Source organism: Vibrio sp. LaRot3 (genome assembly GCF_027587025.1).
Lineage (GTDB): Bacteria > Pseudomonadota > Gammaproteobacteria > Enterobacterales > Vibrionaceae > Vibrio.
In genome coordinates this window covers 286,773-344,443 of the sequence record NZ_JAPPTI010000001.1, presented here as the reverse complement: position 1 = coordinate 344,443, position 57,671 = coordinate 286,773, and the positions used below count along the sequence as shown (strand labels likewise).

Here is a 57,671-nt window from a genome sequence, read left to right as displayed (position 1 = left end):
ACAGGCTAATACGGCTAATTACCCCAAAATTGGAAGGCTGAATCATTTCTTGTTGTTGCATAGTTACCTCTTCACCAATCGTTGATTTGTTACACCATGATTACAATATGATGAATTTTTGAAGTTTCCTCAACGCATATAAAATGAATTTTTTATGACACCCAACGAATAAACGCGCGAGTTCCCTCGCGCGTTTTGCACTTCTTATCAACTGATAATGATTAGAACTGAAGATCCATCGTTAAGTAGTAAGTACGACCAAACTCTTGCTCTTCGTATTGAAGTTCAGACTCATCTAAACGCTCATCAAACAAGTTAGTAATACCCGCTTTAACGGTAAATACATCCGTTACTGCATAGCTTGCACCAAGGTTTACTGTTGAGTAACCATCAAGCTCGTAACGTGGAACACCGCGCTGCTCGTTAAACTGGCTACCGGTGTAGTTCACACCCGCAAATAGGCTCCAATCATAGTTTGGTGCCCAGTTGATGTTTGCGTTTGCCAACCAATCTGGTGAGTTCAGCATTTCAAGACCAGTAGTTTTGTCTTCAGAATCAATGTAAGTCGCGGCAGCTGACACATAAATGCTGTCCGTTACGTCAAACTGCGTTTCTAACTCGATACCCTGAGTCTCTACACGTGAGTAGTTGACATATTGGATCTGAGGTTTGCCGTCTGGCGCAGTGCCAACTTGAGTCGTGGTATCACGGTCAATCAAATCATTAATTTGGTTGAAGAATATCGTACCTTGGACGTACCAAGTCGGTTGGCTGTATAAAGTAGTAAATTCATACGTTTTAGACGTTTGTGGGACAAGATCTTTATTACCGATCAAGTAACAACCACCACCACAGCTGATCAGGCTAAAGTTTTCATCCGATTGGAACATGGTTGGCGCTTTAAAGCCTTCACCATAACCACCTTTAAAGGTGAGGTTTTCCGTTGCATTGAAAACCAAGTAAGCACGAGGGCTTAAATCGCTACCGAACTGGTCATGATGAGTGAATCGACCACTTAATGTCAGCGCTAAATCATCAGTAAAGCTGATCTCATCTTGTAGGAAAAACGCACTTTGCTGCACTGATGGTTGCTGTGAGTAGCTACGCTCATTCTCTAAATCTGTGTGAGAAACGTCAAAGCCAGCGGTAACATAATGGATATCACCAATGCTTCCAGCCACTTTGCCATCAACAGTATGGTTTACTTGCTCAATTTCACCTGAACCGACCGCTGGGTGAGCAGCCTGTTCATCGATATGCGTACGCTCATAGAAATAGCGAATGTCGCTACTACCCCATGACCAATCATTACTTAGCTCAAGGCCTGACGTAAACTTCTGCGTATCATAGAAGTTTTCCCATCCTGTTGCGCCTTCCTCACGCTCATCATCTGAGTATCCCGCATCCCATGTCACGGTTGTGCTCTCAGACGCAAGCCAAATCAAGCTAGTGTTAAAGCTTGAGCGTTGCTGCTCTGATTGAGATTGGAATGTCGGGCCGGCATTGTCTGGGTTCCAACGATTGCGATCACTTAAATCAACCGACGCGGTGTACAATAGTTTGTCGTCCACTAACGCGCCGCTTAAATAACCACGGAAGTTAGTAAACTCACCGTCGTCACCTGGGTTAGACGCGTCTGCACTGTTGTCATCTGGGGTGCTGTAAGTAACAGAGAATGCGCCTTCGGTTTCGTTCGTAGGCTGTTTAAGAATGATGTTTACTACACCACCAATCGCTTCACTACCGTATAGTGCCGACATTGGACCACGAATCACTTCGACTCGCTCAATCGCACTCATAGGGACACTGGATAGGTCGAATGTTGCGCCACGAATCAGCGTTTCGCTCGAAGTAACACGACGACCGTTAACTAGCACCAGTGCAAAGTTATCATTCGCTGAGTTTTGGTTTTTAAGGCCACGAATAACAATCTTAGGCTCGCTTCCGGTTGCTTTAGAGATACGCACACCTGCTACATTTTGCAGTGCTGTCGTGATGTCCGTTGCCGGTAAACGATTGAGCTCTTCACTCGTTACGACCGTCACTGATGCTGGTGCATCTTGAAGCGACTGCTCTGTTTTCGTTGCCGTAACAACCATTACTTCCGAAACGTCGCTTGAGCTAGTGTTTGCATAAACTGAAGGTATGCTAAGTGCCAGTGCAGCCGCCACTACACTGGGTTTTGATTTAAACACAATAATATTCCTTTTTAAGTGGTCACTTATGATTTGAATAGATGTATTAGGCCGTTGGCTATAGTGACGCGCCAACTGTAGTAATCATGCCCGCTTGCCAGTTCTTCAAATTCAACCTTGTACTGTTTCTCCTGCAGCACTTTATAGAGTTTTCGATTGGTATCGATTATGTTGGCGTGCTCGGGTTGAAGTTCAAACACACCTGCATTCATGTAAATTTGAATCGTATTCTTTGGCTCATCTTCAATTTCATCGGTTAGCCACTCAGAGCTAAATTTTGACGGACCCCACCAGAATGAACCGGATTGACTCAACACCTTACCAAACACATTCGGGTATTGGTGCGCCACATACATAGAGGCAAGACCACCATAACTCGACCCGGTTAAAACGGTGTTGGCAAACAAAGGCTGGATATCAAGAGTTTCCTTCGCCCATGGCATCAATTCCGTTGCCATGAACTTGGCAAAATCAGGATTGGGTGGAAGCTCTTTGCCACGCAGTTGTTTTTTAGGATGATTAATAAACAGAGCCCGCATTGGCGGTACTTTACCCTCAGCAATGAGGTTATCTAGAATAGTTTGCGTCGGTACTCGGCTAAGGTATTGGTCACCATCGAAAGCAATCAGTAATGGCGCATCTTTAGCAACCTTATAACTCGGGTGGGGCTGATATACCTTAACGCTACGAGTGTTCGAAAGGATGTGACTTTCTACTTTATATGCACTTACAGAACCTTTAGGGCTACCAATATCGTGCGTGTATTGGTCAGAAATAATATCGCCATATTCAATCGTTGAGGCAGCACCGAACTTATCATCACCCTCAAATGTTGGGCGAATATTAAGTGGGTCATAAGCGGATGTCGCTAACACCGCGCGTCGCTGTTCTCGCCAGTCATTAGACTTCAGCTGAGGTACATTGGGCGCGATACGATAAGAAAGTCGGCTGCCATTTGGGATCTGGTAGCTCTTGTGCCAAATCTGGCTGTTTGGAATACGGGATAAGTTCGTATGACCATCGTACGGTGCACCGAATAAACGAACATTATCTTCATCACCTTTCCATAAGAACGTAAGCAATGCACTGCCATCTGCTTTCGGCTCAATAAGTGGTGTTCCGGTTTTCTCAATTGACTGCCAAAAAGCCTTTTCAGCATCAGAGTTAGGCTGGTTAATGTTGCCGATAAGAGTCAGCAATGTAGGGCTAATTACTTCTTCTTTTGGATCAACACTTTGATCCGCTTTAAGTGGCTTAGATTCAAGTTCAACCTCAACCTTACTGTTAGGGTTAACGCTCTCCAAATTAAGATGGTACTGCCCACCTTGGGAAACGAACCAAAACAGCTCACCGTCCTTATCCCCTTCATTGACGATTTGTTTTACCACCTGACCATTAGCATCAACGATCGCAGCCGAAACAAGCGCTTGATCACTTTGAACTCCGCCGCGGAGGTATTCTCCACTCTCGACTTGAATCGGTACTAAGCGTTGACCGTCAACTAAGTAGCTTTGTTCAAGTGACTCAAACTTAGCGTGAGCACTATTGGCGAGAGGTAATATCAACATCAGAAGGGTTAGTCTATTCATTGAAAATAATTATCATTTCACTTTGTGCAACAATTATACAAATTATGACTAATGGGTAAAGATAGTTTTATAAATTAAATAAAGAACAATTAGTTATAAACAATATATAAACGCACCTCTTATCTAATAAAAAAGGCGCTAAGTAGCGCCTTTGGTTTATTCAAATTGGGTACTGACCAATTTTTTGTACTGCTTATCAAATGTCACCGCATGGTATTGTTCGCCATCATCGTAGCGAACTAAATAATTCAACGGGTCAGACAACAACTGGAAAGACATAGTACGATGATCAAACTCATCGAGCGCTAGTGGAATAAATTGATAATCAGGGTAAGAAATCAAATACACTTGGCTATCTTTTGCTACCGCGTAACCGTAAAACGCTTTGTGGCGATTTTCTGATACTTGCAGATACACTAATTCATCCACCTCAGAAGCGACATCCACGCGCGTTAAAGAAACAATGTCATCCCCGCGTTTTAAATTAAACAAATGCCCTTTTGCATCGTAAATGAAGTAACCCCAGTCAAATGGCTTCATGTTCGTGGTTTTACCCCACACATGTTGAATAGGAAAGCTCATACCTTTCTCATTCGCTAGTTGATTAAGCTCCTGAGTTAACTCGCTATTTACTTTCGCTGTTTCAGCGTCGTAAACAGTCAACTGCTCCGCATGAGTAACAAATACTTGCTCAGGAAAACGAATCGCTCCGAGCGCACTGTCAGGGTTAAATAATGGATAGAGTGGAACTTCTAACAGATCTAAACGAGTAGGATCATATTGTAGGCTTAAACGTGATGTGCGTATTTGCTGCTTATTGTACGTCGTTTCACCAACTGTAATCGGCAGCTTTCCTTGGATATCTAAGTTCTTCCAGTAAACAAAAGGCAATGCTTGTTCAAATTCTTGCTTGGTTAAATCATGTTGGGTTGTGCCATAGAAAAACTGATGATGTTCTGCATTTCTCTGATAAACGAAATCATCCAACATGGCTGAGTGGAATAAATAAAACTTGGTATGCTTCACTGCATATTTCTGGTAAAAATCCCAACTATTCGACACACACAAAGCAGCGATAATCACGGGTAGCGAAGCAGTAAACCCCACCCATTCTATACGCCTTGTTTTCACGCTTAAAAAACTGTCTTTTACCAGTAATAATAGCCACAAAATCAGAGCGGAATATAACAAATCCACCCATTGAAAATGAGGCTTAAATAGCAAAATGACAGTGAGCGATGTCGCCACTATTTTTACTGCTTTACGCCACCAGTTATTTTCAACAATGACCGCCGTTAAGCCCAAATAGGCAGCAATAGCCGCAAGTTGTCCATAGAGTAAGTCTTGCCCTGTTAGCCAAACCAAATCTATTGGGTAGTAATGATTCATTACCCCGAGCGCAAAACCGATAATGATGGCATTCGCGATAAATATAGCCACACTACCAGCGATAACATGCTGGCCGACCACTATATTCAACGACCAAGGTAAATGTGCCAATATGCGCACTTTATTGCCCTGAACTTCCGGTATGTACTGACAGCACGCCACGATAATCGCGATAAAAATAAACCCGTAGCTAAGCCATGAATAGGGCTTATCTTGCAAGTGGACCAAGCGATACCACATCATCGACTCTGGTTCGATGTTGGCAAATTGCCCCACCAAATCAAACACAAAATAACCGCCGATAAATAGGCTTGTAATCAGCAACGCTGCAAACATTCGACGCAGCTTTAACCACTCTTTTTGATAGATTGCACTTAGTCTCATTAGTACTTCCCTACATAACCTAAAAAGCGCTGCTCAAAATTCATCTCAACGGGCATAAGGTCAATACCTAATTCTTGCTGCAACTCTTTAACAGGCGCAAAAGAGTAAACCAAATGCTGGTTGCGATAATGCTCCACACGATGAATTTTACTGCTCGATTCTCGCTTCACTTCATGGGCTGCTTGATAACAAGCAAACTGCTGATTGAACTCCAGCATGCTGCTTTGATAAACATCGGTTGACCGATCAACAATCGCTACCTGATCCACCAGCGATTCCAAGTCACTCATGACATGCGTGGTGATCAATACCGTTTTGTTCGTGCCTTCTAGGTAATCTGATAGGTAGTCAACGAAGAGGCGGCGGTAACCCGCGTCAAGCCCCATTGAATAATCATCTAAAATGAGTAGGTCCGCGTCTTGTGCCAACAATAGGCCAAGTACGACTTGAGATTTTTGTCCAAAAGAAAGCGAAGAAAGAGGCTGTTGCATGCTGATGTCCATCAAAGCCACCAGCTCATTAAAATATCGTTTTTGCCAACGAGGATAGAAAGAAGAAAAGAATTGCTCGATTTGCTCGACACTCATCGAGTCATAGCTAATAAACCCTTCATAGAGTAGTGCGATTCTGGCCCGAGTATCCGCTGTCAGGTAATGAGCAGGCTCACCAAAGATTAAACACTCCCCTTGTTGAGGTTTAAGATACCCCATCAACAAATTAATCAGCGTGGACTTACCCACCCCGTTTTTTCCAAGCAGACCAAACTTAGTGCCCGGCTCAATGGTTAGGTTGAGATCTTGATAGATTTTCTTCTCGCCATAACTGTGGCTGAGGTTTTCAATTGAGATAACCGCTGAGTCCCTTTTCATGGCTTACTCCGTAATATCGCGACCATCCACATGTACTACATGACCTTCTCCGCCATTAAGCAATACCGTAAAATCACCCTTTGGCTTCTCGAAGTAAACTTCGCCAAATTCGTCCAGTTTCGTTTCCATGACCACTGAGCCATTTTGTTCAATACGAAACTCTACCCCTTCGGCGCTTGCGCCATCGCTAAACCCACCTTCACAGGTAATGTAGCCATTACCCTCATCGTAACAAGCCATTAAAGCGGTATGAGCAAAGCTTGATAACGAAGTCATTGCCAAAACAGAAGCGAAAAAAAATCTTTTCATTGAATGTCCCTCTTGCTGATCTCTTATTGTCTTTAAAGGGCAAAAAGCTGGCCTAAGCCAGCTTTGTATTAGATTGAGTAAAATTGAAATTAAAGCTCTTGAGCTTCAATCCAAAGCACTGCATCTTGAGAAAGCTCTTTGCCTTTGTGCTCAGTATCTGGACCTGAACCTAGACATGCGAAGCCCCATTTACCCGCAGTTGGGATACCGAAAGTGAACATACCGTTGTCATCAGTAATCGCTACGATTGCAGATGCTGGTGGCTCACGGAATGTATCTTTACCAAATGAGTTTGCTGCAGAATCGATCTTAGTGTTGATCCATTCGATTTCACACTCAACGCCTGCTGCTGGCTTACCTTCAGAAAGAAGCTGACCAGTAAACGTGCTACCTGCGAATACTTGGTAAGGCTTGTTCTTAGGCACGATTTCAGTTTTCAGACCAATTGGTTGATCCCAACCCGTTGGAAGACCACCTTTGTTGATGTAACGCTTAGTGATCTGTTGGATGTAGATGTCTTCACCACCTTCGTAGTAAGGCGCTGGAACTACACCGAAGATGTAGTCGCCGTTGCGACGAACTTTGTATTCAGCTTGGTAAGCGTTCGCTTGGTTATCGTGACCAGACCATTTGATTTGCTTAAGGTTCTTAAGAAGGTCAGTTTTTTCTTCTTTGAATACGACGAAGAACTCTTCAGGTGCGCCCATATCCATAACGTGACCGTTATCCATTGGGTGACCGAACACAAGTTTCATGTCTAGTGTTGCTGGTTTTTCTAGCTGTGACGTTGGAGTGTATAGAAGTTGGAAGTGCGCGTGTGAAGCTGCAGAAACTGCTAGTGCTGCCGCACCAACCATTAGTGAAACCTTTTTCATTTGTTTGTTCCCTTAAAAAATAGACAGATATAGATTTTTGTAATTATTCGACGATGTCTTCGCCGTTAATTTCTAGTGCATGGCCAGGGCCTGCATTGAATACCACTTTGTATTTGCCTTCAGGCTTTTGGAATTCGAACTCACCGTCTTCAGACATTTCGCTCTTGATAAGCTCTTTGCCATCAGCATCAAGAACTAACATTTCTACGCCAGAAGCCGACGAACCGTCAGAGAAGCCACCTTCACACAAGATTGTGTTGTCACCGAAGTCGTAACAAGAAAATAGAGGTGTGTGAGCCATTGCGATGCTCGGTACGCCAGCGGCAATAAGCATAGCTAAAGTTAATTTCTTCATGAGATATCCTCACTCTGTGAAGTAGTCGAGTAATGGTAATTTATCTTTAATATTGTCAATTAAGTGCATATCCAGACCCTAATTGACCAGAGTGTGAATTGATAGCGATTATCAGTTTCACTCGTATTGATCTAAGTCAAACTTAAACCGGATGATTATTACTATCATTTGCATGTGAGAGTTAGCACCCTCCTTTACCCCTAGCCCGACAACTATTGATAACAATTATGAAACAAAGACTTACGAGCCTGAAACCAGGCGACACTGGCGTAATTTCTGCACATTTTTCTGAAGGCATGGTACGACAACGATTGCTTGATCTTGGTCTCATTCCACAGACTGAAATCGAATTTGTTCGTTACGCCCCTCTCGGTGACCCTATCGAGATCAAAGTGGGTCGAACCAATGTGGTCATCCGAGCCGCTGAAGCTGAAACCGTGTTGATCGAAACCCTGTCGTAGCATCGCAGAAATGGAGTTGTAGCAATGCAAAGAAAAAAAATATTACTGGCCGGACAGCAAAATGCTGGTAAGTCGACCATCTTCAATATGCTCACGGGCGCGCGCCAACATGTGGCTAACTACCCTGGCGTGACAGTAGATAAGAAAACAGGTTACTTCAGCAATGCAGCCGGTGCGTTTGAACTTATTGACTTACCGGGCACATACAGCCTGACCAGTTTTTCTCTTGAAGAGCGTGTCGCTCGTAAAGCGCTAAGAGAAGAACAAGCTGATTGCGTACTGAACGTGATGGACGCGGCTAACTTGAGTCGTTCTTTGCATTTGACCCTCCAATTGCTCGAGTTGGAACTACCGGTTGTCGTGGCACTCAATATGATGGATGTCGTGCGCAAAGAAGGTATGGAGATAGACGCTGACAAACTAGCCGAGCAACTCGACCTACCAGTGATTGAATGTGTTGGACGATTAGGGAAAGGGGTGAGCGAAATCTCCAATGAAATCGCGCACGCAAAAGTGAGCAATTTCCACATCGACTATTCTGAACTAGAGCCAGCGATCGATTCCATCAGTCGTCAGTTAGCTCTGGCCAATATTGACGACCTGCCAAGCAAGCGATGGTTAAGCTTGCGACTGCTTGAAAACGATCAAGAAGCAAAGCAGTGGTTAGAACAGCACGCAGACACCGAGTTTTGGCAAACTATTGAGAAAACCGTAAGCGAGCAGCAGCAAAAGCTTGTTAAGCAGTTAGATGGGCAAATCAATGACTACATCGTAGCTCAACGTCAAAAGAAAGTGGCGCAACTGCTTGATAGCTGTTTAACCCAAGTTAGCCAATCTGATAAACCCTCTATCACCAGTAAGATTGACCGTATGGTACTAAGCCGTTTTGGCGCACCTGTGTTTCTTATTGCAACCGTATTTATTATCTATCAAAGCGCCATCGTTTATGGCTACGAGCTCACCAACTATTGGTGGCCTTATCTGGCTGGGTTTAGAGAGATTATCGCCGCTATCTTGCCTGACGCTGGCTTCCTACATGACCCTTACACCCGTGCTCTTGGTTTATGGGTCGTCGATTCAGCCAACACGCTATTGAACTATATTCCGATCTTCTTAATCTTGTTCGCCCTGATCGCCATTATTGAAGATTCAGGCTACATGGCACGTATTGCCTTCATTGCTGACAAAGCGTTAAGTAAATTTGGTTTGCATGGTCAAAGTACACTGCCAATGATCTTAGCGGGTGTATTTGCCGGTGGTTGTGCTGTTCCCGGCGTCATGGCGACTAAGGGCATCCCCGATAACCGAGCACGTTTAGCCACTATCTTGACCGTTCCTTTCATGAACTGCTTGGCAAAAGTCCCGCTCTATACATTGCTGTTGGGTATTTTCTTTGTCGAAGATAAGTCATTGATGACGTTCTACATCTCAACCATCACCATAATTGCAGCACTACTTGTGGCAAAACTTCTGACCACCACGGTACTCCGTAATCAGCAACCATCACCATTTGTCATGGAACTGCCGCGTTACAACTTGCCGACTGTGCGCAGTGTGATTACCCGTTCTATTGAGCGTACATGGATTTACATCAAGAAAGTCGGCACCATTGTTCTTGCCGTTTCAACCGTCATTTTCGTGTTGCTACAGTTCCCGGGCGTGCCTGAAGAGAGTGAAGCGAAATATCAAGCTGAAGCTGAAAAAGCGGTCGCTAAGTTTGAACGTGCGATTGCAAAAACTGATTACGCAGAGTCTATCACCACCGAGTCTCTACCTGCTCTGGTAAACTTCTACACCGATTTCAAACGCGCTAAGCTCAATGCAAAAGGGGCTGAGGCGTCAAAACAAGTTAACGAAGACTTTAAAGCTCGCGACGAACTGTTCTTCTCCATCATCGCGCCAGCGAAAGGGGATAAATCTGCCAAGACAACTCACCGCGCCCTACGTAAAGTGGTATCAGCGCGTAAGAAGATTCGCCGTGAAATGAAAGAAGAACGCCTTGAAGCTTCGCTACTTGGCAGCATGGGTCGCAGCTTGGAGCCTGTTACTCAATACGCAGGCTTCGATTGGAAGATTAACGTTGCCCTATTCTCTTCTTTTGCTGCGCGCGAAAGCAGCGTAGCGACGCTAGGTGTGTTGTTCCAACAAGATGAAGACAGCAACCAGAAGCTCGAAGATCGTATGGGTGAGTCATCAGAGCTAAGCGACCATGGTGAACTCGCAGCAGTAGCGCTGATTTTGTTCTTTATTCTTTACCCGCCATGCTTGGCAACGGTCATGATGATCAAAGTTCAAACTGGCGAATACAAATGGATGCTGCTTTCAATCTTCTTACCTACCGCACTAGGCTTTGCGGTTGCTACGGCAGTGTATACCATCGGTACCGCCTTTAGCTTGAGTGGCGTAGCAATGATGACAGGCGCTTACTTTACCGGCTTGTTGGGCTTAATCATCATTGCGATGAAAGATTGGTGGCTGAAGCGCAAAATGCCAAAAGAAATTCCAATTAGAATGACGGAGTAGCAAAGTATGTATGGTCAAGAAATACAATTCTGGGACATCGCTATCGTGGCAGTAGCGGTGGGCGGAGCAGGCTTTTACATTTATCGAAAGCTATTCAAAAAGCCTGGATGTAGTGGTTGCAGCTCATGTCCTAGTGCGCAAAAAACCAAAAAGCACTCATAGGCAAAACACAAATTAAAAGGGGCGTTCTCGCCCCTTTTCCCATCTCAATTCAGGCTAGCTGTTAAGCACTAACGGGTTAACGCACAACTCACTTGATCAAGTAACTCGGTTTCACTTCGCGTAAAGCGATATTCAAAGTTATCAGGTTTAATCAGCAACACTTGTTTAAGGCGCTCAGGGACGGCTTGGTTACATTCCAATAGAATCTCTAAAAACTCATTCACTGAGAGGTTGTGTATCTGGCGTAGCCCTTTATCAAACTCACCGATATCCGCAAACGGGGTGACCGCATCATCACTGCGCCGATAGATACTCTGAAACTTCGCTTCCGTTGCCCTACGGTCGATATCTTCAAAACGCATGGCAGCTGCATCCGGAATGGCTTTCACTCTGGTCGTGCCCTGACGCTCTTCCCAGCTCACACCACACACCGATAAAGTATATAGAGATGGCATATGTGCCGTCAGTGTTGGTCGAATCCAATTGCCTCGTGACAGCTCTCTACACAGGGGGGCAATGCTCTCTTGTGAAACCCGCTCATAGGTAACTAAGCCTGCATGACTTTGGTAGCAGAGCTTTAACGTATCGAGCAAATAATAGGTATGACCATTCGATTGCCACTGCTTAGTTTGATTTTGCCCAATTCGAGTATTAGACGGCGAGCTTTGTGCAACAGTCCTGTTCATTAACTGAGCCATCATCTTGCGCATAATCTCTCCTCATATCACAGTTTTCACAAAATATAGATCAAAATGAGAATGATTACTATTAAGATTTAATTGTGATTAGTCAGGTCACGATTATTTTAATAACAACGTGAAACAAGAAAGTAAGGAGAAACGAATGAGTTTCATAGTCGGATTGCGCAACTTTACGCTGAAGGTAATCTACCGTGTTATACGCCCGCTGATTTTCTTAATGGACCCAGAAAACGCACACTACATGTTTAAACGCGTCGGTGTGTTCCTCGGCTCAAACCCCTTAACCAAATCATTAACTTCGGCAATGTTCAACTACGACCACAAAAGCTTGAACACCGAAGTCGATGGCATCAAATATCGTAACCCTGTAGGGCTATCCGCTGGTTTTGATAAAGATGGCGAGCTCACCAGTATTTACCCATCCATCGGCTTTGGTCTCGCCGAGCTTGGTTCTTTCACTGGCGAAGTTTGCCCCGGCAACCCGGGTAAGCGTCTGTTTCGCATGGTGAAATCAAAATCTATTTTAGTCTGGTATGGTCTGAATAACCAAGGTGCTGAGAAAATCTCATCTCGCTTGAAAGATACCGATTTTGGCCCTCTGAGAGTCGGGATCAACGCGGCAAAATCAAACATCACCCCAGAGTTTGATCTACAAGACTCTATTGATGACTACACCAAAACCATGCGTCTATTTAAAGATATTGGTGACTACTACACCATTAATATCAGTTGTCCTAACACCCAAGATGGCGAACCTTTTGTAGACAAAGCCAACCTCGATGCCTTGTTAATTGCAGTAAACGAACATCGCGTAGAAGGCCGCCCTATCTACGTTAAGCTTGCTGCTGACATGACGTTAGATGAAATTAATACCATCGTCGATTGCTGTATGGAACATAACATTGATGGCGTTGTGCTCACTAACTTGGCGAAGCCTGCTCACAACCAAGAATACGTGAAAGAAGAACTGCCTTATCACAAAGGGGCAATGAGCGGCCTGCCGCTGCAACGCATATCAACCAATGTCATTCGACATGTGTACCGTCGCACGCGCGGTAAACTCACCATCATCGGTGTCGGTGGGGTATTTACGGCTAAAGATGCCTACGAAAAAATCACCTCTGGTGCGAGCCTGCTCCACATGATTACCACTTTGATTTTCGATGGCCCACAAAGCATCAGCGAAATTAACCGCGGTTTGGTTAAACTGCTTAAAGAAGACGGTTTCAACTCCATTGAAGAAGCGGTTGGTTCCCGTAACCCATTACCAAAACTCAAGTCTGTCGAAGAGCCAACACACGAAGTAAAAGACGTGGCTTAAGTTACATTCGCATTTAGCTTTCATGGCCTAGTTCACCCTAGGCCATTGTTATATTTCCTTTCTCATACACCTAGACTGTGCGGCCAAAACGTTTATCTGGCGAAATTAGCAATAATGAGTTGATGCCTGTGCGTAAAAGCCTCAAAATGACGCACTTTTGCGCTCGCTGCATATTGAAACGGCATTGAAGCGTCTAACTTTCGAATTATTGAGATTGTCATTTATGGGTTTTACCTCGTTAGGTCTTTCCGCCCCTATTCTTAAAGCTATTGAAGAAAAAGGCTATCAACAACCATCCCCTATTCAAGCACAAGCGATTCCTGCTGTATTGAAAGGCCAAGATGTGATGGCTGCTGCTCAAACCGGTACTGGTAAAACGGCTGGCTTTACCTTACCAATCCTTGAGCAACTAAGCGAAGGACCTCGTGTAAAAGGTAACCATATTCGTGCCCTAATTCTGACGCCGACTCGTGAGTTAGCCGCACAGATTCAAGAAAACATTTTCCATTACAGCCGCCATCTTCGCGTCTCTTCGACTGTGGTATTTGGCGGGGTTAAAATTAACCCGCAAATGCTCAAACTGCGCAAGGGCTGCGACATTTTGGTCGCAACACCGGGCCGTCTGTTGGATCTTTACAGCCAAAACGCGATTAAGTTTTCTCAGCTAGAAGTCTTAGTGCTAGATGAAGCAGACCGAATGCTCGATATGGGCTTTATTCGCGACATTCGCAAAATACTCGACCTACTGCCAGCAAAACGCCAAAACTTACTGTTTTCAGCGACCTTTTCTGACGAAATTCGTCAATTAGCGAAAGGCTTAGTCAACAATCCAGTAGAAATTTCAGTAAGCCCAGCAAACTCAACAGCACGAACAGTTGAGCAATGTATTTATCCAGCAGATAAGCGTAAAAAAGCGCCGATGCTAGTGAAGCTCATCCAAGACGGTAACTGGCAGCAGACTTTGGTCTTTAGCCGCACTAAACATGGTGCAAACCGCCTTTCTCACTACTTGAACGATCAAGGCATCACTGCAGCCCCTATTCACGGCAATAAAAGCCAAGGTGCACGTACTAAAGCACTCGCTGACTTTAAATCTGGCGAGATTCGTGTTTTAGTCGCGACAGATATCGCTGCACGTGGTATCGATATTCCACAACTGCCACAAGTGGTTAACTTTGAAATTCCACATGTTGCCGAAGATTATGTTCACCGCATTGGTCGTACAGGCCGAGCGGGAGAAGTAGGTAAAGCGATTTCTTTGGTTTGTGCGGATGAGGCGGCAGAACTGTTTGGTATCGAGCGCCTGATTCAACAAGTGTTGCCACGTTTAGAACTTGAAGGGTTCAAGCCAACTAATGAGCTGCCTGAATCAAAATTAGACACGCGCCCAATTAAACCGAAGAAACCTAAGAAGCCGAAAAAACCAAAGGTAAAACAAGCGTCTGAAAATAGTGACGCTAACAACCAAGCTAAAGGCCAAAAACCAGCTGGTAAAAAACCGACTCAAGGTAAGCCTAAGCGCCGATTTGGCAATGGCGAGAACAGTGAACGCCAAGGCAACAAGCCACAGCGCAATAACAGCAAGCGCCCAAACAACAAGCCAAGGCGTAAACCTAACAACAAAGCATCAGCGCCAAGCGCTTAACGATTAGTTAAGAAAAGAAAAAAGCCAACGACATGTCGTTGGCTTTTTGTTTATTAGTACTTAATTCAAATTAGAACCAAGCTTTCTTACCATCTACGTAGATACGCTCAAACTCATCATCAGGCTTGATTAGGTAAAGGATGAATTCAATGAATGCAATCACAGCGATGATCAGGCTAGGAATACCTAGTAGGATGAAACCAAATAGGAATAGTAGCAGCATGATTACACCTTGTTTGGTGTAGCCTAGGTAAAATTTGTGCGCGCCAAATACACCTAGGAAGAATGCTAGTAGTGCAGCAACCAGTTTTTTAGAACCTGCTGAACCGCCAGAAGAAGCTTCTGGGAATACAGATTGAGCTGCACCATCAGCAACAGTAAAGTCTACCTTGTTACCTTGTTTAGGTAGGCTTTGACCACGCCAGTCATCTGCAGATAGTGTGTAACGCTGGCCATCTTCACCTGAGATTAAACCTTCGCGCGTATCGCTGTTAAATTCTAGAACGGTACCCTTCATTTTCGACTCCAAATAATCGTTGTTAGTTTTGTTGATTATGCCTATTGAATTCGTTTAGCGATGCTGATGACACGTTGTGATTGATCCACCACTTTCTGCGCCTTTAGCTTACTACTACGAATTGTTTTCTTTTGCTGATAAAGAGCTTTTGACTCTGTCTCAAATTGAGCGAACTCTGTTTTAAACTTCGCATCAAAATCATCACGAGCTTGCTTTAGTTGCTGATTGAACGATTTTTCATGCGCTCTAAACTCCGCCACTAGCTCTTCTCTACGTGCTTTCTCATCTTGACGAGAAGCATCATAATCTTGGTCATTAATCTCTAAGTCTTGCTCTAGCAATGAGATCTTGTCAGTAAACTCTGAGTAAGTTGCTGCATCAATTGCTTCACGCTTCTCGTCACGCGTCAGCTCAATCGCCGCAATCTCTTTATCTTGTTGTGCTCTTTGAATCTCAACGGCTTGCTTGTATTGTGCATTTACCGATTCTTTACGAGCTTTAAAGTCAGCTTTAATCTGCTCACGAGCCACTTTATAAGCGTCTTTATCGAGTGACTCTTTCTTGGCATTTAATAGCGATTTCTCTTCCGCTTTTAATGCACTTAAAGATTCTTTTTTGGTATCACTCGCATCCGATTTTTGCTGCTTATACTTCGCTTTAACCTCGTTAATTTGAGCTTTAGCTTCTAACTTTGCATCATTATGTAGTTGCTTAATATGCGCCTTTAACGCTTTCTCAGTCGCTTTTTTCTCAGATTTCAGCTCGTTCGCTTGCGCTTTCAGTTGATCGCGCAACTGGTTGAACTGGGCTTTGTTCTCATCCAGCGATTGGTTGTAAGCCACTTTATCTTTTTCTTTGAAATCTAAAGACTGCTGCTTTTGCTGCTCGTCTAACGCTAGCTTCTGTTGTTTTTTATCATCATATAAAGCTTGCTTACGCTCACTTAAACGAGTGATATCCGCCTCTACCGTATCAAGTTTTCCTTGTAACGTCTTAACCATATCAGCGTGTTTAGACACAGATTGCTCTGCTTTCTCCACTACGTCGTCGAGATCACTTTTATCTACAACTTGATAGTAGCCATTTTGCATGTCCTTCTGCGCTTTACGATGACTAGACACCATTTTGTCTAATGTTTTGGTTTCAACAATCGTAAAGAACTCATCGTCGCTATCACTGTAATCCACATTGATAAACGCGCTACGTAAAACCGTTTTATCACCAGGTTGCAAAATAGAGGTAAGATAAGTGGTGTCATCAACCACACCAATTTTCGCTAGCAATGGATTATTACCAACAAATTCAACTTCGACATCAAGGTGGTATTGTTTTATTTCACTTTTCTCAGAACCAAGAGCTTGACCTAATTGGTGTATCGACAGCCACTCTTTATTGATTGGCATCTCCTTACCTGAATCTACATCGACAACTTTCCATCCTGGGTAGAGCGAGAGATCCGCGGTGGCTTGCTTCTCTAAGTCAGAATCACTCGGAAGTCCAGAGCCAAAAAACGCGTAAGAAGGTGTTGAAAAGACAAATGCTGAGGCTAGCGTCACTGCAAGCGTACGAAATTTCATCGAGTCATATCCTTTTAATTCAGTCAGTTATTATGGTACGAAAATGTGAAATGTCACTGAATGTTGCAAAATCAAGTTAACACTTTTGGTGCTAATAACTTATAAAACTATCATTAACTCATTTGCTAGCTTTGAACTTTAGAACTAGATCATCTTTCGTGCAATTGACTTGTAGTGTAAGGATTCTGGATAGGCTCGCTAGGTACGTAAAAAAGCAAAAAACACGCAAAGTTTTTTCATTCGTTTTGCGTGTTTTATGATTTTCTTTTGCCCAATTAACTGTGCGTGTTAATCATTTCAATCAAGTGGACGTAATATCGCTGATACTTCTGCGGCAGTTGCTTTAATGCGGGAGAACTATCCAGCCATTGCTGGTATTCCTGGATCTGCTGCTTGGTTGGATTATTGCGTAGTGAAAGGCCGAACTGGAACAACATGTTTTTCGCAGCGAGGACATTATCTTTCTGCTGTTTGAAGTGATACATATTCGCTTGAGTACGTAAGCCTTCAAAGCCTACTTTAGGGTCTGACTTACGGCCATACAAAAAGTAGATTTCGCTAACCGCATCTTTGACTAACGGCATTGGTAAGTCATTGAACTCCCCTAAACGCACCCAAAGACGGTTAACATCCCCCACTCTTTCTAATGCACGCCCCGAGTTACCAGCAACAATACTTGCATAGGCTGCAAGCAAATTACTTGGGTCATTCTGGTCTAAATTTACTCCTGTTGATTTATCGACCGCTGGCCAATTTTCGTTGGCCATTGAATGAAACACGTGATAACTGGTGCGATAGTAATAACCGTCTTCGCCAGGGCCAAACTTACCAACGAACTTGAGTAAATTCTCTGCTTGAATACCCTTAAATTGCATGATGGCCTTAGTGGTGTAGTCGATTTGTTCAATATCTCGATCGAGTACGGCCAACATAAACTCAGCTGTCAATGTTCCACTTTGGTTGTAATCCGCTTTTTGTGTAATAGCAGGATCATTTTTGAGGGTAAGAATTTTTCTCGCTTGTTCCTGTAAGCCTAATTTAAGCGCATTTTCACTCTGCATGTTAATCGCAGAAAGTAAACCTGCAGATGCATACTGATAATTCTCTAGGATGTTTTGCGTATAAGCAGTGAGCTCCTCGCGGCTAGTTTGATAATCATTGGTCGTGAACTGGTTTAGCGCAGATTGAGTCATCAGCAGATACTCGGTTGGCTTTAGACCACTGTCTTGAATCACCGCCATCGAAATATCGATTGATATCTGGTTTTCTTCACTTGTTTTAGCCACACCTGAAACAATGTAAGCAACCTGCTGCTTTTGGCTTAATGAAAGCTGCTGTGATTGTTTTGCCAGAGCAAAAATCTGCTGGCGAACAGATTCTGAACGGTCTTCATCCAGCAAAGGAGAGCCGATACCGGTCAGAATAGGACCATTGGTTTGCTGAATGGCAAACACGGACAAATAGTCTATTTTTTGCTCCAAGCTCTGAGCGTTCCATTGCCTAGTATCAACGAACTGTTCTACTTTTTGGCGTACCCACTTCAACCTTTCCAATTGTTGCTGTTTTTCAAATGGACGAATGACACCCAGTGCAAAAAAGGCGGTCAGCCACTCATCTCTCGTCAGTGTTTCTTCATCAATACCAGTCAGGTAGTAATCTAATTTCTCTTGGTCGAAACTGACAGGCTCAATCAGTTCGGGATTTTTGTACCAAAGCTGCTCTGTGACTGCACTACCACCTAGCATGTAATTCGTTTTCAAATGCTGAGCGCCTGCTATTTTAAACTGCCATTTATCAACTTGGATTCTTTGCCGCTTACTTAATTGCTCGTAACCTACCGCTTGTAAGACTTTATCGGCAATATCCAGCTGTTGGGTATCAAACAAGCCACTGACCAAAGACATCCCGGTTGAGTAGCGCGCATCTACTTCTAATTCTTGAGTGCCTTTCAGCCACTCTTTCGCCGCCGATTTATACATTTCATCAACGGTTTGCGATTGGTAGTAATAACTGAGCGACGGTAAGTTGTTGCTGAGCGTTTTCTCCATTTGAGCGATGATCTGCTCACTGGAGCGCTGCTTCTTTTGCAACATAATATTGTTGCGAACTATCAACGTAGCCACCACACACAAACTGGCAATGGCTACAGCATAGGTACCGATGCGCCAAGGGTGTCTTTGGCAATATTTACTGAATCGGTAAATGGCATCATTACGGTAGGGAGTAACAGGGAAACCTTCATGCAAGCGCTGAAAATCAGCCAATAAGTCCGCCGCAGAGTAGTAACGCTTTAAAGGATCGTGCTGCGTAGCTTTGGTAAGAATCGCTGCTAACTCTTTGTTTTGTTGCTTTCTCGGTAATCGGCATGACGGGTTGTTGGCGTCGTAAATCGCATCCACAATTCTGCCTAGCGAGAAGACGTCCGATTGCGAGTAACTCCACCGCCCTTCAATTTGCTCTGGCGATGACCATTGTTTGGAGTAACCTCGGATATATGACTGCTCACCCGATTGCAATTGAGATTCTTCAATGCGTTTGGCAAGGCCAAGGTCGATAATTCGCACACTATTATCGGGCGTGATAAGGATGTTCTGCGGTTTTAAATCCCCGTGGAATATATGGCGCGAGTGCGCGTAACGCATTGCCTGTAGTATTTGCCCAACAACCGACGTTCTTTCTGTTACATCCTGTCCTTGCTGGCACCACTCGTCTAAGGTCACGCCATCAATGTATTCCATTACGATACAAGCAAGGCCTGACACTTCCGCCACACCAAATACGCGACAGATATTTGGGTGGTCTAACTCGATTAAGCTTGATGCTTCACGGAAGAAGTATTTCTCCATCTGCTTGGCGCTAATGACTTCACTACGTAACACTTTGATCGCAGCATAGTGAGAACGTCGCTCGCCATCTGAATTAGAGACCACTTGCTCACCGCGATAGATCCTCCCCATTCCGCCAGAATCTGAAATAAGGTCGACAATTTTAAACCCCATCACTTCACTGCCGATAATCGACTCATCAGCGGTGGCAAATGACACATAGCTGCCGAGCTCGACTTCATCTTCCTCTACGTCAACCTCAAGCATATTGGCCAGATCGTCCGCTATCATAGGGTCAAGCTGAGCAATCTCGGCAAGTCTTCGCTTTTGTTCTTCTGGCGAGGCTTCAAGTAGCTCCAGATATAACTCGGTAGCATCTAAAGAATGGGGCATAAAAAGTTATCTCAATCTCTTTTGCAGCCAAACTTGAGCAAATTTCAAATCGTTATCTACGGTACGTTTTGAAATCTCTAGCAGTTCGGCTATTTGGCTATTATTGGTTATGGTGAAATGCTTCATCTCAAACACTTCATATTGGCGCGGGTAGCGCTCTCTCATTTCTTCTAAGGCGAGATAGAGGTCTCTATTAAGCTCATGCTGGCTAGAAAAGCTTGCCGGCATCACTTCATCAACTTGCTCAATCAGCTGTGTTTTTTCTTCGTCACCATCGGCTAATTTGTGATGAGGAATACCAAACAATAAATGCCAAACAGAAACACGAACATACTCAAAAAAATCTCGGCGGCTTTCCATCGGTACTTCATCTTGACGCCAACGGTGCAGCTTGATTACCGATTCATTTGCTAATTCGGTTACTGAGCTGTCTTGCAATAAAGTATCTGTTGGTCGCTTAGTTTGAGTTAGCTTAGTGATTACCGCTTTAATATCGGCATAAACGTGCTTAAATAGCTCTTGGCTCGCTTGCTTATCTCGGCTTTGCCAACCAATCAATAGTTGAGTCGCGTGCTCAATATCTTGTAATGACATGATTGTGATCCCTATGAGTTCGTCGGGCTCTATCGTACAAGAATCTTGCGCTTTGCCATATTCAACCTGATCGGTTTTGTTAACTATTTCCTTCATTCCATTCAAATTTATCGAGTTTCTAGCCGCAGTGGCGAGCAAATCGCCACTGCAAAGCTAAATCAATGAATCTGGAAAACAAATCTTGCGTCTGTCCAGCGCGAGTTATCTGTGCCACCAGCCGAATCGTTTGCCGAAATATAGATAGGGTTACTGTCGTATACTCTATTCGGTGTACCCGTTACATGCAGTACGCCTTGTTGGTCAATGGTGTAGACAAGACCGACATCAGAACCACTTGGTTTGAGTGTCAGTGCGTCACCTTCAGGGTCACTGTATAACCCTGACACATCAATTGACGTTGTGAACGGGACACCTTGTGTGAGATCCCATGCGGATATTTCAGCTTCAACTTTTGAATACTCAACCCAATCCAATACTGGCTTACCGTTACCCGCGACATTGACTTTGCCATAAAGCGTAAAGTCTGAAGTTTGTCCCTGCTCGTCAATACCTAATACGTCAAAGGAAAAAGTGGCTTCACGTGTAGGCGTACCTTCAAAGTGCACATGCTCATTAGCATCAATCCAACTCATCATGCCATCGACGCCAAAGCCGCTGGTTTTAATGCTGACATGCCCTTCATCACTAAATAGTCCGCTAGTATCAAAACTCGATTTAATGTACACCCCTTCCTGCCACGCCAAACTGGTTAACCATGCTTGCATTTCAGTGGCTTTGGTCGGATTAACCACTGGCGGCATATCCGCTGCTGGCGCGACTACTTGGTAATTAAATTGTGTCGATGCGCTTAGCTCGTAGCCATCACTGCTGCGTAGCTCAAGTTGATAAGCGCCAACTTGTGTGGGTGTTCCTGATGCGACTAACTGTTCACCTTGCACCGCCCAATTCAAACCATTAGGCGCAGTAGAAGAAACAAGACTGTAAGTCACTGCATCCCCATCAGCATCGGTGAATAAACCCGTTAATGGAAAAGATTGACTGTATGCGGAGTCTTGCACAATATTTTGCTGGTTGAGCAGCGTTTGCAGCTGACTGTTTACTTGGCTGTCTAACTGCGGTGCATTATTTTGATCACGAATGTTTAGCGTAAAAGAAGACGCATGAGAGCGAGTACCATGTTCGTCAACCGCCACTACAAACACTTCAAACGTACCCAGCTTATCTGGCGTTCCTTGCAGTAAGTTGGTCGGGTCAATCGAGAGGCCTAACGTGGTGTCTTCATTGGCAATATCTAACTCGTAAGATAGAGAATCTGCGTCTTTGTCTTCAAACCACTCAGACACATCCACTACGGGATAAGGCAAACCCATCCAAGCGATTTGATCATCAGGTTGCATCGCTTCGATCAGACTCGGCTTATGGTTAGCATCCACCTGCACCGAACCATCTTGATTAACCGTCACGGTTGGCACGTAGTCATCACTAAAATCTGTATTAGGATCAACAACAGCAGGAGCAACATCAGCCACGATAGCTTCAACAACAGCAGCTTGCTGCTCAATGGAATTCGATTGGTGATCAACTAATGTTTCACCAATCATCGCCACCGCTTGAGCAGAATCACTGCCTTGCTGAGCCGTTTGCAGATAATCGGAAAACACCAAGTCGCTGTCTGCGCCTAATGCACTGACCAAATCAACCACTTTCTGCTTCGCTTGAGTAAGTGACTGACCCTGTGCCTGATACTCAGCCACCATGTGCGAATATGGTGAGACAACAAAGCCATCTGCGGCTTTCAGAGAGAAATCGCTTGTGACCACGCCTCGGCTTAAATCAACCGTTTCACCCGCCACCGCTTGGATACAAATGCCATCGTTTAACTGCTGCTCAGTGATTGAATATTGGCCTTGTTGATTGGTGACACCTAACTCTATGGTGCAGTTTGGCCCTGTCATCACTTGCGCATTAGTTAGATAGCCATCAATGGCGGTTAAGGTACGCAATTGGCCGCCAAGTTCAGGGGCTGAATCTGCGCTACTACCCCCATTACATCCAACTAGGGCGGTGGAAACTAAAATAGGTAATAGTAATGGTCTCATTTGAACTCTCCTCGTGTTGATGAGGTAAGAGTGCCAAATCTCAATCAATAGTATTAGGTACGAAAACCAACCAAATATACGCAAAGTTTTTTCACTTTATTGCACATTTGTGCCGATGAACTCATGTAGCGCTCTGATAACAGGCGAATTTTTATAAATTTCATGTCAAAGTAGATTAAGGATTGATTGCTGAACAAGGAAGGAGCATTTAATGCGTTTACTACTGCTTAGCCTGCTTGGACTGTTTTCTGGCTTTGCCACTGCAAACTACAATAATTTAGCTTGGGTCAGTATTGATGACAAAGGCACACGAGTATATGACACCAACAACGTTCTGAAAGTTGCCATCGAAGACAATCGCTTTATTCCGCTCGCTTACAACGCCAAATGGCGTGACTCTGCACCTGAACTTTTTCCTAAAATCCGTACGCTAAGTCAATATGAGTTAGATGCGTATGCCTCCCCCAATTTAGTTAAGGGAATTCAAAAATTGGTGGCTGAATTTAGCTGCGCCACTTACCGTTTTAATCAGAAAAAACCGCAAACGCGCTCCTGCCAAGGCGCAAGCTTTGACAATAAAAAACGCGAAGGAAAGCCCTTTCAAGGTGGGCAATATGTTGATAATCGTCTAACCGTATCAATCAATAATGTTTCTAACTCTATGCCCAACCGCAGTTACGACATCTACTTGCCTAGTGCCAAAGAGAATCCGCTTAATTCGGTGTGGGGGGCAGTGCATGAACTGGGATCTTTCTTCGTTCGACAACGTGACAACAAAGATACGGTGCTTACAGTTTATATTGATGCCTATCGATTAGACAAAGATTTAGAGCGCGGTAAAAAAGTAACGGACAAACCTCAGGTGGTGTTTGTCGTCATCCCAAGAGCGTCAGTTATTGGCCGCCAAAGCAGTGAACAAGCAGCGGCAAATTTTGCGGTAAAAGACGCGGTATTGATCGTACCTTACACAAACAACTAAACGGCTTTTCATTGTTCTCTGAAAACAAACAGTTCTCTGAATACAAAAAAGCCCTCTTATATGAGGGCTATTTCATTAATGGATTCAAGCCATTCATGGGCGCTTTGCTAGCACTTTATCAATGTCTTCTGCACTGTGGCGCTCTTCGAGCTGCTCCCATTCTTCACCCCAAGCTTTATTAACAATACGCCCGCGTTGAACCGCTTCTCGCTGGTCAATCTGTTTTGCCCAACGGATTAAGTTTGGATAGCTTTCCACGTCTAAAAACTCAGCCGCATCATAGGCTCTGCCTAACACTAGGTTGCCATACCAAGGCCAAGTGGCAATATCGGCAATGGTGTATTCATCACCAGCTAAATACGTGTTTTGCGCCAGATGTTTATCCAGTAAATCCAGTTGGCGTTTGGTTTCCATCGTAAAGCGATTGATCGGGTATTCAAACTTCTCTGGTGCGTAAGCATAGAAATGACCAAATCCACCACCTAGGTATGGTGCACTGCCTTGTAACCAAAATAGCCAGTTCATCATCTGAGTTCGTTTAGCAAAATCTTGAGGAATCAATTGGCCAAATTTTTCTGCCAAGTACAGCAAGATATTACCCGACTCAAACACATTCAAAGCGGGTTGTTGAGAGTGATCGACAAGGGCAGGGATTTTTGAGTTTGGATTGGCTTCGACAAAGCCAGACGAGAACTGGTCGCCCTCACCAATACGGATCATGTAAGCGTCATATTCCGCTTCGGTAACACCTAAGGCCAATAGCTCCTCAAGCATAATTGTTACCTTTTGACCATTTGGTGTGCCCATTGAGTAGAGTTGAAGAGCATGCTCACCCACAGGCAGCGCTTTTTCATGTCTTGCGCCAGCTGTCGGTCGGTTAATGCTCGCCCAAGTTCCACCAGTTTCGGTATCTTCTGTCCAAACTTTTGGAGGCGTGTAATTGTCGGCCATAACCTTTTCCTTATTGTTTTATTTACCTTCTACTCTAGTTGATGTTGTGGCGTGTGTTTAAAAAAACAACTCCACTAGGCTGTATTACTTCAATAAAAAAAGCCCCTGCATATTCGCAGGGGCTATCAAGACAATTAGCTCTTCGATACGTTCACTTGGTGTGTGTCACGTCCTTTACTATGGGCAACCCAAACCCGCTTGGTTTGATAACCCGGCGCACTCACTTCAACATGATAGTTGCCGGAAGGAAGCTTCATGCCCGCTCGATATCGTGGCTTGATGTTCATAACACGAATCTTAGCGTTCGGCGCATTAGTCTTCACCGTAAATGGCAAATCGACCAGCTGACCAGATTGAGTAATCGCCTGCTTTTGATCTTCAAAACCTTGGCGCATCTCGTCTGAAGCTAAGGATTTAGGCGGATTTAGCTTCGCCATCACCACTTTGTCCATTTCACCTATCGAGTGCTCTAGGGTGTTTTTGAACAACTCGGTAATCTTCATGTTGTCATCAAACTTCGCGCCAATTGGCTGCACAACAGGCTGAGTATGCAGCACCCACTTAAGCGCAATTGAGCCAATAGGTGATACAGTCTCATCAAACTTATCTAAGAAGTAACTCGTGGTCGATTTCTCTTCGGTAAACTTAGAACTGCCCACCAACAGAGGCACGGCAAACACCGCAATAATCAGCAGTGCTGACAACGCTGGGCTGACATATTTCTCCCACGGTTTTTGCTCATGTTCAAAGTCCTTATCGTAATCAATTAACGCCCAGAACTTAAACGGCAACTTAACGACGGTCAGTAGCACCAACAGCAGTGACAGCGACATAGAAATCGGCGGAACGATAATAGAACGAAGCGCTGACTTACCATTTTCAGCCAATGGTGCGCCATCTTCGAACTGTGAACGAGCCGACTCGATATAACGAAGCCAGTATTGCGTCTCGCGCTTGATGTTCACCTTTACGACTTTGGTATAGAACTGCTTATTGTTCCAGTCCGCCATCATTGGTTTCACGTAATTACGTTCACCCATTGCCTTTAATATGCGAGCTTGAATTTGCGGGTCCTTCTGGAAGGACTTCCAAGACAAGTTTGGCTTCATATCCATGCCACGACTTGCCATTTCGGCTTCCCACTTCTGGTCAATCTTCTTACGAGCTTGTGCTTTTACCGTATTCTTAAAGGCAGAGATCTGAGATACACGCCAACTCTTTTTAAGGTGAATGCCTTTTTGTGCCACTTTAGAGCGCACTTTCTGCACAGTGACTGAGTGGTGACGAAACTCTTTGATACTGCGAATACCCATTGGGTATCCCGTTTCACGCTTAAACTTATCTTTCCATAACACTAAGATACGTGGCGTATAGTGAGCCACCTCATTGGTGAACACTTCTCGTACATCTTGCTTACCCGCATCGCCGGTGGCAATCTCTAAACCCGCCAATACCGCTGACAAGCCCAACGTCATGGCGGTTTCAGATAGCGAGGTTTCGCCCTTAGTTCTGCGTACTTCTCGCTTCAGCCAGTAATCCATATCCTTATACGGAATACCTGCGTTTTTCAGTGTTCTTGCGTATTGCTTTTCTTCATCGGTAATACAACGATTGAGGCGATCACGTTTATTGCTCTTGCCGCCATAGCGGTCGATACAACGGTTACGATCTTCAAAGTGATCGTAAATTTTCGGTGCAACCTTCTGCGCGCGAGCTTCTGCTCTAGCGAGATACGCTTTCTCCGCGTTACGGTAATCTTTCCAACCTTTAGCAATCTGCGTTTCTACATCTTCCCATGCTTCATTTGCCATGCTTGGCACCTGACGCATGTTCTTGTTGTACTTATCGACACCCGCTTGGTATTGCTTGTAAGAAGACAACACTTCAGAACGCATGTTTTTGTAATCGTTGAAGTAATCATCAAACTGACTGTTCGCTTTGTTTTCGATATAACGATTTAGGATCTGACGTTTTTTATCATCGACATGATGGATGAACTCATCGTTCGCATAAACAAGGCCCCCCATCATGGCTAAAAACGTCATTTCCGTTGGCGACGTCGCATGTTTTGAGTCGTAAGGAAGACCAGATATCTGCACCGCATTGGCGGCCAAACTTGAGCGCAATATCGAAGCAAAGAAGGCTTCTTGACGTTGCTGCGATGTCGATGGTTCAACCAAAAATTTATAGATAAGAAGTTTTTGACCAAAGAACACCGTTGGCCAAACAATTAAAGCCACGAGAGAAAAACTCATCATGGCTCTTGGCACGCTGCTAACTAATCGCCCTTTTAGCAATAAATCCGCGATCAATAAAGTAACGCCAATACCCGAAATGGTACGACCAAATAGCTCAACAAGATGAAGCGTTTGATCATCGACGCTCCCTCCCCCTGCAACCTCTACCAGCTTGGCGTTAAACACCACCTCTGGAATCAGGTAACACAGCGACATAACAAACAGTGTTATCGCGAACCACTTGGGTTTTGCTCTTTGCGCTTTGCTAGCGCTCTCTTGTTTCTTTTCTGTAGCCATACTGAGTTCTTAATTAGGAATTTCGATATTGATTGGCTTCGCCTCTAGCGATAAATCTTCATCTTCAGGGATGAATACGCGTGATGAGGTGCTGGTAGTTTTACTGCCCGACTTCGATGTCACTTTCACCGGTGCGCTGGTGGTTCTAGTCATAGAGCGCACTTTGCCATTCGATGTAATGTAGTGATTGTCTTCAAGATACATTAACTGCTCTTCAAGACGGTTGAAGTCCGCATCATTCGGCAGCTTCATAATCGCGCGGCCATATTCAGTTGTTGGCTGATAGCTACGCGCTTTCGCGGCTAGGTTTGGGTAAAGACGATGGCAAGCTTCAAACTTAGAGGTGTCCATAATGGCTTCGTCAGGTAACTGGCGACCACGGCTCTTTAGATAGGCGAGTTGAGACTGATGATAATCTGTGCCATTAATGCTGTAGGTGGCGACACGTTTAAGACCAGCTTGATGAGAGCGAGTATAAATCGTTGAAGCGCCCACAAAGCTACGGATATCAACGTGTAATCCGCTATTTGCACCTAACGCTTTACGCACGGTTTTTGCTGAGTACTTCTGAGACTTACTGCGCGATCGCTTACGCGCTTCATAATCTGATACCCAGTTAATCTGACGATTGTACTTTTGGTACAGCACATCGGACTTAGCTGCCTTACGAGCCGTTTGCTTTGCTTTGGCGATGGACGTTGGGTGCGGTTCCCAGACGTAACCAAGATAAACGTGCTTATCAAGCTCTCGCATTTTTTTCAGCACATCAAATTCCAACGAGCTGAAGAAATAACTCCCTTGCGGAAGACTTTCTCTCGCCATGCGAAGCAATTGGTTTAACTCAACAATATCAGCATCTTCTTTGATTTCGATATTCAGCTGCTGCCCAAGATGATAACTGTTTGCCCATTGCTGGAACGCGTCAATGGCGTAAGGCGCTCGCTCATTAGTTAGCTGACCATCTTTGTCGCGCACAACCAAGGTATTCCACTCTTTACCTTTGATGCGAGACATACGATAACGCTTACCATCCGAACGACCTGTCGCACGACCGGTATAGCTATCATGGTGAACCACCCAATAGCCATCACGCGTTAACATCACATCAATTTCTACCCCATCAAAGCCACCAAGCGCTCCCATTAGAACCGCTGAAGAGGAGTTCTCCGGATAGTTGTAATGGCCTCGGTGGGCGTAAACATCAATAGGGCAAACCTGACCATTCAAATAGGCGGGGGTTTGAGCCGCCGTCCAATAAAGGCCGCGAGCATTAAGCGCATATTGAATATCTTGCACCTGTTGCGGCGTGTAAGGAGAGAGTTTAAACACTCTCCCTTCCGCACCAAGAGGCAGGCCATTTAAGCCTGCGACTTCATCTTGATAATCACTGCTAGAAAGCTTGTCACTGCTTGAACAGCCAACCAATGCAATCACCAAGCTACTAAGCAGTATTCTTACTAATTTCACTGTTTCATCCTTAAATCATGGCGACATGACTACCCGCAGACTGCTTTTTCGCTGCGACTTGCTCTTGTTGCTCTTCCACTTGTTTGGTGAGGTTCTCACTGCTGCGCAAAGTGCGATCGCGCTCTTCGCTTTGATTACCAACCTCACTAAATAGGCGGTTGTACTGCTCATGATGATGGGCTGCATCGATCAATAAACGACGCAAATTATCAAACAAGTCAGCACACTGCTTAGTCGTGTCGATGTATTGCTGACTTTGGCTTAGTGCCTGAGCATATACATCCACTAAAGGGGTCATATTGCGACTGTCGACATTACGTCCCGCGGCATCATTCCATTGAGCGCGCAGAGTTTCCCAGTGCTCTTCAAAATTGCACTTGGAGTAATAGGTATTTTCACGCTCCTCTTCTAGATGAGTCAGCGTGGTTCGAAAATAACTGGGTTCAAATGAAGGCATAATTGACTCTGAGAACTATCGGCGGTTAAGAGGCTGGTCAAAGGCGATCAGCAAGGACACTTTATCTTGAAGCGTGTACTTCAATGAGAAAGCTTCACCCTGAATCGACTCGTGATGGTTTTCCACATTGCGTAACTGCAAGAAAGCTTGGTTGTTGTCACTCTCGAGTTTTGAGATCGTCTCTGTTTGCTCTTGAAGTGTCTTTTTAAACTCACCCAGTAACGCCTTCACCTGATCTAGCACTTGCAAGCAATGCTTGGAAAAATCATGGCTATAGTTCGCTTGACGCTTACCATCATTGGCCACCTGCAACGCATGATCAGCCAGCACCACTGACTCTTTCGCTTCTGAAAGCGCGACACGAGCACCTTGCAATTGCGCTTGGGCGCGATTTCTCTCTTTAAGCGCAGCGTTACGCTCGGCGACGGCAGCGTTGTAAACGCTTCGACAATGACTCGCATGAGCACATGCGGAGCTATAGGCCATCTCTTCGGCATGTGTATCGGGTGGATCATAACGATAGACATCTCGACCGTTGCTGTCTTTACCCACATACACTCGAACAGGAGGGCGACTTCTCGCCGCTTGCAAAGCATGATAAGCACGATCTTTACGGCTTTGCGCCTCGTTATCGTCGCGTTCTGCACTTCTCATTTCACGTTCACAACGCTCGAAATGGTTATCAGCACGGCTATACCAAGCTTGCGCTTTGTCCGTTTGGCTGCTCCAAGTCGCGCGTAAGTTATGCGCATCTTCCAAGCTTGCCGTGCTCGACGTTTCCGTTTCAATAGCATGATCCACTTGCTCTTCTACTCGACGATGACGAGTTTGAGCGTGCTCTAATGCAGCTTGGTAGCCTTTCTCTAAAGAGTCATACAGCTCATGACAGGCAAACACATCTGATTTCGCCAGACCAATATAGTCTTGCGTCAAAGCGTGCATGGCTTGGGCTTGCTGTAATAAAGAAGTGATCAGTTCTAGCTGATAATCCGTTTGATAATCCAACTCTTCCAGTTGGTTAACTAACCATCTTGGTTGCATTCGGCCTCCTCATCACTCGCTGTGGAGGTCTGCTGCTCATCTTGTTGCTGACTTTGAAGGTTAGGATCACAAGCGTCACGCCAATCCATCAACTTAGTCAGTAGTTGATCAGCTTGAGCCAAAATGGTCGTGATTTCAGATTCAACATCTTCAGCACCGATACCATAATAATCTTCTCTCAGTGCAGCCCAACGGCTTCGCATTGAATCCACTGAGGTTTCAATTTGAGTGTAAGTTTGATTAGTGACCATGGTGAGCTCTTGCAGTGCTTCTTGCTGACGTAGCTTATTCATGCAGATAACTCCTGATGAGCGCCAGCTTATGTTGTAACTGGTCAGCCAACTCAGTGCAGCGAACATTAGCAATTAAACCTGCTAGGTCTTCAATTTCTACTAAGTCACGTTGCATTCGTAATTGCATCTCTTCTGATAGCTCAGGCAGAGTATTCTCTGCCTGAACACTTAGAAGACCGATTTGCTTAATCACTTGGCTGCTGAGCGCTTCTAGCTCTCCCAACAACAAAGGGACTTGCTCTTCAACTCGATCTAACGACATGGATTAACTCCACTTAGCGTATAGCTGAGCTAGGTGCGTTAAGTTGCTGTCGAGCGAATCCGCTTGGGTGTAGCAATACGGCTTAAACTTAGTTGGGCGGTTTTGCATTTGGTCGATATGAAGCGCGTAAATTGGCTTCTTACCATCCGCTTGCAGTTTGGCTGCATCACGTGTTTTCAATAGACGAAAGCTATCTTCCTCTGACATTTGCAGAGCAATTTTATGACGGAAGCTTTCAATATCGTTACGATCAAATGCTTTGGTCACTGAACGAACGTTATCAAAGCTTAAGATCAAGTGAATACCATACTCTGAACCATGCTCTAGCAACGTGGCAAAGTGAGCGCCACTTTCATCAGCATGAACTTTCATGCCATGCGTGTTATCTTGCTTCGCTAGCTCTTTCACACGTTGTGCTTCGTTAATAACGATAAAGATTGATGGCTCAGCCAACATCTCTTCTTCGTCCATCTCACGACGCTTTTGCAGTTCAGCGGCAACCGCATCAAGTTGAGGCGCAAAATCTTTAAAGGTTTCGCAGAAAGTGCCCTTGTTTGCGAGTGCTTTTTCATTCGCCGCCGCCATTACGCCATACCACTGAGAACCTTTGATGCTTCGGTCTAAGATATGTACTTGGTATTGGTCATTCAGCGCATTGATTGGCATTTGAGCAACCATGTAACCCAGCATACCTAGACGAGCTTCATTGCTATCGCCCACTAACACCATGTGTTCACCAGCGCGACGACGCAACACCACTTTCGCTTGGCCATGAATGTTCATCTCTTTACCTAGCCAGAAAACCGAAGGACGCTCTACTGGGTACCATTCATTTTCATTTAGGCCGCCAAGGTGCTGAGGCTGGTTCGCGTAACGAATCCATTCATCTTCCGTTGGACGCTGTGGGTGATGAGCAAACAAAGTATTTAGCTGGGCATTGTCTACCAGTTGCGGCTGTTCTGAACCATCAAGCAATACAGTGTGGTTTTCACCGCCTTGGTCGTTCCACTTAGCCACTAGCTGATCAAGCAATTGCTGACGCTGAGATTCTTCAATGTACGCCACACGACCAGTATCACATGGCACTTCATCCACACCACCGTTGTGGCTTGTTACGACTTGACCGGTTTCTGTACAACCACGGATCAGCTGTTTACCTTTAGATCCAAACTCTTGCAGCGAAGTAATTTCTTCACCACTCATCTTCATTGCAACACGCAAGTTAATGTTGCTGAACGTTGCTTGAGGCTGAGACATACCCGGAACCACAAACTTCTGTGAACCCACAAACATGTGAATACCTGCGCTTCGACTTTGCGATGCGATGGCAATCATCAGCTGCGAACCTAGACCCGTTTTGTCGTCTTCAAATAGAGTTTGGTATTCATCAATGATCAGCATTAAACGTGGCAGTTTGCCATTTGGCGAACCCGCTTTGCGGTAGCTAATAAAGTCTGAGAAACCAAGCTCTTTGAACATGTCGTTACGACGGTTCATTTCGTCCAACAGCTCTTGCAGTACACTACGAGCTAATTGTGGGCTTGTGTTCAACGAGACTACGCGTGCATGAGGCAGTTTCGGGTAGCTTTGGAATTCCACACCCTGCTTACCATCGATCAGGTAGAACTGCACATCTTCTGGGCTATAGCGACTTGCCATCGACAAAATAAACGCATGGTACAAGTTCGACTTACCAGCACCCGTCATAGCCGCAAGCATACCGTGTGAAGATGGCTGCTTATTACGCTCACCAAACCAAAGTTCAATATCGTTCTTACGGCTACCAGAGCCACCGATTGGCGCAGAAATCACTTCAGTTGCGTTCTCTTGCCACCACTGATTTGGATCGGTATCAATAACATCAGAGAAACCTAGCTTGGTTTCTTTTGGCTTCGCTCGGCTTAAGCCATCAAGAATCGCGTTCATTACCTCTGAGTTTTGAACGCTATCACGATAACCTTTGCCTAAATTCCAGACAATTTGATTCTTATTGTTGTAAACATTGCGAATTTCTGGGAACAAGGTCTTTAATGACAAACCATTTGGCAGCTCGGCATCCGTATCAAGATCAAGCAACACAATTTTGCCCGCTTTCGGACCTGTGTTCGCGATCTTAGCCAGTAGCTCAATTGATCGACGGTCATAAGCTTGCGGGAAGTCTTTTGCTACGATCAATTCAAACTTCGCGTTACCTAAAATCTCTTCATCAACATCAACCAAACGCTCTGTGTTGTTATCAAGGTAACTGTTTTGAATACGTACAATATCAGTCAGAATCTCTTCTAATACGCGGGATACGTCATTATCTACCATACGTTTGAATGGCAGACGTTTGGTGTATGGGAAGCTTTGGCCCATCTTAATTGGGTCAATCAGAGTAAACTGAGAAGAGTACGGCAGCATTGTCGCTAAGCGGAATACGAACGCATTGATTTTGCTGATTGAATGCTCGTCTTGCGAAAAGTAGTAGCAGTAATCCGAACTATAGAATGGAATTTCTTTTGGTATGCTAACAACGTGTTCTGCATTTTGACCGTCGGTATAGGTAATGTCTTCCATACCCACAACAAGGTTACGCGGTAGATAGTTATGATCAAACGCGTAGCTGTTCCAATCCACTTCCGATAACCAAGGTTGCAATGGCGCAGGTAGTCGAGCCAACACTTGGCGCATGTTGCCCACTGAAATAGCAAGGTCTTGATGGTTTGCAGCTACCACCTGCTCTGCTTGCACTTGTGCATTTGGCAAAACCGTTTCTTCTAGGTAATTCACCACTTCGTGAACGCTATCAGCTTTGCCGCTTAATTCTTGTTTTAATTGCTCACCCAGCTCTTTGCGCTTTAGGTCCGCTTCTTTAAGTTTTGTATCTAGTTCAATCATCGGAAAACCTTACGCCATTTGATTCTGAATAAAGCCTGCTAACACTATAATGAACGCCGCAGTCCACATGAGTTTCTTCTGTAGACTCTTACGGCGAGAAGCAGCGAGTTCAGCCTTTGCTTCTGCCTCGGCTTTCAAACGCGCTTCTTCTTCGCGCTTGCGTTGCTCTTCTGCTCTCTTTTCATCAAGTAGGTGCTGATAATGGCTATAGAATGCATTTTCCGACGCACGGATCTCACCTAGAGTGTCCGCGACTGGCTGCCATTGTTGAGGGAGCTGTTTGCTGTACGATGTCAGTTGGTCTGCAATGTCTTGCGCTAACGGAGTCTGACCCGAAATATTACTTAACTGACGTGCTTGATTAAGTAGATTGGTAAATGCTTGCGCATGCTCACGCTCACTTTCCAAAGAGGAAGAAGGTTTACCACCTTGGCGCAGATCATCAAGCGACGAATCAATGACTGATTCATTCTTAGAAAGGTAACTCTCAATAGATGACAAAGTTTGTTTAAGAGAAGAACTGTGCTCTTGAACCACTTTTTTGCTGTTTTCAACAGTTTGCTGACTGTTCTCAATGTTTTTGCCTGCTTTTACGCGTGCTTCATGCACGGGTAAAAAGGCACGTCTAAACTCTTCGATACTTTCGAAGTTTGCCAAGCCTTGGTCTTGCATACTCTTCCTAACAAAGTTGTGAAATTGACATTCATACAATCGCTAGGAACCGCCTGAAAGCCTTGCTGTCCCTAGCAAATAAGCCATAAATTTTTAGTTCAGATAGGTATTTGTAAACTAATTAACCATCCGATTAATAATGGAAACGAACAGTATCATGCACCTTTTTTTCATTCAATTTAATGAGTATGCAAAATCAGCAGGCAAAGCTCGCTATTTATAAAAATGTGAACAAGCACACATCTATGCGAGAACACCTGTAGCCCCCATTCATAAAGGCTTGAGATAAACACACTCACGATAATACGAATTGTAAAAAAACACCGAAAATATGATAGGGACGTAAAAACTCGCAAAAGCCGCAAAATTTTTTAAAGTTTTTTACTAACCAAAAAAAGCCCTCATCAAATGAGGGCTTGTAAACTAGGGGGTGACTAAATTTTATCTTTCAGAACCACGCTTAGTATCTCTTGAGGATTTCAGCGATTTGCTCCGTTGTTTCTGCTTCAATCATCGCAGCAATATCATCATCATTTTGGAACAATTCCGACAAAGCGACGATGGTTTGGATGTGGCTATCTGAATCCATCGCGGCCAACGTAATCGCAACAAATACATCACCGTTATCTTCCGATTCCAAATCCACACCATGTTTAAACACAGTTACCTGCAAAGAGGCTTGGTTCACGCCATCTTCTGGGCGAGCGTGTGGCATCGCAATCTTAGGTGCTAGCACATAGTACGCGCCAATCTCTTGATGTTTCTGCTTAATCGCGGCGAGATAACTTGGCTCTACTTTGCCTTGCTCTAGTAACTTCGAGCAGGTGATATCTAATGCTTGCTCTACCGATAACTCTTTTTGTTCTGTGATGACGATGCCGCTGTCACCAATTAGGTTAAAGATACTCATGACACAATCCAACCAAGAATCAGACCAACCACACCGAAGTCAAAGTCAGCAAATGTTGTTGCTTCAAGACCTAGGCCACCCAGTACTGGAAGAAGTAGCATTGGTAGGAACGAGATACACAGACCTTGAGTGAATGAGCCTAAAATCGCACCACGTAGACCACCTGTTGCGTTACCGTAAACACCTGCCGCACCACCTACGAAGAAGTGAGGAACCACGCCAGCTACGATAATTGTCCAGCCAAATGCACCTTGGATACCCATGGCAACAAGACCTGCTGCAAATGAACATAGGAAGCCGATCAATACCGCGTTTGGTGCAACTGGGAATACCATCGGGCAGTCTAGCGCTGGTTTAGCACCTGGAACTAACGTATCTGAAATACCTTTAAACGCTGGAACGATTTCGGCAATCAGCATCTTCACGCCTTGAAGAACGATGTACACACCACCAGCGAAAACAAGAGATTGCATAAAGGTGAACACAACCCAGTTTTGACCGTTAGATACCGTTTCAACAAACTCGCCACCTGCAAATATCGACGCGAGCATGAAGAACACAGCCATCGTTGTCGCTACCGCTACTGGTGTATCACGCAGGAACATTAGGCTCTTAGGTACATTGATGTCTTCTGTTGATTTAGAGGTATCACCAAATTTGCTACCAATAAAACCAGATACCACGTAAGAGAAAGTTGAAAAGTGACCAATCGCAAGCTGATCAGTACCCATCACTTTTTCAGTGTATCTTTGGCCAATCGCTGGCATTAACACCATTAGAGAACCCACTAAGATAGAGCCAATAGCCACTAACGCCGTACCTTTAATGCCCGCTGTAGACAGAATTACTGCTACTAGCATCGACATGAACATTGTGTGGTGACCAGTTAAGAAAATATATTTAAGAGGAGTAAAACGAGCCAATAAAATGTTCACTACAAATGCAAAGAACATAATAAGTGCCATTTCATAACCAAACGCTTCTTGCGCTAATGCCACAATCGCTTCGTTATTTGGAATTACACCACTTACACCAAATGCTTCTGTAAATACCACAGAGAAATTATTTAACGCACCAACTAATGCGCCAGCACCAAAACCTAAAATTAGGAAACCCATTACGGTTTTAATTGTGCCTTTCAAAATTGTTGAAATATCTGCCTTTTGCGCAACCAAACCAACAAAAGCAATTAAACCAACCATGATTGCCGGCTCTTTTAATAAGCCAAGCATAAACTCAAAAAAGTTTTGCATATTATTTACCTTACATAAATTGTTTTAATTGCTCTTCGATAGATGCTTTATCAAAGATATTTGCTAGGCTAACAATATTTTCTTTTCCTGCTTCTGCCAGTTGGTTTGCCACATCCGTTGCTGCAACCCAAATATCGGCATTGCTTGATGCTGCTGATGATAAATCTTCATGATCAACTTCGGCTTCCAAACCAATTTTTCCAGCGACTTCTTTTACCGCCATTTCCATCATCAGTGAAGTACCAAGACCGTTTCCGCAAACAACCATAATCTTTTTCATATTCGTAATCTCTGTAGGGGTTAATCAAATTGGCAAATATTCATTGCTCTTGTTTGTTGAGAGAATCATATCCAAAACCCCACAAATCAGAATAGATCACCATCACAAAACCAAAATGACCTTGTGATGGAGATCTCGTATTAGGACGAGTTTTTCGAGCATTTTATTGCTAATACCTCTTTGGGGTTAGAAATAGAATGACGTGCTTTTTATATATTTTAAGAAGGTGATTTAAAGTGTGATGTGGGTATATGAAAAGGGGTAAATATGTAAATAGAGATATTTAATGACGTTTACTTACCATAATCTGTAAGCATTTTCTTAAGCAGGCTATTAACGTCTTTCGTTTTCTTATTTCTTTTAGTTAAAGCCGACAGTGACATCGGTTTTTCAGGTTCTTCGAATGGTTTATCCGTATCTTCGAACTCCTTTTTCATTTTTTGCACGGCAGGAAGAAGCATGCGAATTTCTTCACCTTGTGCATTTTCTAATACAACAATATTGTCAGATTCAACTTGAGTAATTGTTAGAACGCCATGCTTTACGGATTCTACTTTCTCTCCAACCATAGACGATTGTGGCGGAACAGAACGGTCAGATAATTGGCCACTGCGTAATTTAGCGGCGGTAATAGAACGGATATTGCCAGTATTCTCAAACGCAACGATTACCGTATGAGTATTGTAATATTCAACTACCTGAACGTAGCCATGTTTTTTAGTTTCAAATCTAGCACCGATTTGCATATCTAACGGCGCATCCATTTTTTTCATTAACATCCAAACTTCCTGATGCCTCTCTATAAATTGCTGTCTATCTCAATATAAGATAACAAAGCAAACACGCTTAATTCCCATCCAGTATGAGAAGCCACACACTCTAAGTATAAACGTTGATATGTTCAAATTGAATAATACACTCTTTATTCAAATAGACGATCTAGCTCTAATTCAAGCGATGCAAACTAAGCTCTCAGTACGTAAATTTCACCAACAATCTACAACGTTTGGAAGAAATTGAGAAAATTGCGCAAGAGTATCAAATCACTCCCACTCAATTAGCCTTAGCGTGGTTAACAGCGCAAGGCGATAACATCATTCCTATTCCGGGCAGTCGTAAGACATCACGCATTGACGAAAACCTAGCTGCGCTAGAAGTTCAGTTAAGCCAAGAAACTCTTGATAAGCTAGATGAAATCGCACCGATTGGCGCATTCAAAGGGGCTACGTTGGTGTAGTTAACGCGAGAAGCTCTATCCATTCAACCAAGCCAGTGCCAAAGTCATCACTGGCTTTTTCTTTTCATGCAGGTTAGGTCAGGTCGATCAATGACTCAACGCTGATTGCATCATGACGCCAGTACTCAATATCACAACTGATCAATTCACCCTGTTGATTGTAATTCATTCGTTCTATGACTAATGAAGGAGTACCGGTTGTTGCTCGCAGTGATTGAGCCACTTCGCCCAATAAAGAACTGGTCAGTATTCGGTAGCGACTTTGTTGATAGACCACCGAATAATATTCCCGATAGACATCAGCGATTGAATTGGTGACGTCCAAATCGAGCAAATTAGGAAACTGTTGAGGGCTAGAATAATGCGTAACGTACGCGACTGGGCGATCTTCTAAGTAGCGAACGCGATCAATCTGATAAACGTCAGAGAAAGGCGGCAAATTGAGTAAACGTGCAGCCTGTTTATTCGCGAGTATTCCTTTCGCGCTGACTAACTCCGTTTTCGAAGTACGATTTTGTCCTTGGGCAAGAGCAGAGAAAGAGCTTCTTTGCTTAGGATCGTAACGCAGTGGTTGAGGAGAAATAAACCAGCCTCGGCGATCTTCTCGGTAAATACGCCCTTCGGCCTCGAGCAATGATAGGGCTTCTCGCAGCGTAACACGCGTCGTATCAAATGATTCCGCCAACTTGCGTTCAGCTGGTAGCTTTTGTCGCGGAGCCAACATGCCTGTTTCAATTTGCTCCACTATCGAATCTTTAATTTTTACGTACTGCACAAGTATCCTTATTTCCGCAGCCACACTGCCGCACCGTTAAAATAGCGAATAAGCATGAACAAAAGGGAATCTGAACTATCGATTGGGCGAAATATTACCGCATAAGGGATCGCGCGTACATGACACAGCATCCATCTTGAGATTAATAAAACACGGCATTTAGTCTCAATACCCGTCAACGTAACCCAAATTATACCGCTCATTTCGCGCGTATTAAAAATGAGCTTAGTTAACAAGGAAAAATCGGCCGGAGATCTTTCCAATTTTCCCATCCTGAACGTTTTTTCTCTGCACTCTTATCCAAATACTGACTAAACCCGGCAGCAAGTCACCGACACCTTTACCGAATTTGTCATCGCAATGCGCGTTAAAATAGACACTCCAAACACATCGCCCTCGACGCTCACAACCAAGGCGGCATCAGTATGGATAACAACGCACAACAACTGCTAGACCATCTTTGTAACGAATACGATAACCTAGCCAAAGGCTACCCATCTCGGCCGTTTCCCGAGTTTTCTGAAACCATCCAAAATGAATACGGCTATTGCTACGTTCGATGCCCAATGGGTAGCCAACGCTTCTCCATTGTTTCAGTTCACTTTGCTCCATCAGTCAGGGGACAAGGTATTTTGACTGCGTTCATCGACCATATTGAAAGCCATCCCTACCACTATCAAGGTGTTGAAGTGGCCATCATCGAAAACCAAGGTCTCGCAAAACGATTGTTGTCGCTCGGATGGCGTTACAAATCTTGGTTCGCCAAGTTGTTCTTCTCCAACAAACCGACGCTGATTCATGATTTTTAAATGGGTCGCGCGGCGAAGATTTCCTACTGTTAAATCGTTACTACGCGGCCCGTTGGCAGTAGCTCTAGACGCTCACCAAGCACATCTTTTAACAGTTGGTAGGCTTTCATTCCGGTGCAATGGCCGGTGTAATACATATCGATGGGATACTGCGCCAATACACGGCCAATTTCTCTGATCTCTTGTGAAGTGCCACCTATGCTATTGAAAATTGGCAGTCCCACGAGATGAAAACCGCCGACAACCGCTTTGATCTTATCTTGAGGGAATCGCTCGATGACCGTTTCAATCATATTCAACACGCCACTATGGGCACAGCCCGTAAATATAACCAAACCATCACTTTCTTCGATCACAAGAATCTGCTCGTGCTCAAACGAATCATGCACTAGCCCTGCTTCTGTCTTTGTGTAGAGATATTGATTGCCTTTCGGCTTGGGGTGCTTATGGCATATTTCGGTAATGACGTGGATATTGGGCGCAATCTCTGTCGGGCGCTCAAGGAAGATAAAACGATGGGCTTGGTTTTGTAGCATCGCCCTATCAATACCGACATTACTTTTAAAGCCTAAGGCTCGAAAATAGAATTCCTGACTCTCACTGTGTTTAAGATAGACTTTGGCTGATAAGTTCTGCGCCGTGAAATATTTGGTACCATTACAATGGTCATGGTGGCGGTGAGATATCACCACCATATCGACTTGCTCAATATCAACATCTAACGCCTTAGCGTTATCAAGAAAAGTGCTTCCACTCCCCGTATCAAAAAGAAGCTGTGTACCCATTGTGTCAATATGAAATGACAGCCCCCGCTCTACAGAAAGATCCGGTCGTTCATCTAAACGGGTGTTATCAACCAATGTTGTCAATTTCATAATGCCTCAGACGGTATAACTTAATGTCGGTGATTATACCGTCTGAAACTCTTGGTGTTAGGCTCTACTTATCATTTATCAATAAGTTCAATAATTTAAAGTTAAATTCTCTGGGTATATGCCAAGCAAACTACACTTTAAAGAATGCCACTTCCTCTTTTAAGTGCTCAGAAAGCGCATTCAGGTTTTGGCTTGCACTTTGGTTGTCTTCCATCAATCGAATGGATTCATTCGACATGCTAGAAATTTGATCCATTGCGACGACCAACTCACGTACCACATCGACTTGCTCACCCGTTGCGAGCACTATGTCGCGCACTCGATTAAGTGAATCTTGCGATTGCTGCTCAATATTAACCAATAGCTGACTTGCTTCTTCGGTGTTCTTTTGGCAACTCTCTACTTTGGGCTGCGTATTTTCCATTGCCGAGACACTTGCAACTGTTTGTGCCTGCACCTCTGCTAACATGGTTTCAATTTGCGTGGTTGCCTCTCCCGTTCGGCTCGCTAGCTGCCTTACTTCATCGGCAACTACGGCAAAACCTCGGCCAGACTCCCCTGCCCTTGCTGCCTCGATGGCTGCATTCAACGCCAGTAAGTTAGTTTGTTCAGAGATCCCGCTAATGATGTTAACAATGCCACCGATATCACGCGTTTTAGTTTCTAGCTCTTTGACTTGCGCTACCGTCTCATTCACGGCTGCCGTTACGGAAAGCATTTGCTCTGCGACTGCTGCGACTCTCTGTCGGCCATCACGAGCATTCTCTGATGTATTGACGGAGTTCTGCTCTGATTGCGCCACAATCGCAGCAATTTCATCAATACTTGCGTGCATTGCTTCTAGTTTGATTGCCATATTTTCCGTTAAGCCGGCTTGCTGCTGAGCAGAGTCAAACACCGAACTGGAACCTTGTGACACTTTCTCAACTTGTTCTGCCAATTGATCAGAAGCACCACGAATATTGTGCACAATCGAACTGAGCTTTTCAGACATCGAAGACAACGAATGTAAAATGCTGCCATCATCACTGTTGTTGTAATCTTGGGTTAACTCGCCTTTCGCCATCTGCTGAATAGCATGTTGGGCAAAATAAGGCTCACCACCTAGCGAACGGCGGAAGCTACGTTCAATCACAAAACCCACCAGCGCTGATATCACAATAGCAATACCACTTAGCAGTAACATTAAGCTCTCAAAGCCATTCGCTTCTGCACGAGCAACTGGCGTTAATTGCTGGTTTAGCGCTTCCTGATAATCGATAAACTCGTTGATCACTTTAAGCCATTGCGTGAAGTTTGGCCGCACTTGTTCAAGCACCAATGCCGTGACATCTTCACCGTTCTTTTTCTTGGCAATTACTTGTTGAACAAGAGGCAGCGTTTTAGCTTGTATCTCATCAATGCTTTGCAGAATGCTCAGCTCTTTATCGGTAAAAGGCACATTGTTGGCGATCATTTCACGCATGTTCTGCTCTGACTGGAGATAGAACATTTCTAAGCGACGAATATCATCTTCCAGTGTTGATAACTCTTGCGGGCTAGAAATGATGGCGACATCTCGAATGGCAATCGCGCGATCATGGACACTACCTCGATAGTTAATCGCATAACGCTGCTTTACTGAGTTTATGTCGGTCACTTTCGACAAACTCATATCAATGAAGTTAACCTTTTGAATACCGACAATCGTAAGCACGACCATTAGCGCGACTAAGATACCGAATCCAAGCGCTAAACGAGTCCTCACTTTTAGCTGAGAAAGGTAGTGCATTCCATACTCCTGATAGCAAAAATAGTTCTTTTAGGAAGCTTCGCTAATCGCTTTTTTAATTGTCATTTTCGCGAAGCAAACAGACTTTAAGAAACGCATTTTGCTCAATGTCGCCATCGACAGCCAATCAGTTGAAACTATTAAATTAATAGGCGCTGCCCATCAATTTATAAAACGCATCTTTGGCGTTTACTAAGCACTCAAGCGCAAAGACGACAAAACCGCACCTTAGTGAATGCGGCTTTATTTATAGAGAGGTAATAATCAAGCGATAAAGAGTTGTTGCCAAGAATAACTAGTTGCCGAGCACAATCCCCTCACGCCGAGAATCCGCCCCGCCAATCATTTTGCCATCTTTAAACACCACGCCATGTAAGCCCGAGTTGAGATCACGCAGATTCACTTCGAATCCCATCTTCTCTAATGGCGCTTTAAACTTCTCCGCATCCGTTCTTATTTCAATATCGTACGTGCCAAAACGATTGAGCATGTTTGGCATCTCTATTGCTTGTTGAATAGGCATTCCCCAATCAATATGGGCAATCAAGGTTTTGGCGACATAACCAATGATGAGCGACCCTCCCGGAGAACCAATCGCCATATAAGGTTCGCCATCTTTCATCACTATCGTTGGGGCCATCGAAGAGCGAGGACGCTTACCGGGCTCGACTCGGTTGGCGATCGGCAAACCATCTTTGTGAGCGGCAAATGAAAAATCGGTCAGTTCGTTATTTAGCAAGAACCCGTTGGACATCACTCGAGAACCAAAGCCATTTTCGATGGTGCTGGTCATCGAGATAATATTCCCCTCACCATCGACAATAACGATATGTGTGGTGCTCGGTAGCTCTAGGGATTGATCATCCGCCATTGCCATTTTTGCATCCCAAGGTGGTTCGCCCGCAGTCACAGACTCAAGAGCTTCACCTTGCTTTATCAGCTTTGCCCGCTGAGCTAAATATTCGGGGTCGAGTAACCCTTGCGGCATTGGCACATAATCGGAATCTGCCATGTAGCGCCCACGATCGGCAAAGGCGAGACGAGAAGCATCGCCGATAATCTGCCACGACGTCGGGCTATCTTTACCTAACTTAGCCAAATCAAAATGGCTCGAAATACCAAGTATTTGCCCCAAGGTTAACGCACCAGAACTTGGCGGCCCCATACCACACACATCGTATTGATGATAAGCAGAACAAACCACATCGCGCTCGATAACTTTGTAAGTGGCAAAATCTTCCATCGCTAACAAACCGGGGTTATCTTCAATCGCGGTGACTTTATTGACGATACTCTTGGCAATTTTGCCAGTATAAAACGGAGCTGAACCCTGTTTGGCAATAGTTTGAAGTGTTTTGGCGTATGCTTTGTTCACTAGCTTATAGCCTTGTGGCAACGGTTCACCATCTTGGGTGAAAAAGTAAGCCTGAGTGTCAGGGTAGCGAGCTAATCGCGCTTTATCATTTGAAATAGAAGCAGCCATACGAGGTGACACTTCAAACCCATTGTTGGCTAACTGAATTGCAGGTTGCATCAATTCAGACCATGGCTTATCACCATACTTTTGATGCATGGTTTCCAGCAACTTAACCGTTCCCGGAGTTCCGACTGAACGCCCTCCCACCACTGCATCAAAGAACTTCAACGGTTGACCGTTTTCATCTTGAAATAACTCTGGCCTCGCGGCTAATGGCGCGGTCTCTCGCCCATCAAAACTCGTCAGTTTGTTTTGCTTTGCATCCCAATACACTAAGAATGCCCCGCCACCTAAGCCCGAAGACTGAGGCTCCACCAAACCAAGAACCGTCTGCACCGCAACCAACGCATCAGCGGCACTGCCACCAGCGTTAAGAACTTTATACCCAGCTTCTACCGCCAAAGGATGTGCAGCGGTAACCATGAAGCTCTCAGCTTCAACCGCTTTCTTTGCACGTATCTCATTGGTTGCTTCGGGGGCCACTGAATCCGCAGTTTGCGAGTCTGCACTGATTGGCCAAGAGGCGATACCTATCAGTGCAGTGAGCATTGTTAATCTCATCATGAATATCCTTATTCGCTTTTATTCTTCGACTACTAGGAGAATAGGTGAACAAGTGTAAAACGATAGGACGACGTGATTAATTTGTGACCCCATAACTGAGAGCCATTTTGGCGAAGTGAGTCTCATTTGTAGGTAGAAAAGTAGCTGGTTATTGCTATAATCCGGCGATTTTTCAAAGGTTAACCCCTTGCCTTCCCACACAATAAGAACCGAATTATGTTATTTACGGTGCAGAAAGCTTCATGACGCTCAAACAAATCCTTCAAATTGATAATGTTCGCAACTTCCTGATATTTCGCAGCAGTTACTTTGCGCGCTTTTATTACCCAATATTCACACTGCTCTATCTCGATTACGGCTTAACCCTTTCACAGTTCGCGATGCTAAATGTGGTTTGGGCGGCAACCATTGTACTGGCCGAAGTGCCCTCCGGTGCTTTTGCCGATACCTTAGGCCGCAAAAAACTGGTGGTGCTTTCATCAATGGTGATGTTTGTTGAAATTGCCATGATCGCCTTTGTGCCGATAGGCAACCCAAGCTTGGTTTTCACCGTGTTCTTTATAAACCGAATATTGAGTGGCTTAGCGATGGCTTTAGCGAGCGGCGCAGATGAAGCCTTGGCTTACGACACCTTAAAGGAACAAGGCAAAGAAGAATTATGGCCAAGAGTGCTGCAAATTCAGCTTCGTCTCTCCTCGACCATTGGTATTTTTGTCACGCTGATTGGCGCTGCCATGTATGACGTTAACTTCATGTCGAGTATTTATCAGTTTTTAGGGTTAAATGCGCCAGAAACCACACAAGAGATCATGCGTATTCCTGTCTACGCTACTTTGGTGGTGGCACTTGTCGCCATTTATTCGGCATTAAACATGAAGGAAGAAAAAAAGCAGCAACCAAGTGGCAGCGGGAAAATCACCACAACAATTACCAGCCTAAAACTGACGCTAAACACTGGTAAATGGGTACTCTCAACGCCTTATGTGTTGTTCATTTTGCTCTATTACAGTTTGTTTGAGCATACATCGCGCATGTTCTTTACCATGAATAGCCAATATTACACCGCCATTAGTATTCCAATTATCTACATTGGATTGATTGGTGCAGGGATGAGTGTGCTCAAAATCATTCTGGCAGGACAAAGCCGAAGACTTGCTGAAAGCATGGCTCCAAAAGCTTTCATTACCATTATGGGATTAGCAAGTATTGCGACCTATTATTGTATAAGTCTAGGGTGGTCAATTTACGGCGTAATCCCTGCTCTGGTGCTGATGTTCATCATCATGACCATGAACATTTTTATTAGCTACCACCTGAACAAGAACACCGAATCCCACAACCGTGCGACCGTACTCAGCTTTAAAGGCTTAATGTTCAACCTCGGTTATGGCTCGATTGGCATGCTTTACGCTTACTACTACAAGCTACTTTCGCAAAACTACACACCAGAAGAAGTCGAGGCTAACATCGCTTTCTTAGCCTCTTTATCATCGTTTGTGTATTACTTCGCCTTTCTGTTCTTAACCATTAGCGCCGTGTTTTATTTTAAAGACAGGAAAAAGCCGATTTTTTAGTGCTTGAATGTAGGCACAGCAGATAAACACTTCATAAAGCGCCGTTAAAGGCGCTTTTTAAATGTCGATAAGGAATAGTACATTTAACTAATTAATGGACAAAAACTTGTTAGAGTCTGAACAACTCAAACTTCCGCTCCTTATTATTTGAGCTATCAACTACACATAACTATGAATTTTATCTAATGGTTAAATATACTCAGGATCGTTTCAACAAATTTTTCTGGTTCTTCTAGCATTGGCGTATGCGATACAGCTTCTAACTTAATCAGCTGTAATGATTTAAATGCGCCTTCAATGCTTTCCCACATCTCAATCGGAGCAATGCTAAAATCTAGTTCTCCATTAATTACGGTGACATCCAAGTTTGAAGAAAACTGCGTTAGCTCGATATCTCTGAATATTTCTCCCCAAAGCGTATCTAGTAACGGTGTATTCATTTCAACATCATTCCACAAAGGTAACTCATCAAATGATGCATCTTTCCATCTCATTGGGCCTAATCTACGACAGATATGCGCAAACTTACGTTCTGGCTGTTTGGCAATATCACTTTCTAATCTAGCCATGCTTGTATCTAGCAACTTTTTTCGTTGTTCAGAAGCATTTTCAGACCAATGAGTAAACTGTTTCTCTTGCATATCACCTGACAGACTTGGCGCAGCACCAACTACAATCAACTTTTCGATCTTTATTTTCGCATGACTTGCAAAGTGCATTGCCATATACGCATGACCTGAATGGCCTAAAACACTAGTTTTAGTTAGATTCAGGCTGTCGCATATTGCTTGGATATCACGAGTGATAGTATCTAAGCTGACAAACTCAATTGGGTCTACAGCATCACATTTTGAGAACCCGCGATGATCCACATACACACAAGTAAAGTAATTGTGCAGAGATTCGGGAATGACTTTTTTGTAGTAGTTCACACTACCAATAATTAACAAATGTGGGCCTGAACCATGCTGCTCGACTTGTAAATGATGATTATCACGAAGGACAAATAAAGGATTTCTATCGTTCATTTATATACTCGCTCTGGTTGCTATGGAACCATTCTAGGACATGGTTTAGACCGATAAAATGAGCTAATATTGGCTTCTATATCTTAAATTTTGGGACAATCATGTTAGATAGAATTGATAATGTTTGGCTACAATCATTTTTTTCCGTTTATGAAAACCATAGTTTTGTTAAAGCCTCCGAACACCTAGCAATTCCAAGTTCCAACGTCAGCAGACACATCCAACAACTAGAGTCGGTATTGGGTGAAAAGCTATTCTATAGAACAACTCGTAAAGTAACCCCAACACTGATGGGTGAGCGTTTATTCCAAGAAATTAGAGAACCATTGTACAACCTCAATCAGTCACTACAGCGACTAAGTGAGGCACAGACCTCCCTTAAAGGAAGCATTCGACTTAGCTCTCCAGATATACCTATTATTGGAGACGTTTTAGCGGATTTTTTAGCCACATATACAGACATTACACTGTACTGTGAGCACAGTACTGCGATTGAAAATGCTATCTCAAACGACCCCGATATTATTATTAGCTTTGAGCGAGGAGACCTCGATGACAGAGATTGGGTATCGAAGCCACTTTGCCAATGGGACACTATTATCTTGGCTTCTAAAGAGTGTATTAACCGCTATGGCTTGCCAAAAAACCTAACTGAACTGGAGTCAATGCCTTGTATATCAAGCTATAAATCTTTTGGAGGTGACCCTTGGATTTTCACTATTCCAGAGTCAAATGAGTATAGGTCACTATCGCCAAAATCAAGAATAAAAGTAGATGGTGGATTTACGGCAAAAGCTCTTGCACAACGTGGACTTGGGTTTGTCGCTCTGCCCAGTAGCTTCTGCTTAGATGAGATAAAACAGAATAAATTACAACAAGTTTCTGTGGATTATGATTTATCTCCACTGACAATATTCATTCATTATCGTGCAATAAATTTTCATTCACACATATCAAAGTTACTTGTAGATTTCATCTCCGAAAATTTAACTTCTAACTCATAATGGAGCAAAAACGCGTTAAAGCTAACCGAATGAGTGATCGAGAATGACACTGCATTCCCTGCTCTCGACACTAATTCTCTGCGAACTTCTCTTTTGATAGTGATAAACTTCCCACATCAGAATTACCGAGAAACTAGGTATTTATAATTTATGTTTATCCATCACGTTAACGGCATCGACTGGCTAGTGATCACCGCTTTTGAAGAACTGAAACCCATGTTTATCGAAGATGCTGGTGCTATCCCCTCTTGCTTCTCTATTGCCAGTGAACTGAGCCTAATTGATCAAGCCAAGCGCAAATATGGGTATTTGCCTAGCCTCGACGGTGTAATCACCGATACCGGCACATTTCAAAGCAAGAATAACGAAGAAGACTTGAACCCACAGCTTGCCTGCCTAGTTGAGGGGCGTGGTCGAGTGTTTATCTACCACGGTGGCTTTGTGGCTTTTGTGGATGATGAGCAAACCTTTATTACTCGAATGGACTGAATAATTCAGTAAATTGAAATCGATTAGTTAGCCTATCTCGCAAGGAGTCATGTACTAATTAGGTAGGCTAAAACGCAAAAGCCCCGATAACTCAATGAGCTATCGGGGCTTTCTAAATAAATGGCACGCCCTATAGGATTCGAACCTATGACCACATCCTTAGAAGGGACGTGCTCTATCCAGCTGAGCTAAGGGCGCGCTACAGGGAAAGGATTATACGAGTTAAAGCGCTCAACACAAGGGCTTTTACTAACATTCTGATCTGAATGCTTAAAAAAAGGGCACGAAAGCTAAAGGTGTCTAATTTTACCCCAAAGCAAACGTTTGCGTATGGAGTTTATCCGTTTTTTTTGCGACAATGCGCAACAAATAAATACTCAGCTCTTTTTCAAAAGGAAAGCTATGACTGCTCAAAATATTGATGGAAAACTCATCTCTCAAACCGTGCGATCTGAAGTCGCCGCTCGTGTAAAAGCACGCGTAGAAGCGGGTCTACGAGCTCCTGGCCTTGCTGTGGTTCTAGTGGGTGAAGACCCAGCATCACAAGTGTATGTTGGCAGCAAACGCCGCGCATGTGAGGAAGTGGGTTTCATCTCAAAGTCTTTTGACTTACCAGCATCGACTAACGAAACAGAACTACTGGCACTTATCGACGAGCTAAACAACGACGATGAAATTGACGGTATTTTGGTGCAGCTGCCTTTACCAGCAGGCATTGATGCAACATCAGTGCTAGAGCGCATTCATCCTGAAAAAGATGTCGATGGCTTCCACCCTTACAATGTAGGTCGCCTTGCTCAGCGCATTCCTAAGCTGCGTTCTTGTACGCCAAAAGGCATCATCACATTGCTTGATCGTTACAATATCGACCTACGTGGTATGCACGCGGTGGTCGTTGGTGCCTCAAACATTGTTGGTCGCCCAATGACATTAGAACTGCTTTTAGCAGGTTGTACGACAACCACTTGTCACCGCTTCACTAAAGATTTAGAAGGCCATGTTCGCCAAGCGGATTTAGTCGTGGTAGCGGTCGGTAAACCTAACTTTATTCCGGGAGAGTGGATTAAGAAAGGCGCTGTGGTTGTCGATGTAGGCATCAACCGCCTAGAGTCAGGCAAACTGGTTGGCGATGTGGAATACGATAAAGCTAAAGATAACGCCAGCTTTATTACTCCAGTTCCTGGCGGTGTGGGTCCAATGACGGTTGCGAGCCTGATTGAAAACACCATGCTAGCGTGTGAGCAGTTCCATACTAAAAAGTAGTTTGCTAAGCGCAAGATAAACAAAGGGGGGATGACCATGGTCATCCCCCCTTTTTACTTAATGGTTCTCAGTGCGTAATGCTCAACTTTGTCCAGAAGTGATAGAGCGTTACGCTAGCTTGAGTTTATTTTTGATTATAGTGACATGATCACGCCAGCAATCGACGCACTCATTAAGTTGGCCATTACACCCGCTGCAATAGCGCGGAAGCCAAATTTAGAAATAAACGGACGCTTCTCTGGCACCAAGCTACCTAGGCCACCAATTAGCATCGCCATGGTTGAGATGTTAGCAAAACCACATAGGGCAAATGTTACGATAGCTTGTGAGTGCTCACTTAGCATCTCTTTCGCTTCCATTAACTGAATGAAAGCAACGAATTCGTTTACAACAATCTTGTTACCGATCAGAGAGCCCGCAACCGTCGCTTCGCTCCACGGTACGCCAAGTAGCCATGCTACTGGAGCAAATAGGTAACCAAGGATCAGCTCAAAGCTTAATTCAATACCAAACAGGCCGCCCATCCAGCCTAGCATGCCATTTAGAAGAGCAATCACACTAACAAACGCAAGTAGAGTTGCACCTACCGCGACTGCGATACGTAGACCAGACATAGCACCGTCAGCCATCGCTTCCACTACGTTGGTTGCTTTTGGCATTTCAACATCGTTCATGTCGATGTCTGGCGCTGTTGTTGAGCCACTTTCTGGCACCATGATTTTTGCCATCAAAAGGCCAGCAGGTGCAGACATAAATGCCGCTGCAATTAGGTAGTTAAGATCCACGCCAAGTGATGCGTAACCCACCAATGTGCCACCAGCAACAGACGCAAGGCCGCCCGTCATAACAGCAAAGAACTGTGAGTCCGTCATATGTTTAAGGTATGGCTTAACCACAAGAGGCGCTTCAATCATGCCAACAAAAATGTTTGCTGTTGCTGATAGTGATTCTGCACGGCCAATACCAAGCAGTTTCTGTAGGCCACCACCAATCAAGTTGATCACTTTAGGCATCAAACCAATGTGGTAAAGACCTGAAATTAGTGCAGAGAAGAAAACAATAATACCCAACACGTTGATGGCAAAAGTGAAGCCACCTGTCGCTAGGCCACCAAATAGGAAGGCAATACCTTCTTGGCCATAGTTGATTAGGTTAGATACTGCGCCTGTCACATTGTTAAGCGCTTCTTTACCCGCTGGAACGTAAAGAACCAACAGAGCGAATACGATTTGTAGTGCGAAAGCGAGAGAAACGGTTTTGAAATTTATATTTTTTCTATTTGTGGATAGTAACCAAGCGGTAAGCAAGATCGCCACAATACCAAGGATTGAGTTCATAAAAATGAATCCGACAAAAAGGGGGAACGGGAAAGGCGTCGGATGATATAGCGGCAAAAATGAGATGCAAGTCACACTTGTTGCGAAGTTGTAGCAAATCCAGAGTGCAAAAACCGAGAAATCCTAAGTGTCTATTTTATATAGAGTTAAACGTTTGGTATTTTCCATTATTTCCAAATGGAAAATATGTTTCTGGATTGGGAAAAAGTCGATTAACTTTTTAGTCGGCTCACGTAAGGAGCAAGTCGACTATCCCAATAACATGGCGAGCCAATTTTATGTTTGATGAACTCAATCACCGCTGATGTTTTCTTAGGCATGTAATGACGGCTTGGGTAAACCGCATAAAATGGCATGTTCTGACTCGCTTTCCATTCTGGAAGCAATTGAATTAACTGACCATTTTTAAACTCATCACCAATGAGGTAAGTGGCAAGATAACCTATCCCCCACCCTGCAACAGCAGCATCTCGCACGGCCTCAGCTAAATCCACTGAGTAGTTACCCGATACATTGACCATTAATTGCTGATCATTGTTGCTGAATGCCCAGTTGGTGTAGTCGCGCTCCCAGCTGCGATAGATAAGACAGTTATGGTCTGAAAGGTCGTGAGGATGTAAAGGCGTGCTGTTTTGCATTAAATACTCTGGCGAAGCGGCTACCACAAACTGACAATCCGCCAAACGCTGAGCAATGTACCCTTCTGGCAATAGCTCATTGTTGGTGATCCACAAATCCAAGCCTTCATCGAGCATATCCACTTTGTAATCGAACAAATGAACTTCTACTTGCAGCTCAGGGTACAGCTGTCGAAGCTCTTGAATCGCCGGAATGATGTGTAAGGTACCAAAAGATTGAGATAAGCCGATTTTGACTAAGCCTTCGACTTCATCACGCTGACTTTCTATTTCAGTTTGCGCTTCATCGATGACCTGAACGATTTGCTGACAATGGCAGTAAAACCGCTCGCCAGCTTCTGTCGCGGTAAAGCTTCGAGTGGTACGCTGAACAAGCTTTACGCCTAACGCAGCCTCTAATTGGGCGAGTTGTTTACTGACATGAGAAACCGACACACCGAGGCTTTTCGCCGCCTGGGTGAAGTTTTTATGTTTGAGTAAGGCAGCAAACACCACCATTTGCGCAGCTCGTTCTGAAAACACGGTTTCTCCAAAAAGTGAAAGGGGCTCAATGAGCCCCTTTGTTCTGAAATGATTCGCTTAACGGATTCTATCCGCTAAGTGGCTGACTGCCAATGCAAAGTAGTAAGAGCGATTCCACTTCATCAATACATTGTAGTTGTTGTACACCAAGTACACGCGTCCACCGGCTTCATCTGGTGCGGTTAGCCAAGCTTCAATATCGTTGTCTAACTTAGGCAGTGGGCGGCCATCGTAACGGGTAATGCCCAGCTCGCTCCATTCGGCCAGCATTTTCTGCTTACCTTTAACGCGACCTTCCAAGCTCATATCAAAGCCCTGTGGCAACTTAACTTGGCGTCCCCAAGTGTAAGTGTCATTCCAACCTTTTTGGCTTAAGTAATTCGCCGTGGAGGCAAACACGTCGGCTTTAGTGTTCCAAATGTCTTTGCGGCCATCGCCATTGCCATCGGCGGCGTAGCTAATAAATGAGCTAGGCATAAACTGACACTGGCCCATTGCACCCGCCCAAGACCCTTTGAAATTCGGCATTTCAATATGGCCTTGATCAAGAATTTGCAGTGCAGACATCAGCTCTTTGCGGAAGAAGTCTTCACGACGACCGTCATAAGCCATGGTTGAAAGTGCATCAACGACACTGTAATTACCCATGAACTTACCAAAGTTACTCTCTACACCCCATAGCGCAACAATAAAGCGCGGTTGAACACCAAACTCTTCGCCGATGCGTTGAAGTTCATCGTAATGCTTTTGGTAAAGTTCGTTGGCTTGTTTTACTTTCCAATCAGGCACTGCTCTTGGAATGTATTCATCCAAAGTAAGCTTTTTCTCTGGTTGGTTGCGATCCGCTTTTACCGCGCGAGGCTTATGCTGCACATCAGCAAAAGCGCTATCAACGGTAGCTTGCGAAATGCCTTGATTCAGCGCTTGGGTTTTCAACCCTTCTACGTATTGGTCAAAGCTTTTGTCTTGCGCCCATGCGCTACTTGTAATGGTTAGGCCTAAAACAACTGACAGTAATGATTTCAATTTGCCCTCCTTGAGCAACGGTTCAACGCTTATGAGTCGCGCTGTGCTTTTTGTTCTTTGTATTCATCAAGTAGGTTCTTCGGTGGCGGCGGTAATTGCAAGAAAAATCCGTCACTATTCAAAGATTGTTTCACTTTTTCCACGTCCACTTGCGCTAGGGTACGGCCTTCTAATTTCACCACCATAACCATAGTTGGTTTACCAAACATCTGCATTAATTGGTCAGGAACTTGTGAAAAATCGTCCTTTTTCGGCAGATACAGGTATGCACCTTCTTTTTTGGAACTTTTGTAAATTGCACACAACATGGGATGCTTTAATCCATCTAATATTCAGAATTTATCTGTTTTGCGAAATTTGCTAGCAAAACACTCAATTGACAGCAAGATAACTTGCTGACAGTAAGCGGGAAATATAACATGACACCCCTACTCTCAGGCAACGTCATTTCTACTCCGGCGTTAATAAAACGAGGTCCAAAGTAAAAGATGTCACATACCCCTGATTTGAAAGGTAGTAGCTTTACTTTGTCAGTTTTACACCTTTCTGACAACAATGTAGAAAAAACAATCAATTTTCTTAAAGAAAAGGTCGGCCAAGCTCCCACTTTTTTTGCATCTGCCCCCGTTGTGGTCAATGTTGCAAAGGTTGAGGGTGATATCGACTTTGCTGCACTGAAACACGGGATTAGTGAGGCAGGCATGATTCCTGTCGGTGTGACAGGTTGTAAGGACAAACGCACCCAAAATATGGCTGCCGAGGCCGAGTTTGCCATTATGTCGGCAAGCAAGTCGCCCTCGCAAGCACCAGCGAAAATGGCACCAACCAAAGTGATTCGCACACCGGTTCGCTCAGGGCAACAAGTTTACGCCAAAGACGCTGACCTTGTGGTATTGAGCCATGTAAGCGAAGGTGCCGAAGTGATTGCCGACGGTTCAATTCATATTCATGGCACCTTGCGCGGCCGTGCCATCGCAGGTGCAAGCGGCAATAAAGATGCCGTCATTATTTGTAATAAGCTCAACGCTGAACTGATGTCTATTGCCGGTCATTACTGGCTGACTGAGCAGTTCGCAGAGCAATTTTGGCAACAAAAAGTTTTATTCAGCTTGAACGACGACTCTCTGCAGTTCGAGCAGATAACGATTTAAAATAAAAAGGAAAAAACCATGGCACGCATTATTGTTGTGACGTCAGGTAAAGGTGGCGTAGGTAAAACTACTTCTAGCGCTGCTATTGCGTCTGGCTTAGCACTTAAAGGCAAAAAAACCGCTGTGATCGATTTTGATATCGGCTTACGAAACCTTGATCTTATCATGGGCTGCGAGCGTCGCGTTGTGTACGACTTCGTTAACGTGATTAATGGTGAGGCGACCCTTAACCAAGCGATGATCAAAGATAAGCGCACAGATAACCTATTCATCCTTCCTGCTTCACAAACTCGTGATAAGGACGCTCTAACCAAAGAAGGCGTTAGTCGTATTTTGAACGAGCTTGATGAAATGGGCTTTGACTTCATTATCTGTGACTCACCAGCGGGCATCGAGCAAGGTGCACTGATGGCGCTATACTTTGCAGATGAAGCCATTGTTACTACCAACCCTGAAGTTTCTTCAGTGCGTGACTCTGACCGTATCCTTGGTATTTTAGATTCTAAGTCTCGCCGTGCAGAGGAAGGCTTAGAACCTGTGAAGCAACACCTGCTGCTGACACGCTACAACCCAGCTCGTGTAAACCAAGGTGAAATGCTAAGCGTGGAAGATGTGGAAGAAATCCTACACATCTCACTTCTTGGTGTTATTCCAGAAAGCCAAGCGGTACTTAACGCGTCAAACAAAGGCGTACCGGTTATTTTCGATAACGAAACTGATGCAGGCATGGCTTACGATGACACTGTACAACGCCTACTAGGTGAACAAGTTGACTTCCGCTTCTTAACCGAGCAGAAGAAAGGGATTTTCAAACGACTATTTGGAGGCTAATACCGCATGTCATTATTGGAGTTTTTCCGTCCGCAAAAGAAGACATCCGCAAACCTTGCCAAAGAACGTTTGCAAATTATCGTCGCTGAGCGCCGCAGTGAAGGTGACCCAGCGCCATCTTACTTGCCACAACTTAAAGAAGACATTCTTAAAGTGATCAGTAAGTATGTAGCGATCGACCCATCCATGGTTGATCTGTCATTTGAACACAAAGATGACGACATTTCGGTACTGGAACTTAACGTTAAGTTACCTGAAGACGAAAAGTAACCGAACCGAATAATCCAAAGCCGATGCCATTGCATCGGCTTTTTTGTATCTGCTGTTCACTCACTCGTTAGATAAAAAAAGCCCCAGTCTTTCGACTGGGGCTTTGCTTTTCCCGATTAGGTTTCGTGCTAGCAAAAACCTATCTCATAACTCAATCTTAATTAAGCTTTAGCTTTTGCTTTCTTAGCTGGAGCTTGGTCTGCTTTCTTCTTGATTACAGTAGTGCCTTCGAAAGTTTCACCTTCAACGTATGGCTTACCGTGGTAAGAAGCTAGTAGAACATCTTTAAGCTCAGTGATTAGAGGGTAACGTGGGTTCGCACCAGTACATTGGTCATCGAACGCTTCAACCGCTAGCTCATCTAGTTTCGCTACGAAGTCTGCTTCAGAAACACCTGCAGCTTGGATAGAAGCTGGGATGTCTAGGTCTTGCTTAAGCTCTTCCAACCATGCTAGTAGACGCTCAATCTTCTGTGCAGTGCGGTCACCAGCTTGGCTTAGGCCTAGGTGGTCAGCAACTTCAGCGTAACGACGACGTGCTTGTGGACGGTCGTATTGAGAGAATGCAGTTTGCTTAGTTGGGTTATCGTTCGCGTTGTAACGTACAACGTTAGAGATAAGTAGTGCGTTCGCTAGACCGTGAGGTAGGTGGAACTCAGCACCTAGTTTGTGAGCCATTGAGTGACAAACACCTAGGAATGCGTTAGCAAATGCTACACCAGCGATAGTTGCTGCGTTGTGTACTTTCTCACGAGCGATTGGGTCGTTAGCACCGTTCGCGTAGCTTGATGGTAGGTACTCTTTAAGCATCTTAAGTGCTTGTAGAGCTTGACCATCAGAGTATTCGTTAGCAAGAACAGATACGTAAGCTTCTAGAGCGTGAGTTACTGCATCGTAACCACCGAATGCTGTTAGAGACTTAGGCATGTTCATTACTAGGTTAGCATCAACGATAGCCATGTTTGGCGTGATTTCGTAGTCAGCTAGTGGGTACTTAGCACCAGTCTTGTCGTCTGTAACAACAGCGAATGGAGTAACTTCTGAACCAGTACCTGAAGTTGTAGTGATACATACAAGCTCAGCTTTCTTACCCATTTTAGGGAACTTGTAGATACGCTTACGGATGTCCATGAAGCGCATTGCTAGTTCAGCGAAGTGCGTTTCTGGGTGCTCGTACATAACCCACATGATCTTAGCAGCATCCATTGGTGAACCACCACCTAGCGCTAGGATTACGTCTGGTTGGAAGCTCTTCATTGCTTCAGCGCCTTTCTCTACTACAGATAGAGTTGGATCTGCTTCTACGTCGAAGAATACTTGAACTTCAATACCTTGAGCTTTAAGAAGTTGTACTACGTCATCTGCGTAACCGTTGTTGAATAGGAAACGGTCAGTTACTAGGAATGCGCGTTTCTTACCTTCTAGGTCGCCAAGAGCGATTGGAAGGCTACCACGACGGAAGTAGATAGACTTAGGTAGTTTGTGCCACAACATGTTTTCAGCTCGCTTCGCTACAGTTTTCTTGTTGATTAGGTGCTTAGGACCTACGTTCTCAGAGATAGAGTTACCACCCCATGAACCACAACCTAGAGTTAGAGAAGGTGCAACGTTGAAGTTGTACAGGTCACCGATACCACCGTGAGTAGTAGGGATGTTGATTAGGATACGTGCAGTTTTAAGCTTGTCACCGAAGTAACGGATGCGGTCTGCATTCACGTCTTGGTTAGTGTATAGACCAGATGTGTGGCCGATACCGCCAATCTCTACCATTGTTACTGCTTGAGCAACTGCGTCTTCGAAGTTGTCAGCACGGAACAGACCTAGAGTTGGAGATAGTTTCTCGTGAGCGAACTCATCATCGTAAGAAACTTTACCAAGACCTTCACCTACAAGAACTTTAGTATCAGCAGGAACTTTAACACCCGCTAGTTCAGCGATAGCTGGAGCTGGTTGACCAACGATTTTCGCGTTTAGTGCGCCGTCGATAAGAAGAACTTTACGTACTTTATCAGCGTCAGCTTTAGATAGAACGTGAGCTTTGTGAGATGCGAAACGCTCTTTCACTTCGTCGTACACTTCGTCAACAACGATTGCAGCTTGCTCAGAAGCACATACTACGCCGTTATCGAAAGTCTTAGACATAAGGATAGAAGCTACTGCACGTTTGATGTCAGCTGTTTCGTCGATAACTACAGGAACGTTACCTGCACCTACACCGATTGCTGGCTTACCAGAAGAGTAAGCTGCTTTAACCATGCCTGGACCACCA

At 44.4% G+C, this 57,671-nt stretch carries 50 protein-coding genes, 1 tRNA gene and 1 pseudogene (1 of these 52 only partly in view); 15 read left to right on the top strand and 37 right to left on the bottom strand.

What is annotated here, in order from left to right; genetic code table 11:
• Positions 1 to 221: 221 nt before the first annotated feature.
• The 7 genes from OH461_RS01710 to OH461_RS01680 form a co-directional block, all read right to left on the bottom strand.
• Entirely contained in the window at positions 222 to 2,195 is a 1,974-nt protein-coding gene (locus tag OH461_RS01710) for a TonB-dependent receptor domain-containing protein (protein ID WP_270018919.1), read from the bottom strand.
• Positions 2,196 to 2,221: 26 nt separating this feature from the next.
• Positions 2,222 to 3,784: an alpha/beta hydrolase-fold protein gene (locus tag OH461_RS01705; RefSeq protein WP_270018918.1), complete on the bottom strand. Its 1,563-nt coding sequence runs from the start codon at positions 3,782 to 3,784 to the stop codon at positions 2,222 to 2,224.
• A 156-nt stretch (positions 3,785 to 3,940) separates the two neighbouring features.
• Positions 3,941 to 5,557, bottom strand: coding sequence for a DUF4857 domain-containing protein (locus OH461_RS01700; protein ID WP_270018917.1), 1,617 nt, complete (start codon positions 5,555 to 5,557; stop codon positions 3,941 to 3,943).
• Positions 5,557 to 6,426: an ABC transporter ATP-binding protein gene (locus tag OH461_RS01695; RefSeq protein WP_270018916.1), complete on the bottom strand. Its 870-nt coding sequence runs from the start codon at positions 6,424 to 6,426 to the stop codon at positions 5,557 to 5,559. The genes OH461_RS01700 and OH461_RS01695 overlap by 1 nt, the downstream gene beginning before the upstream one ends.
• A 3-nt stretch (positions 6,427 to 6,429) precedes the next feature.
• Positions 6,430 to 6,735 (bottom strand): hypothetical protein, encoded by a 306-nt coding sequence (locus OH461_RS01690; RefSeq protein WP_270018915.1) that lies wholly within the window; start codon positions 6,733 to 6,735, stop codon positions 6,430 to 6,432.
• Positions 6,736 to 6,824: 89 nt separating this feature from the next.
• Complete coding sequence (locus OH461_RS01685) at positions 6,825 to 7,610, bottom strand: DUF4198 domain-containing protein (RefSeq protein WP_270018914.1); 786 nt, start codon at positions 7,608 to 7,610, stop codon at positions 6,825 to 6,827.
• A gap of 43 nt (positions 7,611 to 7,653) precedes the next feature.
• Positions 7,654 to 7,965, bottom strand: coding sequence for a hypothetical protein (locus OH461_RS01680; RefSeq protein ID WP_270018913.1), 312 nt, complete (start codon positions 7,963 to 7,965; stop codon positions 7,654 to 7,656).
• 227 nt (positions 7,966 to 8,192) lie between these two features.
• Here OH461_RS01680 and OH461_RS01675 point away from each other — a divergent pair, with 227 nt between their 5' ends.
• Genes OH461_RS01675 through OH461_RS20105 form a run of 3 tightly spaced genes read left to right on the top strand, consistent with a single transcriptional unit; the run spans position 8,193 to position 11,111 of the window.
• Positions 8,193 to 8,426, top strand: a complete 234-nt coding sequence (locus OH461_RS01675; RefSeq protein ID WP_270018912.1) for a FeoA family protein — start codon at positions 8,193 to 8,195, stop codon at positions 8,424 to 8,426.
• A gap of 24 nt (positions 8,427 to 8,450) precedes the next feature.
• Positions 8,451 to 10,949 (top strand): ferrous iron transport protein B, encoded by a 2,499-nt coding sequence (feoB, locus tag OH461_RS01670; protein ID WP_270018911.1) that lies wholly within the window; start codon positions 8,451 to 8,453, stop codon positions 10,947 to 10,949.
• 6 nt (positions 10,950 to 10,955) lie between these two features.
• On the top strand, positions 10,956 to 11,111 hold the full coding sequence (locus OH461_RS20105; protein ID WP_443088430.1) for a FeoB-associated Cys-rich membrane protein: 156 nt from the start codon (positions 10,956 to 10,958) through the stop codon (positions 11,109 to 11,111).
• A gap of 68 nt (positions 11,112 to 11,179) precedes the next feature.
• On the opposite strand, the gene OH461_RS01665 is transcribed toward OH461_RS20105, so the two are convergent.
• Positions 11,180 to 11,821, bottom strand: coding sequence for a hypothetical protein (locus tag OH461_RS01665; RefSeq protein ID WP_270018910.1), 642 nt, complete (start codon positions 11,819 to 11,821; stop codon positions 11,180 to 11,182).
• A 133-nt stretch (positions 11,822 to 11,954) separates the two neighbouring features.
• Between OH461_RS01665 and OH461_RS01660 the strand changes: the two genes are divergently transcribed.
• Positions 11,955 to 13,133, top strand: a complete 1,179-nt coding sequence (locus tag OH461_RS01660) for a quinone-dependent dihydroorotate dehydrogenase (RefSeq protein WP_270018909.1) — start codon at positions 11,955 to 11,957, stop codon at positions 13,131 to 13,133.
• A gap of 223 nt (positions 13,134 to 13,356) precedes the next feature.
• The gene (locus OH461_RS01655; RefSeq protein ID WP_270018908.1) at positions 13,357 to 14,778 is read left to right on the top strand and encodes a DEAD/DEAH box helicase; all 1,422 of its coding nucleotides are present in this window, start codon (positions 13,357 to 13,359) and stop codon (positions 14,776 to 14,778) included.
• 70 nt (positions 14,779 to 14,848) lie between these two features.
• Here OH461_RS01655 and OH461_RS01650 read toward each other — a convergent pair whose 3' ends face one another.
• The 5 genes from OH461_RS01650 to OH461_RS01630 form a co-directional block, all read right to left on the bottom strand.
• Positions 14,849 to 15,295 carry a TM2 domain-containing protein gene (locus tag OH461_RS01650; RefSeq protein WP_260258941.1) on the bottom strand — a complete coding sequence of 149 codons (447 nt, stop codon included), beginning with the start codon at positions 15,293 to 15,295 and terminating at the stop codon, positions 14,849 to 14,851.
• A gap of 41 nt (positions 15,296 to 15,336) precedes the next feature.
• Positions 15,337 to 16,872, bottom strand: coding sequence for a hypothetical protein (locus OH461_RS01645; RefSeq protein WP_270018907.1), 1,536 nt, complete (start codon positions 16,870 to 16,872; stop codon positions 15,337 to 15,339).
• Positions 16,873 to 17,147: 275 nt separating this feature from the next.
• On the bottom strand, positions 17,148 to 20,090 hold the full coding sequence (locus tag OH461_RS01640; RefSeq protein WP_270018906.1) for a serine/threonine protein kinase: 2,943 nt from the start codon (positions 20,088 to 20,090) through the stop codon (positions 17,148 to 17,150).
• A gap of 6 nt (positions 20,091 to 20,096) precedes the next feature.
• Positions 20,097 to 20,684: a sigma-70 family RNA polymerase sigma factor gene (locus OH461_RS01635; RefSeq protein WP_270018905.1), complete on the bottom strand. Its 588-nt coding sequence runs from the start codon at positions 20,682 to 20,684 to the stop codon at positions 20,097 to 20,099.
• Between the two features lie 158 nt (positions 20,685 to 20,842).
• Positions 20,843 to 22,783 (bottom strand): putative Ig domain-containing protein, encoded by a 1,941-nt coding sequence (locus tag OH461_RS01630; protein ID WP_270018904.1) that lies wholly within the window; start codon positions 22,781 to 22,783, stop codon positions 20,843 to 20,845.
• A gap of 211 nt (positions 22,784 to 22,994) precedes the next feature.
• Here OH461_RS01630 and OH461_RS01625 point away from each other — a divergent pair, with 211 nt between their 5' ends.
• Positions 22,995 to 23,762, top strand: a complete 768-nt coding sequence (locus OH461_RS01625) for a hypothetical protein (RefSeq protein ID WP_270018903.1) — start codon at positions 22,995 to 22,997, stop codon at positions 23,760 to 23,762.
• A gap of 93 nt (positions 23,763 to 23,855) precedes the next feature.
• On the opposite strand, the gene yghU is transcribed toward OH461_RS01625, so the two are convergent.
• The 13 genes from yghU to OH461_RS01560 form a co-directional block, all read right to left on the bottom strand.
• The gene (yghU, locus tag OH461_RS01620) at positions 23,856 to 24,713 is read right to left on the bottom strand and encodes a glutathione-dependent disulfide-bond oxidoreductase (protein ID WP_270018902.1); all 858 of its coding nucleotides are present in this window, start codon (positions 24,711 to 24,713) and stop codon (positions 23,856 to 23,858) included.
• Between the two features lie 134 nt (positions 24,714 to 24,847).
• Positions 24,848 to 27,247, bottom strand: coding sequence for a hypothetical protein (locus OH461_RS01615; protein ID WP_270018901.1), 2,400 nt, complete (start codon positions 27,245 to 27,247; stop codon positions 24,848 to 24,850).
• Positions 27,248 to 27,256: 9 nt separating this feature from the next.
• The gene (locus OH461_RS01610) at positions 27,257 to 28,714 is read right to left on the bottom strand and encodes a glycerophosphodiester phosphodiesterase (protein WP_270018900.1); all 1,458 of its coding nucleotides are present in this window, start codon (positions 28,712 to 28,714) and stop codon (positions 27,257 to 27,259) included.
• Between the two features lie 10 nt (positions 28,715 to 28,724).
• Positions 28,725 to 29,171: a hypothetical protein gene (locus OH461_RS01605; RefSeq protein WP_270018899.1), complete on the bottom strand. Its 447-nt coding sequence runs from the start codon at positions 29,169 to 29,171 to the stop codon at positions 28,725 to 28,727.
• 15 nt (positions 29,172 to 29,186) lie between these two features.
• Positions 29,187 to 30,212 (bottom strand): hypothetical protein, encoded by a 1,026-nt coding sequence (locus tag OH461_RS01600; RefSeq protein ID WP_270018898.1) that lies wholly within the window; start codon positions 30,210 to 30,212, stop codon positions 29,187 to 29,189.
• The gene (locus OH461_RS01595; RefSeq protein WP_270018897.1) at positions 30,194 to 30,505 is read right to left on the bottom strand and encodes a hypothetical protein; all 312 of its coding nucleotides are present in this window, start codon (positions 30,503 to 30,505) and stop codon (positions 30,194 to 30,196) included. Before OH461_RS01595 ends, OH461_RS01600 begins: the two co-directional genes overlap by 19 nt.
• Positions 30,498 to 30,767 carry a hypothetical protein gene (locus tag OH461_RS01590; protein WP_270018896.1) on the bottom strand — a complete coding sequence of 90 codons (270 nt, stop codon included), beginning with the start codon at positions 30,765 to 30,767 and terminating at the stop codon, positions 30,498 to 30,500. Before OH461_RS01590 ends, OH461_RS01595 begins: the two co-directional genes overlap by 8 nt.
• A gap of 3 nt (positions 30,768 to 30,770) precedes the next feature.
• Positions 30,771 to 33,647 carry an FtsK/SpoIIIE domain-containing protein gene (locus tag OH461_RS01585; RefSeq protein ID WP_270018895.1) on the bottom strand — a complete coding sequence of 959 codons (2,877 nt, stop codon included), beginning with the start codon at positions 33,645 to 33,647 and terminating at the stop codon, positions 30,771 to 30,773.
• 9 nt (positions 33,648 to 33,656) lie between these two features.
• Positions 33,657 to 34,319, bottom strand: coding sequence for a hypothetical protein (locus tag OH461_RS01580; protein ID WP_270018894.1), 663 nt, complete (start codon positions 34,317 to 34,319; stop codon positions 33,657 to 33,659).
• 460 nt (positions 34,320 to 34,779) lie between these two features.
• The gene (locus OH461_RS01575) at positions 34,780 to 35,229 is read right to left on the bottom strand and encodes a PTS sugar transporter subunit IIA (protein ID WP_270018893.1); all 450 of its coding nucleotides are present in this window, start codon (positions 35,227 to 35,229) and stop codon (positions 34,780 to 34,782) included.
• Positions 35,226 to 36,482: a PTS ascorbate transporter subunit IIC gene (locus OH461_RS01570; RefSeq protein ID WP_270018892.1), complete on the bottom strand. Its 1,257-nt coding sequence runs from the start codon at positions 36,480 to 36,482 to the stop codon at positions 35,226 to 35,228. The genes OH461_RS01575 and OH461_RS01570 overlap by 4 nt, the downstream gene beginning before the upstream one ends.
• Before the next feature lie 10 nt (positions 36,483 to 36,492).
• Positions 36,493 to 36,762 carry a PTS sugar transporter subunit IIB gene (locus tag OH461_RS01565; protein WP_270018891.1) on the bottom strand — a complete coding sequence of 90 codons (270 nt, stop codon included), beginning with the start codon at positions 36,760 to 36,762 and terminating at the stop codon, positions 36,493 to 36,495.
• A 293-nt stretch (positions 36,763 to 37,055) separates the two neighbouring features.
• Positions 37,056 to 37,535, bottom strand: coding sequence for a hypothetical protein (locus tag OH461_RS01560; protein ID WP_270019834.1), 480 nt, complete (start codon positions 37,533 to 37,535; stop codon positions 37,056 to 37,058).
• A 221-nt stretch (positions 37,536 to 37,756) separates the two neighbouring features.
• On the opposite strand from OH461_RS01560, the pseudogene OH461_RS01555 reads away from it, so the two are divergent.
• A pseudogene (locus tag OH461_RS01555) lies at positions 37,757 to 37,999 on the top strand (aldo/keto reductase); the annotation flags it as partial.
• 73 nt (positions 38,000 to 38,072) lie between these two features.
• Here OH461_RS01555 and phnR read toward each other — a convergent pair.
• On the bottom strand, positions 38,073 to 38,774 hold the full coding sequence (phnR, locus tag OH461_RS01550) for a phosphonate utilization transcriptional regulator PhnR (RefSeq protein WP_270018890.1): 702 nt from the start codon (positions 38,772 to 38,774) through the stop codon (positions 38,073 to 38,075).
• Positions 38,775 to 39,199: 425 nt separating this feature from the next.
• On the opposite strand from phnR, the gene OH461_RS01545 reads away from it, so the two are divergent.
• Positions 39,200 to 39,583: a hypothetical protein gene (locus tag OH461_RS01545; protein ID WP_270018889.1), complete on the top strand. Its 384-nt coding sequence runs from the start codon at positions 39,200 to 39,202 to the stop codon at positions 39,581 to 39,583.
• A 29-nt stretch (positions 39,584 to 39,612) separates the two neighbouring features.
• Here the strand turns inward: OH461_RS01545 and OH461_RS01540 are convergent, their stop codons facing one another.
• The 3 genes from OH461_RS01540 to ggt form a co-directional block, all read right to left on the bottom strand.
• Positions 39,613 to 40,458, bottom strand: coding sequence for an MBL fold metallo-hydrolase (locus OH461_RS01540; protein ID WP_270018888.1), 846 nt, complete (start codon positions 40,456 to 40,458; stop codon positions 39,613 to 39,615).
• A 130-nt stretch (positions 40,459 to 40,588) separates the two neighbouring features.
• Positions 40,589 to 42,229 carry a methyl-accepting chemotaxis protein gene (locus OH461_RS01535; RefSeq protein WP_270018887.1) on the bottom strand — a complete coding sequence of 547 codons (1,641 nt, stop codon included), beginning with the start codon at positions 42,227 to 42,229 and terminating at the stop codon, positions 40,589 to 40,591.
• Positions 42,230 to 42,524: 295 nt separating this feature from the next.
• Complete coding sequence (gene ggt, locus OH461_RS01530) at positions 42,525 to 44,270, bottom strand: gamma-glutamyltransferase (protein ID WP_270018886.1); 1,746 nt, start codon at positions 44,268 to 44,270, stop codon at positions 42,525 to 42,527.
• Positions 44,271 to 44,512: 242 nt separating this feature from the next.
• On the opposite strand from ggt, the gene OH461_RS01525 reads away from it, so the two are divergent.
• Positions 44,513 to 45,844, top strand: coding sequence for an MFS transporter (locus tag OH461_RS01525; protein WP_270018885.1), 1,332 nt, complete (start codon positions 44,513 to 44,515; stop codon positions 45,842 to 45,844).
• A 182-nt stretch (positions 45,845 to 46,026) separates the two neighbouring features.
• Here OH461_RS01525 and OH461_RS01520 read toward each other — a convergent pair whose 3' ends face one another.
• The gene (locus OH461_RS01520) at positions 46,027 to 46,872 is read right to left on the bottom strand and encodes an alpha/beta fold hydrolase (protein WP_270018884.1); all 846 of its coding nucleotides are present in this window, start codon (positions 46,870 to 46,872) and stop codon (positions 46,027 to 46,029) included.
• A 68-nt stretch (positions 46,873 to 46,940) separates the two neighbouring features.
• Between OH461_RS01520 and OH461_RS01515 the strand changes: the two genes are divergently transcribed.
• The gene (locus OH461_RS01515) at positions 46,941 to 47,876 is read left to right on the top strand and encodes a LysR family transcriptional regulator (RefSeq protein WP_333482215.1); all 936 of its coding nucleotides are present in this window, start codon (positions 46,941 to 46,943) and stop codon (positions 47,874 to 47,876) included.
• Between the two features lie 150 nt (positions 47,877 to 48,026).
• Entirely contained in the window at positions 48,027 to 48,365 is a 339-nt protein-coding gene (locus tag OH461_RS01510) for a cytosolic protein (RefSeq protein ID WP_270018882.1), read from the top strand.
• A 121-nt stretch (positions 48,366 to 48,486) separates the two neighbouring features.
• On the opposite strand, the gene OH461_RS01505 is transcribed toward OH461_RS01510, so the two are convergent.
• Positions 48,487 to 48,563 (bottom strand) — tRNA-Arg (locus tag OH461_RS01505).
• A gap of 204 nt (positions 48,564 to 48,767) precedes the next feature.
• Between OH461_RS01505 and folD the strand changes: the two genes are divergently transcribed.
• A complete protein-coding gene (gene folD / locus OH461_RS01500; RefSeq protein ID WP_270018881.1) occupies positions 48,768 to 49,628 on the top strand; it encodes a bifunctional methylenetetrahydrofolate dehydrogenase/methenyltetrahydrofolate cyclohydrolase FolD in 861 nt (286 codons plus the stop codon).
• 134 nt (positions 49,629 to 49,762) lie between these two features.
• Here folD and OH461_RS01495 read toward each other — a convergent pair whose 3' ends face one another.
• The 4 genes from OH461_RS01495 to OH461_RS01480 all read right to left on the bottom strand — a co-directional run bounded on the left by OH461_RS01495 (position 49,763) and on the right by OH461_RS01480 (position 53,459).
• Positions 49,763 to 50,965: a NupC/NupG family nucleoside CNT transporter gene (locus OH461_RS01495; protein ID WP_270018880.1), complete on the bottom strand. Its 1,203-nt coding sequence runs from the start codon at positions 50,963 to 50,965 to the stop codon at positions 49,763 to 49,765.
• 212 nt (positions 50,966 to 51,177) lie between these two features.
• Positions 51,178 to 52,125 (bottom strand): LysR family transcriptional regulator, encoded by a 948-nt coding sequence (locus OH461_RS01490; RefSeq protein ID WP_270018879.1) that lies wholly within the window; start codon positions 52,123 to 52,125, stop codon positions 51,178 to 51,180.
• 57 nt (positions 52,126 to 52,182) lie between these two features.
• On the bottom strand, positions 52,183 to 53,151 hold the full coding sequence (locus OH461_RS01485; protein ID WP_270018878.1) for a lytic murein transglycosylase: 969 nt from the start codon (positions 53,149 to 53,151) through the stop codon (positions 52,183 to 52,185).
• 29 nt (positions 53,152 to 53,180) lie between these two features.
• Positions 53,181 to 53,459 (bottom strand): YcgL domain-containing protein, encoded by a 279-nt coding sequence (locus OH461_RS01480; protein WP_270018877.1) that lies wholly within the window; start codon positions 53,457 to 53,459, stop codon positions 53,181 to 53,183.
• A 180-nt stretch (positions 53,460 to 53,639) separates the two neighbouring features.
• Here OH461_RS01480 and minC point away from each other — a divergent pair, with 180 nt between their 5' ends.
• From minC to minE, 3 genes are read left to right on the top strand one after another with little or no spacing between them, the layout of a single operon-like run.
• Positions 53,640 to 54,302, top strand: coding sequence for a septum site-determining protein MinC (minC, locus tag OH461_RS01475; RefSeq protein ID WP_270018876.1), 663 nt, complete (start codon positions 53,640 to 53,642; stop codon positions 54,300 to 54,302).
• A gap of 18 nt (positions 54,303 to 54,320) precedes the next feature.
• Entirely contained in the window at positions 54,321 to 55,133 is an 813-nt protein-coding gene (gene minD / locus OH461_RS01470) for a septum site-determining protein MinD (protein WP_270018875.1), read from the top strand.
• 6 nt (positions 55,134 to 55,139) lie between these two features.
• Positions 55,140 to 55,403 (top strand): cell division topological specificity factor MinE, encoded by a 264-nt coding sequence (gene minE / locus OH461_RS01465; RefSeq protein ID WP_270018874.1) that lies wholly within the window; start codon positions 55,140 to 55,142, stop codon positions 55,401 to 55,403.
• Positions 55,404 to 55,564: 161 nt separating this feature from the next.
• Here the strand turns inward: minE and adhE are convergent, their stop codons facing one another.
• Positions 55,565 to 57,671, bottom strand: the 3' portion of a protein-coding gene (adhE, locus tag OH461_RS01460) for a bifunctional acetaldehyde-CoA/alcohol dehydrogenase (RefSeq protein ID WP_270018873.1). It continues 578 nt past the right edge of the window; 2,107 of the gene's 2,685 nt are visible here — the last part of the coding sequence; its start codon lies beyond the right edge, outside the window; its stop codon occupies positions 55,565 to 55,567.

Bases quoted from the DNA above. Each gene is read 5' to 3' on its own strand.
- OH461_RS01545 (WP_270018889.1), top strand. From the start codon at position 39,200: ATGGATAACAACGCACAACAACTGCTAGACCATCTTTGTAACGAATAC.
- minC (WP_270018876.1), top strand. From the start codon at position 53,640: ATGTCACATACCCCTGATTTGAAAGGTAGTAGCTTTACTTTGTCAGTT.
- OH461_RS01660 (WP_270018909.1), top strand. From the start codon at position 11,955: ATGAGTTTCATAGTCGGATTGCGCAACTTTACGCTGAAGGTAATCTAC.
- folD (WP_270018881.1), top strand. From the start codon at position 48,768: ATGACTGCTCAAAATATTGATGGAAAACTCATCTCTCAAACCGTGCGA.
- OH461_RS01570 (WP_270018892.1), bottom strand. From the start codon at position 36,482: ATGCAAAACTTTTTTGAGTTTATGCTTGGCTTATTAAAAGAGCCGGCA.
- OH461_RS01575 (WP_270018893.1), bottom strand. From the start codon at position 35,229: ATGAGTATCTTTAACCTAATTGGTGACAGCGGCATCGTCATCACAGAA.
- OH461_RS01595 (WP_270018897.1), bottom strand. From the start codon at position 30,505: ATGAATAAGCTACGTCAGCAAGAAGCACTGCAAGAGCTCACCATGGTC.
- OH461_RS01525 (WP_270018885.1), top strand. From the start codon at position 44,513: ATGACGCTCAAACAAATCCTTCAAATTGATAATGTTCGCAACTTCCTG.
- OH461_RS20105 (WP_443088430.1), top strand. From the start codon at position 10,956: ATGTATGGTCAAGAAATACAATTCTGGGACATCGCTATCGTGGCAGTA.
- OH461_RS01630 (WP_270018904.1), bottom strand. From the start codon at position 22,783: ATGAGACCATTACTATTACCTATTTTAGTTTCCACCGCCCTAGTTGGA.
- OH461_RS01700 (WP_270018917.1), bottom strand. From the start codon at position 5,557: ATGAGACTAAGTGCAATCTATCAAAAAGAGTGGTTAAAGCTGCGTCGA.
- minE (WP_270018874.1), top strand. From the start codon at position 55,140: ATGTCATTATTGGAGTTTTTCCGTCCGCAAAAGAAGACATCCGCAAAC.
- OH461_RS01705 (WP_270018918.1), bottom strand. From the start codon at position 3,784: ATGAATAGACTAACCCTTCTGATGTTGATATTACCTCTCGCCAATAGT.
- OH461_RS01645 (WP_270018907.1), bottom strand. From the start codon at position 16,872: ATGAAATTTCGTACGCTTGCAGTGACGCTAGCCTCAGCATTTGTCTTT.
- OH461_RS01655 (WP_270018908.1), top strand. From the start codon at position 13,357: ATGGGTTTTACCTCGTTAGGTCTTTCCGCCCCTATTCTTAAAGCTATT.
- OH461_RS01695 (WP_270018916.1), bottom strand. From the start codon at position 6,426: ATGAAAAGGGACTCAGCGGTTATCTCAATTGAAAACCTCAGCCACAGT.
- minD (WP_270018875.1), top strand. From the start codon at position 54,321: ATGGCACGCATTATTGTTGTGACGTCAGGTAAAGGTGGCGTAGGTAAA.
- OH461_RS01640 (WP_270018906.1), bottom strand. From the start codon at position 20,090: ATGCCCCATTCTTTAGATGCTACCGAGTTATATCTGGAGCTACTTGAA.
- OH461_RS01675 (WP_270018912.1), top strand. From the start codon at position 8,193: ATGAAACAAAGACTTACGAGCCTGAAACCAGGCGACACTGGCGTAATT.
- OH461_RS01535 (WP_270018887.1), bottom strand. From the start codon at position 42,229: ATGCACTACCTTTCTCAGCTAAAAGTGAGGACTCGTTTAGCGCTTGGA.
- OH461_RS01615 (WP_270018901.1), bottom strand. From the start codon at position 27,247: ATGGCTACAGAAAAGAAACAAGAGAGCGCTAGCAAAGCGCAAAGAGCA.
- feoB (WP_270018911.1), top strand. From the start codon at position 8,451: ATGCAAAGAAAAAAAATATTACTGGCCGGACAGCAAAATGCTGGTAAG.
- OH461_RS01585 (WP_270018895.1), bottom strand. From the start codon at position 33,647: ATGATTGAACTAGATACAAAACTTAAAGAAGCGGACCTAAAGCGCAAA.
- OH461_RS01685 (WP_270018914.1), bottom strand. From the start codon at position 7,610: ATGAAAAAGGTTTCACTAATGGTTGGTGCGGCAGCACTAGCAGTTTCT.
- OH461_RS01580 (WP_270018894.1), bottom strand. From the start codon at position 34,319: ATGCAAGACCAAGGCTTGGCAAACTTCGAAAGTATCGAAGAGTTTAGA.
- yghU (WP_270018902.1), bottom strand. From the start codon at position 24,713: ATGGCCGACAATTACACGCCTCCAAAAGTTTGGACAGAAGATACCGAA.
- OH461_RS01480 (WP_270018877.1), bottom strand. From the start codon at position 53,459: ATGTTGTGTGCAATTTACAAAAGTTCCAAAAAAGAAGGTGCATACCTG.
- OH461_RS01625 (WP_270018903.1), top strand. From the start codon at position 22,995: ATGCGTTTACTACTGCTTAGCCTGCTTGGACTGTTTTCTGGCTTTGCC.
- OH461_RS01590 (WP_270018896.1), bottom strand. From the start codon at position 30,767: ATGTCGTTAGATCGAGTTGAAGAGCAAGTCCCTTTGTTGTTGGGAGAG.
- OH461_RS01520 (WP_270018884.1), bottom strand. From the start codon at position 46,872: ATGAACGATAGAAATCCTTTATTTGTCCTTCGTGATAATCATCATTTA.
- OH461_RS01565 (WP_270018891.1), bottom strand. From the start codon at position 36,762: ATGAAAAAGATTATGGTTGTTTGCGGAAACGGTCTTGGTACTTCACTG.
- OH461_RS01540 (WP_270018888.1), bottom strand. From the start codon at position 40,458: ATGAAATTGACAACATTGGTTGATAACACCCGTTTAGATGAACGACCG.
- OH461_RS01605 (WP_270018899.1), bottom strand. From the start codon at position 29,171: ATGCCTTCATTTGAACCCAGTTATTTTCGAACCACGCTGACTCATCTA.
- ggt (WP_270018886.1), bottom strand. From the start codon at position 44,270: ATGATGAGATTAACAATGCTCACTGCACTGATAGGTATCGCCTCTTGG.
- OH461_RS01690 (WP_270018915.1), bottom strand. From the start codon at position 6,735: ATGAAAAGATTTTTTTTCGCTTCTGTTTTGGCAATGACTTCGTTATCA.
- OH461_RS01600 (WP_270018898.1), bottom strand. From the start codon at position 30,212: ATGCAACCAAGATGGTTAGTTAACCAACTGGAAGAGTTGGATTATCAA.
- OH461_RS01495 (WP_270018880.1), bottom strand. From the start codon at position 50,965: ATGAACTCAATCCTTGGTATTGTGGCGATCTTGCTTACCGCTTGGTTA.
- OH461_RS01650 (WP_260258941.1), bottom strand. From the start codon at position 15,295: ATGAAGGGTACCGTTCTAGAATTTAACAGCGATACGCGCGAAGGTTTA.
- OH461_RS01635 (WP_270018905.1), bottom strand. From the start codon at position 20,684: ATGTCATTACAAGATATTGAGCACGCGACTCAACTATTGATTGGTTGG.
- OH461_RS01665 (WP_270018910.1), bottom strand. From the start codon at position 11,821: ATGCGCAAGATGATGGCTCAGTTAATGAACAGGACTGTTGCACAAAGC.
- OH461_RS01560 (WP_270019834.1), bottom strand. From the start codon at position 37,535: ATGAAAAAAATGGATGCGCCGTTAGATATGCAAATCGGTGCTAGATTT.
- OH461_RS01510 (WP_270018882.1), top strand. From the start codon at position 48,027: ATGTTTATCCATCACGTTAACGGCATCGACTGGCTAGTGATCACCGCT.
- OH461_RS01680 (WP_270018913.1), bottom strand. From the start codon at position 7,965: ATGAAGAAATTAACTTTAGCTATGCTTATTGCCGCTGGCGTACCGAGC.